The sequence below is a fragment of the Leptolyngbya sp. DQ-M1 genome (genome assembly GCF_039962505.1).
In the GTDB taxonomy this organism is placed as follows: Bacteria; Cyanobacteriota; Cyanobacteriia; order Leptolyngbyales; family Leptolyngbyaceae; genus Leptolyngbya.
In genome coordinates this window covers 57672-115342 of record NZ_JAMPLJ010000006.1, presented here as the reverse complement: position 1 = coordinate 115342, position 57671 = coordinate 57672, and the positions used below count along the sequence as shown (strand labels likewise).

Genomic DNA, 57671 nt, shown 5'->3' with positions numbered 1-57671 from the left:
CTGAAATAAACTTAGGGCGGGAACGCAAGGCAGCAAAGGAACTATCTATACTGTTCAGACATCCTCTAAGTCTTGCTGGAGCATCAATGCGATCGCGATCATTACCATAGAACCCTGCAGTGATCAGGCAGGTGTTGCAAATTCCGATGCTATACTCAAAACACTTTTGTTTGTAAAGAATTGCAACGATGACAACAGCGCTAATTGTGGGAGCGAGTCAAGGAATCGGACTAGAATTTGCGCGACAGTTTCTCAATCGAGTCGATCGCGTTTACGCCACTTACCGCAGTCCAGAGTGTGACCTCTTCAACCTTGAGCATCCCAACTTAGAGCGCTTATCGCTTGATCTCACTGATGAAACTCAGATCGAGAAAGCGATCGCCCAAATCAAATCAGAAACATCCGAACTTCACTACGTCATCAACTGCGTCGGGGTTCTACACGATGGCGCGATGCAGCCTGAGAAAAGCTTGCGTCATCTCAATGCCAATCAGTTACTGAAATACTTTCAAATCAATAGTATTGCTGCCGCATTGTTAGCAAAGCACGTCCAGCCCTTGTTAAAACATCGCGATCGCGCAATTCTTGCGACCATTTCCGCCAAAGTCGGAAGCATCGAAGACAATCAAATCGGCGGTTGGTATGGATATCGCGCCTCGAAAGCTGCCTTAAATATGTTCATGCGAACCACTGCGATCGAATTCAAGCGCACCTGTCCCAATGCGATCGTCGTCACCTTGCATCCTGGAACAACGGATACCAGACTATCGAAACCTTTTCAGCGCAATGTTCCGCCGGAAAAACTATTTTCAGTCGATCGAACTGTTCAACAACTGATAGCCGTTCTCGACAAGCTACAGGCTAGCGATAGCGGCGAATTCTTTTCCTGGGATGGCACAAAGCTACCCTTTTAGAAGCCTCCGGTCAGCTCTGCTGTGCCTAAAGGCAACGTGTTCAATGCCTGCCGCAACTCCAAAGCATTCTCCCAATACCCTTCTGCTCTACGCCCCGTCTGCACAATCAAGCGCAAACTGTAAGCATCGGGAAAACCCTCAGCCTCAAGCCAAACGCGATCGCTCTCCAATTCACAAGCAATCCGTTCTTCGTCCATCAGTTCTTGAGCAATCTGCTGTAAGGCTTCATGCAGTTGATCACTCAAACGCCGAAAATCATTCCATTCTTCTTCAGTAAGTTCGATCGCCCAATCATTTCCACCGACTAAGCCCTTAAACTCAGGAGCCGCAGCATCCCAACCCAACCGCCAACCGTTCCCAGTTTTAAGAATTCGACTCATTGCTGACGAGTAAACACATTCACCAACGCTTGAACCAGCGCGTCGCGCTGTTTGCGATTGAGCTTTTTGATAATGGCTCGATCGCTCTCAAACGGGTTTTTACGCAAATTATCCGACCCCGGATACGATTCAGCCTGCATCGGATCATTGATGCCTAAATAATCTGCGAGTGTATATTTCCAGTCGAGCCGAAAACTAACCGGACGACCCTTGATGAAGTAGTGATATCGAATCAAACGAGTGACCAGCGTATTGCTCGGATCGGCTTTGCCTGTCTCGCGATTGACGTACTGATTTTCCAGCGCCAAATCGGGAACATCCTTGTACACTTGCTGCCATGCGTCCTGAATCCGAACCCGCCCAGGAGTCGGCGTGGTTTGGGCAACAATAGTCTGAGCAACAATAGTTTGAGCACCAACCGGACTTGCCCAGACCAACAGCGCCACCACACTTGTCAGAATTAAAAATCGCTTCATCGCTTCACTCGCTAAAAAACTGGGGCTAAAGATCGCTTCTCTCGCCCCAATAAATTATTCTCCAATAATTTCGGGCTGCGTCAGTTCATCTGACATCTCAATAATCGCCCGCATCACTGGCTTCATCATCGGATCATCGCCACTGTCAAAGTCTTCAAAACGACGACGTTTTGCCCGATTGGCAACTTGAACCGTAATCCGATAGCGGTTAGAAGCAGCGCCAATCAAATCATCAGCGCGGCGCATCAGTTGAACCGTATCGAACGTAGGACGCTTGTGTAAAGAGCCAGATTTTGCCATTAGTTGTTCTCTCCCATAAAGACTGACAGAAAGCTCGATCGTGACAGATTTCCAAACCTTGTGTAAAGTTTTGAGAAAATCCGTCTACAGTGATAAAGTCCGAGTTAGCTCAGACTCTATTAATAACGCAGACCTGTCTCATTCGCACAGTTTCATGCAAATATTGGTTTCTCCTTCGGCTCATTCAACCGTTTCTCCTACAGCTTCGCTGCGAATTTTGGCGATCGGAGATAGCATCGTCTATGGATTTGGCGACCCAGTTGGAGGCGGTTGGGTCGAGCGACTCAGACGACGCTGGATGAGTCCCGGTGAGGCAAATCACGCGCTGTACAATCTGGGAGTGCGCGGCGATGGAGTGCGCCATGTGGCGCGACGGCTCGAAGATGAGTTTCGCCATCGGGGGGAGTTACGCAATCGGGTTCCAGACTTAATTATTCTGTCAGTCGGCGTGAATGATTCTCCCCGGTTAAGCAAGCCCGATGGTAAAAACGTGCTGCCGTTTGAAGTGTTCCAAACCGAGATTGCAGACTTGCTCGATCGCTCTCTGCGCCTCTGCCCGGTTCTCTTCGTTGGCATGATTCCGGTCGATGAAGCAAAAATGCCGTTCCTCGATTGTATGTACTACAATCACGCCGATCAAATGCGCTACAACGAAGCGATCCGATCGACCTGTGAAGCACGTCAAATCCCGCACCTGAATCTCTTGGAAATTTGGCGATCGCGGGGGTCAGACTGGTGCAAGCAGCAATTCACCGAAGACGGCTTACACCCTAATGTCAGCGGATATCAGGCATTATTAGAAGATATTTCCAATTGGGATGCGTTTCGGCAGTGGATTGAACCATGACAGTTTTAGTAGTAGCGACCGGGAATCCAGGTAAAGTCAAAGAAATTGAGCCTTACTTAGCAGGGCTGAATTGGGAATTGCACCTGAAGCCACCCGACTTAGAAATGGAAGAAACCGGAGCGACCTTCCGAGAAAACGCCGCTCAGAAAGCCACTCAAGTCGCGATCGCAACCGGACACTGGGCGATCGCAGATGATTCCGGTTTAGAAGTCGCTGCGCTTGATGGCAGACCTGGTATTTACTCAGCCCGATATGCCGACTCGGATCAAGCGCGAATCGGCAAGCTGTTAGGAGAATTAGAGGGAATTTCCGATCGACGAGCGCAGTTCGTCTGCGCGATCGCGCTTGCTAAACCCGATGGCACGATCGCGCTTCTAGCTGAAGGAATTTGTCCGGGTGAAATTCTTACGGCTCCACGCGGCGAAGGTGGATTTGGCTATGACCCGATCTTCTACGTTCCTGAAAAGGGCATGCCCTTTTCAGAAATGCCGCTAGAGATGAAGCAGGAAATTAGCCATCGTGGAAGAGCTTTTCAAGAGCTATTACCGCAGTTGAAGTCGTTAAGCTAACTACGGCAAGGTTTTCACGGTGAGAACTTGCGGCGGAGTTGCATCCGGCGGATAAAGGAAATCAAACTGCACTAAACGCCGTTCTTGCGGTTTCATCTGTAGCGTAATCAGCGGGTCGCCTTGCTGCCCTCGTTGTTGTACGAGGTGGACATATTGAGTTCGGGGTAAGCCGCGATCGTCGTTGTACAACAGTCGCACCGTTCCGCGAAAGTTCATTTGCGGTCCGGGAGGCTGCAAAAAGCGCAGTCCTTGGTTTGTGTCTTCGCGTTTTAGCGGGGTTTCAACCGTCACCACAACGGTTTGCGCTCGATCGGTGGTATTTTTCAAAGGCATCGTGAGGCTGTACTGAATCGCGTAGTTTCCATGCGCTTGATAAGCCGTGTCCGGGTAACGCCGAATCAGTTTTGCGCTCTGGTTTTGGTTTGTGCCCAATGTGCCGCGATTCAAAGTCGCTAAACCGTATGAAATCCCTTTGCCGGGTTCGGGTGTGCTGAGAAAATCTTGCCCTTGATCCAAAATCCGCCCGTTCCATTGAGATCCAACCCCAACGCCTGCCACTCGTCCATAGATTACATTTCCCGTGGTCTGCTCGATCGGGGTGGGTACTTTGTCGCGAGGCGTTGAAAGAGTTGCAGTATCCAGTAGCGTTTCCCATTCCGCTAAACTCGGTTCGCGTTCGGTTCCGTCCGGATTTTGCTTAGCAAACATTCCCAAGCTGGCAAGATAAACCGCTCCAGTGCTGCGGAGTCTCATCAACGTCGATCGACCGTTGAGCGGCGGTGTGAGCGGCTTAACCGGAATCGGCAGATTCAACAGCATCCGACTCTCTCCCGGCGGAATCACAACCTGAGCCGGAAAGATATCTTGCCTCAGTCCGCGTAACACTTCACCGACTGCCCGACTTCCAGGGCCTGAAAACGCCTTACCATCGTTATTTTCCACCGCAGTCGGAAGCTTGATAAACGGGGCATCTGGCTGACTGAGATGGCTTGCTGCTTGCAAAATGTCGATCGTCACAGGCTCTTTGCCCGGATTGTTCGCAATCACTCCCAGATAAAGCGTTCTCAAATCCGTTGGTGTCACAGGTTTCGCAATGTGATGCGCGAAAATGTCAAAGCGTCCCGAAAAGACTTGATCGAGGTGAGCCGCAGGAGCTTGCTTTCCAGTTGGTGGAAAAGTTGATAGCAAAATCCCTTCAGTTTGCACCACTTCAGGGCTGTTACTGTTAAACACCAGCACGGAATCGAGTTCACCCGGAAGAACGCGCATTTCTTGCGGCTGCACGATCGTTTGTGGAGACTGTGGAGAGGGTGAGGGAGTAGCTTGCGACACAATCAAACTAGAGAGAAGCGACAACATAAGCTAAAGAGTAAGCCAAAGCAAAATCGGGAGCGGTGACAATCATACCGAAAAAGCGCGATCTTCAACGCAACAGCCCGGTTTCATCCCCACCACCATAGAACTTTTGGTTTCTTCCCACGTCAAAATCTTTGAAGCGATGGTTTTGGGCTGAATAGAACCGAGGTTAACGTGAGTTCGACGTTTTTTTCGCTTCGTTCTTGTCGGCTTCTTGCCCCCTAAGTCCCCCACGAGTGTGGGACTTAGAGAAAAGCGGTTCTCCAAACTCAAGAGATTCTCTTCCCTTCAAAGTCCCCCAGAATGGGGGATTTAGGGGGCTACCCGCAGATCCAAACGTAGCTAAGAACTTGTGTCGAACTCACGTGGGGTTAAACCGGAGCGAGAAAACTCGTCTTCCGTTATTGACTCAACCAAGCGATCGCTTGTCGAATCCAGGCTTCTGCATCCCCAGATTTTGACAGGGCGGTATTTTGCCCAACCGCTTGCAGGGCTTGGGTAATTTCTTGATCGGTATAGCCCAATGCCAGCAGCGTCATCTCCACATCTTCGAGAATATTCGAGGCGGGGCCTGCACCCGGAGTCACCACAATTCCCGACTGTTGTCGCCATTCCGAGAGCTTCGTTTTGAGTTCTAAAGCAATCCGTTCTGCGGTTTTTGCACCCACACCCGGAGTCCGCGACAACAAGCGAGTATTGCCAGACACGATCGCCTGCACCAAATCTTGCAGCCCTAAGGTATCGAGCAGTGCCACCGCAAGCTGTGGGCCAATGCCGCTCACACTAACCAATTGCCGAAACAAATCACGCTCTGCTGCCGAGCCAAACCCGAACAGCGTCACTTGATCTTCGCGCATGTTTAAGTGAGTAAAAATCTGGGCTTGTTCGCCCTCAGACGGAAGCGACTGTAGTAAGCGCGGCACAACCTGCACATCATAGCCAACCTGATTCACCTCAAGCGTTAAGGTGACGCGATTGTTTGTTGTTTTTTGAATTGCCGCGATCGTGCCTTTGAGATAACCAATCATGCCTTCATTCTAGCGAAACCCGAAGTATTCTAGCCCTTCGAGGATGCCAGCGGCACAGTAGGACTTCGCCAAATAGTGATGCGGAGCGGGATGATCGCGATGCCATGACCGCAATTCGGGCTGTGCATTGCCCACCATAATTCCACGCTCTGATCCAACTGCAAACAAGGCAATATCATTCCCAGAATCGCCACAGACGATCGTTTGCTCTGGTGCAAATCCCAAGGTCTGTCGCACGAAAGTCAGGGCTGATCCCTTATTGGCGTGACGTGGAAGGATATCTAAATCTCGTCCACTACTGTAAATCAGTTGGACATCTAGCTCCTGCTGTTTGAGTTGATAATCTAGCTGCGGTAAAAGCTCGATCGCGGCTTCTTCAGTCAAAAAGAAGCTCGCTTTAAAGTCACTCTGTTCGGTTTCGGCTTGCAGGACGAGATCTGAAAAATGGGCGGTAACAGCCATCACTCGATCGCGATTCCATCCGACCGTGAGCTTTTTTTGCCACTCTAAATCAGGCGCGCCATCTAGCCGCGAGTAGATTGCTGTGCCCACCGACGCGATTAATAAATCGGGTTCGATCAGCGGGGCTTCGGCAGCAAGTTCTTGGTATCGAATCAGCGATCGACCGGTGGAATAGACAATCTTACTTCCGGTCGATCGTGTTTGTTGGAACCATTCGTTTAGTTCCTCATGCGCGAAGTCATCGCCCACCAGAGTATGGTCTAAATCAGTCACAAAAAGGATCGGGGTCACAATCTATCTCCCAAACTATCTCCCAAACGCCATGCTTGAGTTTAGAGTCAAATCAGAAGAATATCTTGATCCCCAAGATTGACCCATATTGGAAATCCAAATTTCTTATAGCAAGATCCGACCCTAATCGCTTCCGTCTTTTAGAATCATGAGACTGGCTGGGATATTTTTATGGTGATTGATTTTGGGCGGGAAATTTGTGGCATCTTGCCGACCTCAGAAGCGCGAGAATGGCTCGTTACAAATGGAATTGGAGGATTTGCTTCTGGGACGATCGCGGGACTCCTGACCCGTCGCTATCACGGACTTTTGATCGCAGCCTTAAACCCACCGCTCGATCGCACCTTGCTCACCACAAAGCTCGAAGAATCAGTTCAATACGGGACAGAGATCTATCCACTCAGCACAAATCGCTGGGTCGATCGCACCGTGAAACCCCAAGGATATAAACAGATTGAGCGATTTTTTCTTGAAGGTACAGTTCCCGTATGGCGCTATGCTTGCGGCGATGCAATTTTAGAAAAACGCATCTGGATGCAGCAGGGAGAAAATACAACCTATGTGCATTATCAGCTACACCGAGCAACACAACCGTTAACGCTAACGTTCAAAGCTTTTATCAATTATCGGGACTATCACGGCAATACTTCCGGTAAGGGTTGGCGGATGGAAACCGCAGCGATCGCACACGGTTTACAAGTTTCTGCCCATCCCGAAGCAGTACCCTTTTATCTATTCTGTCGGGGCGCAACGCTCACCCCAACCCACGATTGGTATTACGGATTTGATTTGGCGATCGAACGGACAAGAGGACTCAGTGATCTCGAAGACCACCTACACATCGCCACGTTTGAAGCCACACTATATCCGGGTCAATCGCTCACATTTGTCACGAGCACCGAAACGGCTCCGAATCTGGATGGCGAGACTGCTTTGCGATCGCAGCGCAACTACGAGCAGCGAATATTCGACTGTTGGCGGCTCGATCGCGTGAAGCAAGTCGAAACCTCTCCTGCTTGGATTCGCCAATTGGTGCTGGCGGCGGATCAGTTTATCGTCAGTCGTCCTCCAAGCGGCAAAACGATTATTGCAGGCTATCCCTGGTTCAGCGATTGGGGACGGGATACAATGATTAGCCTGTCAGGGTTAACGCTTGCGACTGGGCGAGTTGAAATTGCGCGATCGATTCTCTACACGTTCGCTCAGTATGTCGATCGAGGAATGCTTCCGAATCGCTTTCCTGATGCTGGAATCATTCCCGAATACAATACCGTTGATGCGACCTTATGGTATTTCGTTGCGATTTTCGATTACTACAACGCAACTGATGACCATGACGTGATCGAAAACTTATTTCCGATGTTGACAGAAATCATCGACTGGCATTGTCGCGGTACTCGCTACAACATTCACCTAGATTCCGCAGATGGTTTGCTCTATGCGGGAGAACCCGGAACGCAGCTCACCTGGATGGATGCCAAAATCGGCGATTGGGTCGTTACGCCTCGGATTGGTAAGCCGATCGAGATTAATGCCCTCTGGTACAACGCGCTTCGCATCATCGCAAAGTTCGCCCGTCGCATCGGTAAACCCTACCGCGAATACGATGCAATGGCAGAACGAGTGCTTGCCCGCTTTGAGCGCTTCTGGAACCCTGACACGGGCTACTGCTTCGATGTTCTCGATACCGCAAACGGGAATGATGCAGCGCTGCGTCCAAATCAGATTTTTGCCGTCTCGCTGCCAGAAAGTCCTTTAACGCAAAACCAGCAAAAAGGGGTGGTCGATGCCTGTTCTCGATCGCTGCTCACTTCTTACGGGTTGCGATCGCTCGATCCGCATCATCCAAACTATCACGGACATTATGCAGGCGACCCGCTGCATCGTGACGGCGCTTATCATCAAGGGACGGTTTGGGGGTGGCTGATTGGGGCGTATGCGATCGCGCATTATCGAGTGTATGGCGACTCAACCAAAGCGCGGGAATTTCTTGAACCGATGGCAAATCACCTCCGCGCTCAGGGATTGGGAAGCCTGAGTGAGATTTTTGATGGCGATGCCCCGATGATGCCGCATGGCTGTATTGCCCAGGCTTGGACAGTTGCAGAAGTGCTTAGGGCTTGGATGACGATCGGATAAACCTATATTTTGGGATAAACATATATTTCTAGTCCTGATCATCTAGCTTTAGGCTGACTATGATCTGAAGTATTGAGCAATGTTTTGCTTTGTTAGGAAGCAGAAAACATTGTTATTCTCTCTACACCAATCAATCCATGAGTCAGACCCACTCAGCTACCAAGCTTAATCAGGCAGCTTTATCTCGTTTATCAAAGACAATCCGTGTTCCAGAGTACGATCGCTATCTCCTGAAAAACGGCATTGTGCATATCGGTGTTGGCGGCTTTCATCGAGCGCATCAAGCTTTATATTTGGATAACTATTTTCATCAAACCTCTGATTTTCGCTGGGGAATTTGTGGCATCGGATTGTTACAGCAAGACCGACGAATGCGCGATGCACTCCAGTCTCAAGATCATCTCTATACCTTAGTCGAGCGATCGCCCAACCACGATCGCGCTCGGATTATTGGAGCAATCGATCGCTATCTGTTCGCCCCTGAAGACCCCCAATCTGTGATTGCTGCAATGGCATCGCCTGACTGTCGAATTGTGACTCTGACGATTACAGAAGGAGGATATTACTACAACGAAGCCAGCGGCGAATTAGAAATCAACCATCCCACCATTCAACATGATTTACAGCAGCCGGATCAGCCGATCGGCACTTATGGCTTTTTAGCAGCAGCATTGAATCAACGCCGCAAGCAAGGATTGGCACCGTTTACCGTGCAGTCTTGTGACAATTTACAAGGCAATGGCAACATTACTCGAAAGATGCTAACGACCTTTGCTGAACTCCATGATCCAGCTTTAGGACAATGGCTCTCTGAACACGGAGCCTTTCCGAATAGTATGGTCGATCGAATTACACCCGCCACGACGGATAGCGATCGTGCTTTGGTTGCAGATCAGTTTGGGATTGTTGATGATTTTCCAGTGATGGCGGAACCTTTTCTGCAATGGGTGATTGAAGATCAGTTCTGTGCAGGAAGACCGGAGTTAGAAACAGTCGGAGTGCAATTCACAACTGATGTGCATTCCTACGAATTGATTAAAATTCGACTGTTAAATGCAAGCCATCTGTTGATTGGTTATCTGGGAACATTGCTTGGTTATACCTATGTGCATGAAGTCATGGCAGATGTGCAATGCCGAAATGCAGTCATGGCGTTCATGGAAGAAGTGACACCGACGCTTCAGCCTGTTCCTGGATTAGGTTTAACAGATTACAAGAGAACACTGATTGAGCGATTTGAAAATCCTAAGATTCGCGATCGTGTCTCTCGTCTCTGCTCTAGTAGTTCTGTTAAAGTTCCTAAGTTTCTACTAGGTTCACTGCGCGATCTGCTGCAACAACAGGGTGAAATTAAATCTCTTAGTTTCACGATCGCGGCTTGGTTCTACTGTTTGATGGGACAAGACGACCAAGGACAAGCGATCGCCATTGAAGACCCATTATCGACTGTACTGACAGCGAGAGTTAACAAAGCCGATGTCCGTCCTTTACTCAGCTTAAGCGAGATTTTTGGCGATGATTTAGTACAATCTCTGCGATTTGTAGAAGCTACTGAAAGAGCGCTACGCCAACTCTCTAAAACTGGAGTTAGAGCAACGCTCGCCCAATCTCACTAAACTTGTAATCGTTCCAGTGGTTAGTTCAGCAGCGATCGCGGCTCAACTTCAACGAACAACCACTGGAGTTCCAACTTGTGCCCAATTGAATAACCACTGTGCGTGATCCACTGCAACATTCACGCAACCATGACTGACAGGTGTACCAAAACGATTGTGCCAGTACGCCCCATGAATTCCGTAGCCTCCTGAGTAATACATGGTGTAAGGCACATCGGGAATATCATAGTCATCCCCTTGCATTCGGGCAACGCGATACTTCGATTGAATGCGAAACACTCCTTGAGGAGTCGGGGTGCTTGCCTTTCCGGTTGAAACAATCACCGCATGAACCTGCTTTTTGCCTTCCCAAGCAATCAGTCGCTGCGTCGAGAGCCGAATCTCGATCCAACGTTGATTGGTATTTTTGTAAGTTGTCATTGCTCGTACGGTAGGTTCGCTTCCCGTAGGGTTCGATCCTGTCGATTGAGCCTGCACTATCTGAGAAGGTGCAGCCGCAAAAACAGCAGTTGCAATAATGCACATCGAGCAACGAAATAAATTAGAGCGAATAAAATCTTTCATAATGCCAGCCCGAAATTAAGTGGGATGACAAGTGCAATTAGAATCGTCGATCGCAGTAGAGAGGCAGCCTGAAAAAATAGTTCAAGTTTTTGCAGCGTGAGTTCTATTTGCAAGCTTGTGGAGATCACTACAGTACAGTGAGCGCTATTCCGGAAAATTCCAGAAGCAAAATTACTCAGAAATCTTCTGATTTATAGACCGTACCCGTAAGATTACCCAATTAATTCTGTGATTCATAAAAAAGATACAGATATTCACGGAGTATACGTAGAGAAACTGTTTGTAAACTATCGATGCAGTAGGCTTTGCCCTGATTTCACCCCACGAACAGTTCTGAAGCTGTGATCACTATGAAGGACAGACAATTTATTCGACATTTTCGTATATCAACCTTCTGGATGCGTTGTTTTGCAGTTACTTTTGTTCTGGCGGGATTCGGAGGCGTTAAAATTGCAGCCGCAAACGATTCGAGCAAAATCGCCTCAAAAGTAGCAGCGATCGCGTTAGAGGTTCCTAATGCCTCATGGCTAAAACCTGCTCAGGAAGTAAAGCCCAATCAAAAGGTAAAACCCGAACAGAGAGTAAAACCAGCAGTTGCCGCTCCAACTGTTCAAGGCGCAGCAATCGATCGGGAGCCAAAGATTATTTCAAGAGCAGAGTTTTTACAGCAGAAGCCAGAAACCAGTGCTGAAAAACTCCTCAACTCACCCTCTGTTGCTGACTCCCCTATTGCTCAGGCTGCTGAAACCGGGAGCTCTCAGGATCTCCGCAGGCAATTGCTGATTGAACCTTTAGAAGAGCTTCGGATTCCTGCATATTCTCCGGGTTCTACTGTCGGTGTTCCAAGTGCGTTTGGCGCAAATTTTGGCGATGCGTTTGTGGGACTGTTTTTCGCAAATCGCCGACCGAGAATTAATGAAGCCGATTCTGCACTCAGCTTTGGATTTGGTTTGGGTGACTCTGAACGCGAACTTGGCTTAGAAGTCAACTTCAACATCGGTAGCCTTCGTCGCTTTGGTGCCAACGGTGAAGTTGGGCTAAAGTTACACCGCTCTCTTCCCGGCAAAGCTGCGATCGCGCTCGGATTTGATTCTGGCATCCGCTGGGGTGATGAAGCCAGCAGAATTGACTCGTCCCTGTATGGCGTTGCCAGCAAAATCTTTGACTTACGCCCCGGAAACGTCGAAGATTCACTGCCTCTGACCTTAACGCTCGGTGTAGGAGGAGGACGGTTTCGATCGTATGACAACACTGTGAACGGACGCGGTGGCGTTGGAGTTTTTGCTAGTGCGGGTCTGCGTGTTGTTCCTCAAGCATCAGTGATTGGAAGTTGGACAGGACAAGACTTAAATCTGGGTGTTTCTTATGTTCCGATTAAAACAACGCCGTTGTTTCTCACGTTTGTTGTGGGTAATGTTCTGAATCGGAATGATAACAACACCGTGTTCTCTTTTAGCGTTGGCTATGGGTTTAACTATCTCGGATATCGATACTAAGATGATGAAGCAAATTGCTGTTCTACTCAAGTCTACGACGGTGTTAGGAGCAATCTTTACGCTGTCGATCGCAGCTCCGGTTGCTGCACACACCCCGACTGGAACTCCTGGCTATAATCCTGGCTCTGAAAAGGCTCCTCCATCTCTGCCGCAGCCTGGTTCACCTGGGGGAGGTCGCTTTATCGAGATTATTGGCGAGTTAAGAGCGATCGTATCTCAGCCTGCGGTGCCTCCGAATGAACCGGGAGTTGAGGTTGAGCGTCCGGGATTTGTGCGTTTAGACCTCAAGCGTGAAGGCAGTACACCTGCCAGTATCGCAGCACGGTTTTCGCGCTATGTAGATAGATTGAACACTCAATCTGGACAGTTTACGATTTTTGGCAACGATCGACTCGGAGTGACGCGCAACATTGAGGTTGTTCTGATTCCTAAGCTCGATCGCCAAGTTGAGATTCGATTTACCTCGAACTCTGATGCGCTCAAAGGCGCAGACGGAAAACCGATAATTCAGTCGTTTACTGCACAGAATGCAAAAATTGCGGCGATTCTAGCAGGCGTTTTACCTGCTTTGGATGCTGCAAAAGTTTCACTACCAACGATGCAGACCGCAGCGAAGATTGTGCTTTCATTAGGCAATCTCAGCTTGAGTTCAACTGAGATTCTGCAACTTGCTCAAGGGCTTGCAGAATCATTGATTGCGAGTGAGTCATTGTTAGCGGGCTGCGGTAGTGATATTGCTGCACCAACCTGTACGAATATCAGTAAGAATTCACTCGCGATCGCGATCCGTGCTTACAATAATGTCGTTCTGACAACGAGAGAAGAAGTTTTGGTCACGTTGTCAAATAATTCAGAGTTTCAAACGCTGGGTAAGGTGTTACGCCAATCGCGCAATGCACGAGCTAAGGGCAATTGATAGGGTGATTGAGTTTTAGTATCTGTGCCCTCACCCCAACCCTCTCCCCAGGGAGAGGGAGCAAGAGTCTGGTTCCCTTCTCCCCAGGGAGAAGGGGTTAGGGGATGAGGACGAAGATCCCGGTATTAAGATTGGGATGCGATCGCAAATTATTACGGAAAGTTAGCTTCATGCGTTTGCTTGAGTATCGCGCCCGTTTTACCCAGATTGTCAATGATTCAAACTACTGGCTGTTGGCAATTGCACTGGGTTTGGTGGTACTGCACCTACAGCTATATTGGCGGTTGTCGGGCGATTTTAGCCATCTTTCGCTAGAAATGGTCGAATGGTCTGCGCTTGGCTACTCCCTATGGCAGAAGCGCGATCGTTTGCTGTTAAAGCGGGAAAAGCCCTCTCAATGTGTCGGCTGGTTTTTGATTGCGTTATTGCTAGTGCGAGGGCTAAATTATCAGGTCGGTTATACCCTTTTATTAGAGGTAACGCCCTTATTCATTGGAGGCGCGATCGGGTTAATTGCAGTCGGGTTTAGGCAGTTCAAGTATTATCGGCGTGAACTCTGGATTATCCTTGTGATGGTCATTCCGATTCATTTCTTGATGGTTATATCCGAAAGTCTGGTCGATTCGAGTGTGGTTACTGCAAAATACGCTCACACTCTGATGTGGTATCTCGGCTTTTTGGTGGAGCGTCAAGGCACTAAGCTAATTATGCCGACTGGAGCTGTCCAAGTTTATTTGGGTTGCTCTGGGCTAGAGGCGATCGTCGTGACGTTGAAGGTAGCCGCTCTATTTCTGCTGATTTTTCCTACAACACTGAAGCAGAAGTTCATGGTGCCTACGATCGCGATTCTGTCTGCATTCATCATTAATGGGTTTCGCGTCATGTTTTTGGCGTATCTCGTTTCAAAGAAAGATACGGCAAGCTTTGATTACTGGCATGGCACAGGTGGAGCACAAGTCTTTTCGATGATCTCGATGACGATTTTCACGAGTTACTGTCAGTATTTGGTCGAACACGGAACGCTAGAGCCAGAGGCTTCTATTGAGGCAACGGAAACCCCAGAAGAGCTAGAACACTCCTCGCACTAAGTCTATGCACTAAGTTTATGATTTCATCGAAGTCGCTGTATTTTCCGCTGCTCAGGCTAACTTTATTTTGCACAGTTCTAGTGATTGGTAGAGCGGTGTTTGATCCGAATCTTGGTCAGTACACACCTTTCACGTTTCCGAGCCAGATGCTTTTAAAGCAGTCTAAGTTAGTCGAAGGCACTGCACTGGTGTTGAAACCGCTTCCAACTCAGGTCAATGCACCGAGCGCAAACGGCTATCAGTATAAGTATCAGGTCAACGATCGTGCCTTTAATGTTCAAGTCCACTATCTCACCACCACGCATGGAGATATTCCAGTTTATTTAGACATCTATGGCTTGAATCATCAGAGTGTAACGGTTAATCCAACGACAAAACAAGGACAAACCGGATTCTACCAACTGTTTGAACACGATCGCACTGCTTATCTAAGTTCCTGTATCAATTCACAAGGTTCCAGTACAATCAATCGAGAGCAATTTTTTGCGAATCGCAATGCTCATGATCTGACCGTCGATCGCATCTTACCCATTGTGCTGGGAGCTGAAGATGTGCGCGATACGCGGTGTTTGTGGGTGACGATTTCGACCCCGATCGACGATCGTTCGATGCAGGATGTTCATCAACAATTAGAAGCCGTTTGGCAAGATGTTTACGCTTGGTGGCTACCAAGATTTCCAAAGCTTTAATCGTGAGGATTTGTGATGCAGTTTGAGTCTACTTCGGCAGGTAAAGCAATCTCTGGGTTGCGCGTGATTGGTTACGGTATTTTAGTGCTGTGTTTGTTTGATTTGGTTGATATCTTATATCCACTACAATTATTTAACTCAGGATGGGAGTTTAATACGGCTGGTAATTTGATTGAGCGAGTGGGTTTTCCGCTGATTGGGTTAGGTCTGATCTTTCTGGGTGAAGAGACGAATCGGACTAAGGCGGAACGGTTTTTGTTGAAGCTGTTGTCTTGGATATTGCTCGTGTATGCGATCGCGTATTTCCTGTTGGTGCCGCTGACGGTGAGTTCTGGCTGGCGGATTTATAATCAGAACAATGCGGAGATGGTTGCACAGCTATCGCAGCAGCGTGAACGAGCAAAGTCGGCTCAGGAGCAACTCGGTAAGCTGAGCGATGAGCAGGTGAAAGAACTGGTAGCGCGATCGACGGTTGGAGGGTTGCAGAACTTCAATGCGGATGAGTTTCGTAAGCGCCAGCTAGAGGGACTTGAAACGGCGGCACAGCAGACTCAAGTTCAAGCAAAGGCAGCGTTGGAACAACAGACTAAGAATCTACTGAAGAAGGGGACGAAGTGGACATTAGGTGCGGTGATTTCGGGCGTTGTGTTTCTCTATCTTTGGTCTTTGACGGGTTGGGCACGGGTGAAGAAGGTTCGGAACCGTCCGATGGCTGCTACGCGATAATGAAAGCTTTTAGATAGAGAGTTGATTACCGTGGAGTGGGCGTTTTGCTTGCTCCATGTTTTTTTGGGCTTGCAATTGAGAGCGGATGCGTGCCCCCTAAATCCCCCACTCGTGGGGGACTTTGAGGAAAGGAAGAAATTTGATCAAGCGCGATCGTCGCAGTTGTGCATTTCTCCTCTGAGTCTTTGATAGTGGGCGTTCAGCTTTCGGAAGTCACGGCTGAGTCTTTAGAAGTCGCGCTTGAATCTTTGAGAGTCGCGGCTGAGTCTTTAAGAGTTGTGATTGAATCCTTGAGAGCCGCGGCTGAGTCTTTTTTGCTGACGATCGGGCTAGAACACTTCGGCGTTGATGAATTACACTTCACGCTCCATACTTCATCAGACCTTTTCTAGGCTCCGATCGACGCATCCACAATCGCGATAAACCTGCAAGAGCGCTGCACCAATCCGATCACTGTTAAATCGTGCGATCGCAGTTTGTCTAGCATTCTGTCCAAGCTGCTGCCGTTTTTGCGGATTCTGAATCAAGTGGATCAATGCTTGCGCTAGAGCATTCACATCTCCGGGCGGGAGTGCGATCGCATCATGCTGATCTGTCACCAGTTCCGCTGCTCCGCCCGCATTCGCAATGATTACAGCCTTGCCAAACGCCATTGCTTCAGCAATGACTAATCCAAACGGCTCTGGTTGCGTACTCGCATGAACAACGATATCAAGATGGTTATAGATCGAAGCTGTATCTGATTGAAAGCCAACAAACCTAACAACCTGATCTAAACCGAGTTGAGCAACACGGCTTTGAAGTTCTGCCAGCGAAAACTGTGAGCCCTGAGTATTGTAGATTGGCGCACCCACGATTTGAAACTGAATCGACACATCTTTGAGTTCTGACATGACTTGTGCTGCTGCTTGCAGAAAGATATCGTGTCCTTTCCAGCGCGCAAACGTCGCAACTAAACCAATTCGTAACACGTGCGATCGCACACTTTCTTCTCGGAAATAGTGGTGATTCACCGCCGGATAAATCACATCAATCGGCACCGGTGCAATCACAGTGTTGGCATCGCGTTTTACCGCATCAGACAGCGCGATCGCGCTGGTGGTCGATCGGCTTAATGTTCTCAAGACCTTTGCCATAATTGGGCGTGTACTGTAGAAGTCTTGGATATGCCAAACCACCGGACAATTAAGCCGACCGAGCAAACTCAATAAAGCATGGGCTTTTACGCCGTTTGAGTGAATCAGATCCGGTTCAATAGTCTGAATTGTTTGTCGCAATCTTCGTAAGTAGCGGAGCAGGGCATTAGCAGAGCCAGCAACTTGCGTTAAAGTCTTGAGTGTTTTCAAGGGCTTCCAGTCGCCTTTAAGATGGCTATCGCCTAACTGAGACATTGAAGCGGGCATGGGCAAATAGATCACGTTAACGCCGAGATCAGTTGCCGCATCGATTAGAGCACCCGCAGAACCTGCGATCAGGATAATTTCAATTTCTGGGCAATGCGATCGAATCGATGCCAGTACATCAAGCAAAATTCGCTCTGCACCACCAATAAACCCGACATGATTAAAAAACAGTAGCTTCATCGTGTTCCTAGTTGCCAATAAGCTTGAGTAATTGCTTGAGTATGCGCCTGCCAAGAATATTGACTGGCTTGAGTGAGGCGCAGTGCTGGCTCTGGTGCCTGTCTCGGATCATCCAGCACCCCACCAATCGTTTTCACCCAAGCTGAAATGTCTGCCACCGGGCAGTACATTGCTGCCTCTCCAGCCACTTCGCGCAGTACGGGCAAGTCACTGGCGATCGTAATCGCACCACAAGCCAGCGATTCGATCAAGGGCAGCCCAAACCCTTCTGCTTCACTAGGAATCAACACCGCTTCAGCCCGACGATACAAAGCTGCGATCGTCGCAGTTGGAAGATTGTGCAGGTGAATGATTTTAGAGCGAATGTTTAAACGATCGAGTTGCTGCTGTTGCTCACTTGTCCAATCTCCACTGGCTTTTACCAGACGTAGTTCAGGATGCAACTGGCTTAACTCAGCAAACACATTCAATAAGACATCAATCCGTTTACGCGGAATACAGCTTCCAACGTGCAGAACGAACGGAGCTTTTACAGGTACAGCAACATCTACATCAACCGAAAACTCAGATGAAATTCCATAAGGTGCATGAACTAAGCGAGCAGGATCGACCAATTGATACTGTTCGATCTGTTGTCGAACCGACTGAGTCGAATAAAAGACGATCGCAGCTTTCTGCAATCCGTCTAAAATCCGTTGCGACATCGCCCGATACCAGCGAGGGCGCGGTTCTCGTTCAGGTTCAACGACCGATCGAAACGCATCAATATCATGACAGTACACTCCTGTTCGATGTGCAGGAAGTTCATGCACTAATTGAGCATAAGTATGATCGCACACATGAAACACATCGAATTTCGTGGCCATGCGCTTGATGTAATTCGGATAGTCCCAGAAGCGATTGAGTAAGCGATCGCTATTAAACGCAACTCTACGGCTTCCAAACTTGGGAAAGCGTGTCAGACGATGCCGAAACGAGGGACAAACGCGATCGAGTTGCCAAGTACGATCGCTGCGCCAATGGTTCAACAACATTTGAGCGCAGAGATCCATACTGTGCCATTGTTCCTCCGGATAGTCGAAAATCAGAGCTGCACGCATGACTTAATTAGACGCTCCGAGCTTGGCTAAAATCTCTGCACTCGTTTCTTGGGGAACAAGTAAAACATCATGTAGCCCTGGAGTAATCGCTTTAACTTGAACAAAGCGATCGCGTCCGACTTGTTGATAAAAGCAATAATTCCACTCTGAGAACAGTGTCGCGACATCCAAGAAAGAGTAGCCAAACTCCTGACACCAATACGGGCTAAACTCTCCATAGATTATTGGTCTACAACGAGCCAGAAACTCCTGACCGCCTTGAAGAAAGTCAAGTTCCGCTCCTTCAATGTCAACCTTGATGAAAGTGCAGCTTGTAATATTATGAGTTTGAGCCAACGCATCTAGAGTTGTAATGGGCGCAAAGCAATTTGGCGCGATTTCTGTTGCAGTGTTGCCTTGGCAGATAAAAGCATTGCCCGTAGTTGCTAGATTGCCAGTCCCTTTCCCTAAGTGCAGAGGAATTGTGCCTGTATGGTTTCCGAGCGCAGATTGTAGCGGAAACACGATATCTTCTAGATGATTGAGCTGCGTATTGTAGAGCAGACGATCGTAATTTGTTGGAACAGGCTCAATTGACCAGAGCTTGCCGCCTCCAAGCTGTTGTAGTCTCCGACCGAGTGCGATCGCGTAAAACCCGACATTTGCGCCCACATCTAACACAACACTATCTGAATTCAGAATTGAGGCAAAGCGCTTCAGCAACCCACCATCATAATCCCCCGCAAAGAAGGCTCTTTGTTCCGTAAAGCTTCGCAGATCGATCCGCATCAAGCTGCCGTCCCGCAGTTTGATATCGACTAAACAATCCTGCTCATTTTGATAATCCGTCATCAAAGGCAGTAATGCTGGGGCTAAACGATACTTACCCCGAAAGTAAGGTAAAGCCCTGAAGGTTGCTGCGATCGAGTTGCGAAGGTTGGATTTCAACATTGTTGGGCTTCTCCTGAAGATTGAGCTGTATACAAATAGAAGCCGAATAGCTTGCTTGTGACGTGCACTCAAAGCAGTAATCAGCTTTTACTTCCTCGTCTTATCAGTTACCGAAAGTTGGACTAAGTGTATTGCTTCACTTGCTTTTCCCCTAAAATTGAGTCAAAAAACTCTAAATGCTGTCTTGCAACAACTGACCATTGATAAACAGAATGGGCGCGATCGAGTCCTCGTTCAGCCAGTGCCGCCCTTTGTGTCGGATTATCTAACAACATCGAAATGGCTTGAATCCATGCCTGTTCATCTTTCTCTCCGAGCACAAGTCCCGCATTCTCAATTACATAAGGAATCTCACCGCTATCACTGCCGATTACCGGAATTCCACAGGCAAACGCCTCAATTAGCATTCGCCCAAATTGTTCGCGCCATTTTCGCGTTGTCTGACTTGGCGCACAAAGGATATCCATTGCGTTGAGGTACTGTGGCACTTGATCATGAGTGACGGTTGTACAGATGCGAACGCGATCGCCATAGCGTTCTGCCCACGATCGCAATTCTGCTTCCATTGCTCCTGTGCCGACAAACAAAGCTCTCCAAGGTTGAGCAACCTGATCCAGCACCCGCATCAACATCGTCAGCCCTTTTTCTGGAACAAATCGCCCCAAAAATCCAACGATCGGAGCATTCATTTGATCCCATTCCAAGCGGTGCCGAATGCTTTGCTGCATCTCAGGAGCCGGAAAGAAATGCTCGACATCGACTCCATGCGGAATGATTCGCATGGGTCGATCGTAGCCTTGCCGATGTTTTAATGCAGCCACAACCGTTTGACCCGGTGCAATCCAGCCCGACGATCGCTGCATAGTCTGAGTTTCTATCCAGTTAAACGGCGGCGGATAGCATTTGGAGTTGTTTTGAGCCGTAAAGTAAACTAAAGGAGTCTTGGGAGGAGCCTGCCGCGCAATTTGTCCACCTGACAAGACGTAAGGCTCCTCCCAGCAATGCACTAAATCCCAACCCTGCTGCAAAATTTCCCTCAGGCGATCGCGATAAAGTTTTAACTGTGGCACTCGATCAAACAAAACCGGAACTCCTTCGACTCCTGCGCGGTCGTGCAAATCGGTTTCGAGTGTCAGAGGACGCAAATCCCCTTTGAGTGTCGAGGGTGCCACGATCGTAATGTCCCAGTCCGCTTTTGCCACACGAGACATTTCATTGGCAAGACGGCGATTCAGCGGAACAATGTACGAGTGCCCGATAGTTAAGAGCCTGCGCGGAGAAGACTTCATGGTTATTCAATGTCTGAATTAATGAACAGCACGAGCAAATTTACCCCTTAATCTGCGCGACGAGCATAAGCCTGCAAATTGAGCGCTAACGGCGTATGCACTCCTCCGGGCAGCAATCTCCAGCTACGTAAACTGAAGTTCTAAATAAACGAGATAGAATCGCACCGGACGACCACATCGGTGGTATTTCTGGGACACCAATTTGCAAAGACACTGCTTCAAACCCAGCACGAGTTAGTGCCATCTTCAGTGATTTTGGATTGAAATGATTCACGTGAACCAGATTCGTTGCGATCGCGGCATCAGGAGCTTGACCGATCGCGTGTCGAAGTTGCTCTTTTCTCAGTTGATTGATCCCGCACGGAACCTTGACGGCAATCCAGCCTCCGGGAGAAAGCAGTTCTTTTAGCTCTGAGAGAATTGTCACTGGATCAGGAATATGTTCTAAAACATCCGTTAAAGTAATGGCATCATAACGACGATTTGTTTGTGCTAATTGATAGGCATTCATCGCATGAACGGTCACACCCGTCTGTTCTGCCGCGAATCTTGCCACATCCGCATTCAGTTCAATCGCTTCTACTGCCCATCTCGCCTGCTTTGCGAAAAAGAGCATCCGCCCAACATTTGTCCCAACATCGAGTAAGGTACGTCGCTCATGCGGTAAACGGTTGCCCAAATCGCTCAAAATACTCTGAAAAATCCAGTCTTTGTAGGGCCAAGCGTAGTGTGCTGCCATCGCTTCATCCGTGGGACTCTTTGAGTAGAGACAGTCAAAGAAATTTGAAGGCTCAGGTAAGCCCTCAGGTTGAATAAAGCCGCACTGTGAACATTGATTTAACCAAAAAGTTTGACGATCGTAAGCGACAATTACCTCGTTGGTTTGATACTGCATATCAAAATGTTCTTGATTCACAGGAGTCAGATGTTCATTCCCACAAATCGCGCATTGGGACAGAGAAACGAAAGCTGGAGCAGTACAGGGCATCGTCACACCTCGACAGCGGAGAACGGTATGATTAAATGGAATGACTAAAACCGATCATTACAAGCACCGAGATTTGAGCAGCAATCAATCTTTGAAGGTAGTGAGATCGCAGTTTCAGTCAGTAGAACTATGCAATGTTTATGCAATCTCACCTAGCGTAGAATCACGGAACTTAATCGACGATCGCATAAAAATAAAGCAGAATTACGGGCTCCTCTCTTGCCCTTATCAGTCAGAATTCAAACGAAATTGTAGACAATATCTATGCTCTCTTTCACTTCTAGTGTTCTTATTCCCAGCTTTCGTCGCCCTGAGCATCTGAGACGGTGCTTGCTCAGTCTAGCGACTCAAACTCAACTTCCGGATGAAGTGATTGTGGTTTGGCAGGCAGACGACACGCCAACTCGTAATGTGGCTCAATCGCTTGTATCCTCGCTACCTTATGTGTTGCGAGTACTGCACTGTGCTGAAGCAGGAGTTGTGAGCGCAGAAAATTTAGCCTTAGAAGCTGCATCCTCAGACATCATTCTGTTGTGTGATGATGATGTAATTGCGCCTGAGACTTGGGTTGCTCGTCATTTGTCGTTCTATACGGATGCCACAGTGGGTGCGGTGGGCGGCTCGGCGAACAATCATTATCCCGACTGTTCCAGTTTTCCGAAGCGATCGGTTGAACCGATTGGTCGATTAACGTGGTATGGCAAGAGTTACGGCAATATGTATGACCAAATTGAGGCTTGGACAGTGCGTGAGGCGATCGACTGTGATCATCTAGTCGGCTATAACATGAGCCTCAGACGAACTGCATTGGATCGATTTGAACCTGCACTAAAACCCTACTGGCAACAATTCGAACTCGATGCTTGTCTTCAGGTTAAAGCGAGGGGATACCGCGTTCTGTTTGATTTTGCCAATGTAGTAGCTCACTATCCAACGAATAAAGCTTATTGCGGTGGAAGGGATGGAGATTTACAGGTAAAAGTGTTTAATGCTTGCTACAACCAATCTTTTATTCTTGCAAAACACAGCCCTGCATATTTGCAGTTTTGGCGGCTTATCTATCTGTTTTTAATCGGTTCTGTGAATGCACCTGGGCTGATTGCAAGTTTACGAGCCATTCAACTGTACCGAAACCCACATCAAGAACTCAGAATCCTACAATCCGCTTGGAAACAAAGGATTGCAGGATGGAAAGCCGGACTTCAGGCGCGAGAATTACGATCGAATCTCTAATTTAACGAATTAGAGATACAAACCGTGAATGCTTTTCACAGTGTTAGAGAGGTCACAGTGTTAGAGAGGTCACAGTGCTAGAGAGGGTTACAAATGCGGCAATGGAGATAGCTGCATAACTCTCTTACGCCATTGATACCGTTCTTCTGGTTTGAGCAGGGTAAACCAAGCCAGCATCAAGAAAATAACTGCTGTAAACACCATTGAGGCACCAAGCTCGATCCAGCTTTTGGGAGGATAAGAGTGAGCAAACCAGGCTACTTCAGGAACATACAGCGCTGCTAAAAGACAAGGGTGCACGATCGCAGCAAGTAGGGCGCGAGGTGATGAGCCAAACTGGTGTTTGAGGTGATAAAGCATTCCCCAGAGATACAGCCCGAAAAAGGAGACAAATGTTCCTAACAGCGGCCCGGTCAATTTCAAAGCAGGAGTCGCAAGTAGGCTGACTGAGATATTGAGAAGACTGGCAAACATGGACATTCTAGCAATCCTCGCTATATTTCCTGTTCCTGAGAAGCACCAACCCCAAAGGGATAACACTCCCATCGTTACAGCGTTGATTGCGGCAAGGGTACTGACTCCCATCCCTGCAAATCGCTCTGAGCCAACCCAAAGTTGCACAAACTGCGGATTGTATAGCAGAATCGGGATCATCAGCATCAAGCCGGATGTAACGACTAATTTTGTTAACTGAACAAGTCGAAGATTGAATTGACCCAGTTCACCTTTCGCATATAAGTCAGCTAGCCCTGACCAAGTTGCATTTCCAACACTCTGTACCTGTGATTGGGCGATCGCAAACAGCCGCTGAGTCATCACAAATGGAACCACGCTTGCAGGCCCTAAAAAATAGGCAATGACAAGATTGTCAGTGAATAAACCAATTTGTCCAGATAGGCTGTAAAGCAGCGTCGGAATGCTTAACTTTTGAAGTTGCTTGCGAATGGGCTGCATTGCTTCAGTAGGAGCAGAAAACACTATCCTCAGAGCGCTTGGATACTGACGTATGCTTTTCCAACTGATTAAGATTGTTGCAACGATGACACCGATTATTACTGCGAAGGCTTGCCCAGCCATTCCCATTCCTTGCGCTGCTAGATATAGAGAAGCACCCGTAATGATTAAGCTCTGTAGAACAAAAGAGAGGTTGACAATATCACTGCGCTGCGATGCTTCGGTTAACAAGCGAAAGGGAGTCAAAGGAAGTAAAAAGGAACCCAATACTCCGATCCAATAAGCCGCTTGTAGGTCAAGCGCTAAGGATGGCTGAACTGGGACGAGATGCAAAAGTGCAAAACTAAGCATAACGGCGGCTCCCAGCATCAGAAGTAAGACTTTGCAGTAGGCTCGAATTCCAACTGCAACGGTCAATTCAACCTGAGCGCGATTTCCTTGAGCAACTGCGATCGCAAGCACAGGCAACAATGATCCGCCCAGTCCTAATTCTAAAATTTTCAGATGACCGAGCCAATCACCAGCAGAGCGGAGTGCCCCAAAGCGATCGTCACCCAGCCAATTTAAGATTAAGGGAGTACTAAGAATTCCGGTTGCTAAGGTAATCGCTTGCAGCAGTAATGATGAAGCATAATTGACAGCAGAGCGCTGTGTCCGGCTCATAGTTGATCAACTCCTTTCTGGGCAGCACCTAGTGCTGCTTCATGTAATCGCTCCGCATCTGTCCACACTACTCCCTCACGGATTACTCGTGCAGGAACGCCAGCGAGAAGCGAGTGAGGGGGACAAGAGCGGGTCACAACGGCACCTGCTGCAACAACTGAACCCTCGCCGATCGTCACACCCTTAAGAATTGTGGCATTACAGCCAATCCAAACATTATCTTCGATACAAATTGGCGCTGTGTATGGAGGTAGGCCAAATCCATGACCATCATCGTCCAAAATAGTTACACCAAAGGAGATCGCGCATCTTCTCCCAATTTGAATAGAAGTACTTGCATAAATACGGCTACCATCAGCAATATACGTCCCTTCACCAATGCCTAAATTAGATTTAGCTGCCACAGATAAGATAGTCCCCCGCCCAATGCAAACTTCTCCATCTAATGCCAAAGTTGATTGAGAAGCACAAACAACGACTGTAACCGAATTTCTAGGTGTAGCATTGCCAAAATGAGTTATGCCAACATAGCAAGTGCCCTTAGGAGTTGTGATTGAAGCATCTTTCGCTAAGGACAATTGAATTCGTCCTCGACAGATAAATTTTCCTCTACTAAAAATTCGCCGATTGAGACGAAGCTCAGCAGGAAGATTAATACTTAGAATTTTATGAATAAAACTTGCTTCCACGACTGACAATTCCTCAGTTATATCTCTTACTCTCGATGCCTAGACTGATAAGTCTGCAATGTATTGCTAAAGCTTCTGAGCGATCAGAACGATGTTTGCAGCGTAATCGTGTCCAAGCAAGCGAGTGATCATCAGTCGAGAGGCTAAGCTAGAAAACTTTTCAATCAAATTTCTGCTGGGCTTTCCAAAGATCACGCGGTATCCTTCTACTTTCAGCCCGAACGAAGTTAGATAAGCCCATAGATCATGAATGCTGTAGCAATGCAGATGAGTCATGTCCCAGCTTAATGGATTAGAGATACATCGTGCATTCGGGGTCTGAATTACAAGTAGTCCACCTGTCTCTACTCGATCAATCAATTGGTGAAGAAGTGCCAACCCTGGACGTAACTCTAAATGTTCAATTGTGTCAAAACAAAGCACTGCTTCATACTTCTGATCAATTTCTTCCAAAGTTGAATAGGTGTAAGTAAACTCTTGCCCAATATCTTGAGTATGATAAACGCCTTGAAATCCTGCGCGATAAAACTTCTGCTGAATTCGTAGATCGCCAGCGCCAACATCTAGAATTGTGGATTTAGCCTTAATGCGATCAAAAATGATTTGCTCAATTTCGGAGAAGGAGGAGTCTGCCCACCAATGCTTTGTTGGAAAATGAGGTGAATTTGTCAGTAGTTCCTTACGCTTCCAATAGTTTGCGTAAGCTAAATCAGAGTTAATCGGACTGATTGTAGAGTTGCTCATCAGAAATTCCTTCATCTGGTTTATGGGTGTGATTGGCTTGATCGCAGGGATACAGGCGATGTAAATTTGCTCTTTTGAATTTGCTCTTTGATAGCATTTGGTCGCATCCTTAGCTATCAGTGGCTTAGGAAGAGTTATGCGATCGCTGCCGAAAAAGTATAGCTTCATCGCATATCTGCGAATTCTGGTAACTTGAAAGTTCTTGTACTTAAGGAAACGGAAGATCCACAGAAGATACTCTGACAGAGCTTGAGCTTTGAGCAAGACTTACAAGATACTAGCTAGAGCGACAGACATAGTATTATGAACTGCGCTTAAAGCCGCTTCTCAGCAGGATTACTGACTCAAATTCCAGTTCATTCAATCAGTAAGTCCGTGAAAAGTCGTCCGTAAGATTACGACTTCTTAGGACTTGCAGCAGGTCATTCCGCAAAACTACTGACTATTCTCTGAAAATAAGCTGAAAACTGATTTTATGAGTCGATCTTGATCATCCTACTTGTTTAGCAGTCTGGATTAGCGAGGGATGCTGTACGCTTAAATGCTTGCGATTTGGTCGATCGACCCAAAGCACGCTCATAAACCTGAAGTGTTGCTTGAGCAGTCTGCTGCCAGCTAAAATGCTGCGATCGCAACTTTGCTCGCTGTCCTAAGCTCGATCGATACTCCGGATCAGCGTTGATGTATCGCAGACAGTTCGACAATTCTTGTGTGTTCTCCAGACTAAATAAGATGCCTCCTTCTCCTAATACTTCAGGTAGACAAGTCGCTTGTGCTGCTAAGATTGGGCATCCGACTGCCATTGCTTCACACAGTTGTAATCCGAACCCTTCGTACTCACTGGCATACACAAAGCAGAGCGCACCCGCATACAGCTCAGGCAAATCTCGATCATCGACCCATCCTAGAAATCGAATGCGCTCAGCAATCCCTAAAGACTCCGCAAGCAGACGAAGCTGGTTTTGATCTTGAACTTGACCTCCTGCAAGCACTAAATCAACGCCTTGTAAGTTCGCCTCAGCAAATGCTTTGACCAAAAAGGGAATGTTTTTGCGCTGCTCCAAACCACCGACATAAAACACATACGGTGATGCTAATTGATACTGCGATCGCACTGCATCCGCAATCGATCGATAAAAATGATCATCTGCCGCCTCATAAATCACGCTCACCTTAGAGGCTGGAATCTTGAGATGCTCGACTAAATCACGTTTAGAGAACTCACTCACCGTAATGATGTGCGTCGATCGAGTTCTTGCAATCCAGTGATAAAGCTGACTTTGCCGATAAGCGAAGCTGAAACGTTGGAACAAAGACAGGTGTTTTGCATAATAAACCTGATCGATCGCATCATGCAGCGTTAACACTTGAGGGCATGAATTAAAAGCAGGTAATCCAAAGTTCATTGGACAATGCAGCACATCGATTTGATCCTTCGAGCATTGCTGAGGCAACCAGACTTGCTCCCATTGCAGATAGCGCATAGCGGGAGAAAGCCGCACCTGGTAAGCAGATTGCGGCAAGCGCTCTAGATGAGCAGGATGAATCGGACGATCGCTGTACAGAACTAACTGAACATCTAGCTGGGCTAATTCTGCTAATAGATTTGCGGTATAACGATTCCAGCCGCGCAAGGTCGGGGCTGTTAATAGCCGCGCATTAAATCCAACCTTCATGAATTTGCCTCGATGATCGCATCATAAACCTGCTCAACCTGCGTCACTGTCACGGTTGGGCTACAGACTTGTTCTAGAAGCTGTCGAGCATTGTGACGCTGAGTTTCTCGACGCATCGGATCGTTGAGAAGCGCAACCGTTCTTTCAATCAGTCCACGATCGTCGATCGCAATTCCAGCATGAATTCCATCTTTGGCAGGTAAGCCCTCGACTCCTTCGGGAGTTGTGACCACAGAGGTTCCAAACGCAAAAGATTCAAGCACTTTCACTTTCATGCCGCTTCCGGCAGTCGGAGCATAAAGCAAAACATCTATCTGCTGAAAGTAAGGCGCAATATTCGCTACATCCTGATGGATCGACAAGTCAGGCAGACTTTCAAAAGCAGCAAACCGTGTTTTAGCGGCTCGGCCAACGATTTGAAGTCGAGCGCTTGGTACTTGTGCTTTAATCTCTGTCCATAAGCGCGTCAAAAGCCGCTCTGCTGCTGAATGGGTCGGCTTCCAACCGAAGTTCCCAATTAAGCCGACGATTGGCGGGCTCTCTTGTGGCCTGTCCTCATTGAAAGGCGAGTGTGAAAGATCAAATCCTAGTGGAATGATATGCGTAATTGCATCTGGGTGAATCTGATGAATGCGATCGGCTAATCGATCTGAAAGCGTAATAAATCGCGGCAACGACTTCAATAGATATCGTTCTGCACTATAACTAATCCACCCTTGAAGCTTTGTCTTCCATGCAGACGATTCAAAAGTACCATCTTCACAAAATAGATAATGTACGCTAACAACTGTTTTTTCTGGCTGATCTAGTCCTAACCATCCGCTCCAAAGCCCCTCTAGCTGTAAAACATCATACGGCTCAGCTAAACGCTTTGTTAAAGCTTGGCGAAATGCTAAATCAAACATATAAGAGTAAGGACGACGGAAGCTTTGCCATTTTCCCAGTAGTCCTTGAGGCGGACGGAAAAGATAACATTGCAGATCATAGCCAGGAAATAGGGCTTGAGTCCGCTCAATCTCTTGCGGCGTTTCACACGCAACAAAAGCGGAAACTTGATGACCTCGATCAACCAGTTCTTTGAGTAAGACATAGTACCAATGGCTATCGGCTTTGCCGAAAGGAATCGGTGGCGATGTCATAACTAAGACAATCTTTTTGGTCATAGGTTAGGCTTTCCCAAAATTCTGGAATTGCGATCGACTGAACAGAAGTTCAAACTTAGCGAAGTTAGACAGAAACAAGTGCACAATGAGCTGAATCATTGATCACATCAATAATCTGCTGTGCCATCGCATCCCAAGTTCCACTCCGTAGTAAATAAGAAACTTGCTTCTGCACCAACTGCTGATACACCCGTTGATGACTCTGCCAATGATACAGTACATCGATCAATTGAGCCATATCATTTGCATCGGATAACAATAACGGTCTTAACTCGTTTGGATATCGCTCTGCAACTCCCGCCGTTGCCGTAACGATCGCCGGAATTCCACAACATAATGCTTCATGCACCCCTAAACCATACGCTTCATACCGAGTAGGTGCCACTAAACAATCTGAAGCTCTCAGTAGATCTGGAACATCAGCGCGAAACCCAAGAAACTTGATACGATCGACCAATCCCGCTTCCACAAGGCGCTGCTTCCAGCTCGGCAACTCAGCACCGCCGCCAATCACAAGCAATTGAGCATTCCAGGCTGAATTTTGGCATAATTGCTGCCATGCTTCAAACAATACATCAAACCCCTTGCGCCGATCTCCTAATGCACCAACAAACACTACGATTGGGCAATCCAATGGCAAGCCCAACTGCTGACGTAGCGATCGTGCTTCTCCAGCCGTTGCAGGATAGAACGTGGTGGGGTCAATGCCATAGTAGATCGATCGCACTTTCTCAGGAGTAACCAATCCATTCTGAATCACGTCGGCTTTGGTTCGCTCTGAGTCGGCGATGACAAGTTGCGCTCGCTGCAAGCGGCGTTTTTCTGAGTGACGAAAATAGGCGTGAGTTGCTGCAATCTTTGCTTTTTGCAGCACATTGACCTTTGATTCTGGACGATAAGCGGCATGAACATAATGCACCCAGTTCACATCGTCCCAGTCACAGTTTCCTCCATTGACTAGCACTCGTCCGCCTCGCTGCGTAATCCGATGCGCCCAAAATCGTCCCACGCGATCGAGCAAAAATTCGCTGAGAAAGTACGATTTTGCCACCTTTGGTACGCGATGCCATATCAAGTTTTCGTAGCATTGTAGGTTCGGCTCCACACGATGGGAGACGACGTGAACTTCCGTGCCCTGTCGAACGAGATAATCGACTAAAGCATAGTTTGCGCGATCCATTCCCCCCGTTTTCACCAAGTCGCCTGTCACTAACAGAAACAGTTTCATCTTCTTGCCAAATTTGAAACAACAATGTGTTGTCGATGGCTGTTCTGCGCTGCCACAAACAGAGTGGCATTAAGTAACCAGAATTCCATGCCACTCTGACTGATAAATATAGGATAGTTAAAGGTTAGGGCGACCGCACCGATGTTGTACGCAAGGATAATTGCCCCCCACAATTGCAGCGAGGACTGTCGGTTGCTAACGACTTGCCAAACTCCAAAGCAGGCAGCAATCAATGCTCCTGAATAAGCAATAATCAAGGGAATGCCACCATCGAGCAACCAACCTGTCCACTGAATCTCAACCCACAGCGGCTGAGTGATCGGATTAAGGTTATCGCCAAAGTAGCTATTGATCATTCCCCAGCGTCCCAAGCCTGCGCCGAGAGGAAACTGAGGCAGCAGTTCGGTAATCGTAGCTTCTAAAAAGTGACCACGACTTTGATAAACAACGGTGTCGGGAGACTCTGCAATCAGTGAGAGAAAGCGATCAGCTGTCATGTTCCCCCCGATCGTCATTGCCCAGCTTGTGGTTGCGATCGCAACCACGATCGCCGTACCAACCATCGATATCACCTGCCAAACTCGTTTGAGTTGAATCAAGACAAGAGCAATCACCAGTAAGCAAAGCAGCGACATAATCAGTGTAGAGCGTACCTGTGAAAGATAGATACAAAATAAGCCAGCTCCAACACTTGCAATGGCAAATAAGCGAAAGAGTAGATTGCGTTCTTGCAGAGCGATTCCGGTTCCAAGCAGTAGCGCATAGAAACCAGAAGAAGCTGCACCCCCTGGAACATCGCTGAGTCCAGAGGGACGGAAGATCGCCGTTCCATTTGCCAAAATAATTTTTAACTGCTCTCCTTCAAATGCGCCTTCGGTTACCACTGAAGAAACCGCAAACCGAACCGTTTCAGGATAATAAATTTGTAGTACCCCTACAATTGAACTCGCCGTGTGAAATCCCCACATCAGATAGATCAACCAGCGAAAATCACGATCGTTCAGTTCGAGGCGAGTCACCCAAAACAGTGGTGCAAGAATCGCGAGATACATCAGACATTGTGCGACTCCCGCAGTCAGACTACTGAGATAGGGGTGCCAAAATAACTGCAACGCCATGATGCAAAGAATGACGATCGCCCAAGGTTTGGCTGGATGTTTGATGCCGGTTTTCGGAACTTTCCATAATAACCCCAAGCTCAGTGCAAACGCTCCAACTCGCATCACAATTCTAAACTGTGAAATTTCAGGAAAGAGCAGCAGAGTTTGTAGCAGAAATTGAATGAATATAAAGCCATGCAGCCATGAGAACTGTGGCAATCGAACGCGCCAAGCAGGAACTCGGACAGATTGAGGAGATTGCATGAGATTGATAGAGACAGGGAATTAGAACACTGGTCTTCTTGCTATACACAACAAGTTATCGCTAAACAAACGACCTCGAAACATTGAACTCGCTGGATAGTTCCGAGACGTAAATAGAATTCGTCCGCGATCGCTGTATTCCACCCGGATGTCTGTTAAACCACACTCTTGTGCAATCCGCCTAAGATCAATTTCGAGCAGCGCCGTAATGTGAGCCGGATAAAGTCCCGGAGCTTCTTGAAAGGCGTTAAACTGATCCTTCAACACCAACGTGAGTTTGCTCAGCAAACTCAACTGATTCGGGGTCGTCACAATGATATGTCCGCCTGGCTTAGTCAGCCGTACCAGTTCACGATAGAAAGCGCGCGGATTTTCCAAATGCTCGATCGTTTCAACTGACACGACTACATCGGCAAAACCGCCCTCAAGCTGAGCCATCGGTTCATCCAGGTTCTGAGCGATAAACTCTGTGCCTGCGGGGAATCCTTCATATCGAACCGCATCGATCCCAACATAGCGATCGCAGAACTTTAAGACAAACGGCTTTAGGTTTCCAGCTCCACATCCCACATCTAACAGAACAGAGCTGTGTGGACAATCTGCCAAGGCTCGTGCAACCATTTGATAAATCGCGACATTACTAATCCCTAAACTCTGTTCTGCGCGGGTAATCGTGTTCCTCATGGTACAAACCTCTGGTGAAGAATCAAGCTGTCTCGACGGCTGCTGTGTTGTAGTTGCGTCGGACGTATTCATGATATTTATGGGCAATGTGCGTTCCTGGCTTGAGGCAGTTCGCGACGACTCCTAACACTGGATTACCAGACAGTTGCAAGCCTCGTAATGCTTCGATCAATGCCGTTCGTCCCGTATTTCCTAACCCCACAACCAGCACACTGCCATCGGTTTGACCAGCGAGAATCAAGCTGTCCGAAAACCCCAAAACGGGTGGAGCATCATAAATAATCAAGTCGTAATGTTCCTTGAGTTCCTCCATCATCTGTTTCATCCGCGCGGAAGAAAGCAGGCGACTTGCATCGCTCTGAGCAGTTCCAGCCGTCAAAACAAACAGATTTTGCTCGATCGGCGAGGGTTGAATCAATTGATGCACCGAGATATCTGAAGTTAAGCATTGGCTTAACCCCTGTTCGTTCGGAACTTTTGCATAAGTGTGAATTTTGGAGCGGTACAAATCCGCGTCGACAATCAAAACCCGCTGTCCCATCGTTGCGGCTGCCAAGCCCATATTTAACGCAACCGTAGATTTCCCATCACTTGCCAATGCTGAAGCAACGACGACCGAATGCAATGGAGCCTGCAAGTTCGACATTGATAAGCTGAGGCTTAAACTCCGAAAGGCTTCTCGGAAAATTGCAGCATCTTCGCTTAAATCGATCGAGAAGGTTTGAGCAGGGTGAGTTGAAGCTTCGATCGACGCAGGCAAGTTTCGCAGCGATGTCATCGCAGGCAAGCTGAGTTCGCCCAAGTTTTTGTAGAAGGGAATTACGCTCAACAGCGGGAATTTTGTATCCTGCTTTAGATCATCTGCTGAGTACAACACATCATCGAGCTTGTCTACCAGTAATGCCGTAAGCACCGCGAGAAATAGACTCCCCACCAGTCCTAAACCTGCACTTTGCGGAATCGATGGGAAAATCGGGGCGGGGCGTTGACTCGGGGCAGCAATAATTTGCCAAGGCTGAGTATTTTGTGCGGCTTCGATTTGCAGACTCTCACGACTGGCGAGAAAGCGATCGAGACTATCGTTGGCGACTTTCAGTTCTCGCTGTAAATCGACATTCTGACGCACGAGCGCAGGAACCGTTCTCAGGCTGGCTTGAAGCTGTTCAGCCGTTCTCACTAGAGAAACATTCCTCGCCTCTAATGCTTTAATTTCATTACTCACGGTCACCAGTTGACGATTCAGTTCGATCAGCGCTCCGCTTAAGTTTCCTTGAGCTTGAGTCATGCCAGTCGTACTGAGGGTGCGCTTCGCTTCTCGCTCCATCTGCGCTAAAATGCCCTCTCGCCGCTTCATTAAAGCTTGTACTGGTGGAGCATCGGGAGTGAGCCGTTCTACATTAATTGAGAGCTGTGTCTCTATCTGCTGAAGCTGTTCGCGCAAGCCCTGGAATGTCTTTGATTCACTGAGAGCAGAGGACGCGATCGCGATTTCAGGACTATTGCCTACTTGCTTTCTCAGGGTAGTATATAGTGCTCTTAACTCAAATAACTTCGCTTGAGTCCCTTTCTGCTCTGACTCGATCTCTCCACTGAGCTTAATTAAGTAGCCTGCGCGATCTTCAGGATTGACAAGGTTGTTTTGTTCCCGAAACGACTCAAGTCTTCCCTGGATCTGGTTCACACGATCATAGAGATTAGGCAGTTGTTTCTCAACAAACTTAACGCCTTGCTGCAAATTGCGGCTTCGCAGTTGTTCCCCATATTGAAGATAGATTTCGGACAGCTTTTGAGCTACAAATAATCCTTGAGTTGCATCGTTATCCAGATAACTCACCTCAAGAATCTCGGTGTCTTTCAGACGTGTGAGCGAGAGATTACCCAGAAGTTGATCCGGTGTCAGCGAAGGATGGTCTTTTTTCAGTGAAGTTAACGCAGGTTCAAGTATCTGTGCGCTTCTGAGCACTTGCATTAAGGTTGTATAGTTAATGCCCGAACTCTGCTCTCCTAAAGGCGTTCCGAATTGTTGTCCCGGACTTGACTTTGTCGGTTCAATTAATAATCTAAACGTACTCATGTAAATGGGCTTACGGGTGACTGCCCACGCCATCGTTGTACTGAACAATATCAGCGCCACCGTCCCAACAAATACTTTACGTCGCCGCACTACGTCCCAGACTTTTTTCAAATCGAGTTCAGGGCGATTATCAGTGCCTTTAAAGCTGAGAAAGTGCAGGGAGTTCCCCGTTTCTTGGCTCAGATCAGATTGATACAACTTCGACAAGGGATTCTTACTCATGCAACTTAAGGATTTTTACTCATGCAACCTAGAAAGGGTAATCCGTGATGCCACCCGCGCACATCTGCTGACACATCACACTATGATCAAGTTGCGCCTAGTATTGATCAAGTTGCGCCCAGTATTTCATACCGTTTTGCTTTGAGAGTCCGTAAGAGTACTGAACCTGCTCCCTTGGAATTACGGAGAATCTAGGGATATTACAGAGTGTGAGTCGGACACGATCGCTTACTGTAAGTCAGCCTCCCCTGATTCTTTCTTACTTCGTTGATGTGACTGCATTATGAATGAAGCTCTCAATCGCTTGATGTCCCGCGTTTGTCTTGCGCTCACGGCAACCGCAGTCCAACCGTTTGCAGCACTGGCACAGTCTCCGATACCGACTGCCCGATCGATGCCGCTGCCTGTGTTGCAATCGTCGCCTGTTCCTCCGGGAGTGCAGCCTGCGCCGACTGCTGCGACAGTTGCCGTACCTGTCGATAGCAGCTATAAGCTGGGTGCAGGCGATCTGATGCGGGTGGAAATGTTTGATATCCCTGAGTTGACCTTTGAGCCGCGATATACGGTTTTGCTGGATGGCGCGTTGAATTTGCCCTGGGTTGGTGGCGTTTCGGTACAGGGATTAACGATTGCTCAAGCAACCGAACAACTGAAGGAGCGCTACAAGAAATTTGTGCAAAATCCGGTGATTACGGTCAGTTTGCTGGCACCTCGTCCTTTGAAGATTGGCATCATTGGGGCTGTGAATCGTCCGGGGTCTTATATTGTGAACACGATCGGCAGCGAAATCACACAGTCCAGTTTGGCGCAGCGGAGTTCTTTTGAAGGGGGAAGCCAATGGCCCACCGTTTCTAAAGCGATTCAGACCGCAGGTGGAATTGCTCAGATGGCAAACATTCGGGAGATCGAAGTCCGTCGCCCTCAAGTCGATGGTTCACAAGAAACAATCAAGATCAATTTGTGGAAGTATTTGCAAGCGGGTGAACTGGCGCAGGATGTACCGCTAAAAGACGGCGATACGATTTTTGTTCCAACTGCAACTAAACTTGATCCAACCGAGGTGAGCAGTATAGCCATGAGCAATTTCTCACCAGAGCAGATTCAGGTGAATGTTGTTGGTGAGGTGATGCGACCCGGAGGAGTGGCAGTGCGTCCGAATTCTACACTCATGCAAGCTGTTTTAGCTGCCGGAGGAATCAATCCAGGGCGAGGAAATCGAGCAAAGGTCGAGCTAGTTCGATTGATGCCGGACGGGAAAGTCGATCGGCGAGAGTTCAAGTTTGATGTGACAAGAGGATTAGACGAGGCTTCTAATCCGGCGATTCGTCAAAATGATGTCATTGTGGTCAATCGCAGTGCGACCGCGAAGGTGTCTGATTTGTTAGGTGCGGTTGTTAGCCCGATTACGGGAGCATTTGGACTATTACGGCTTTTATTAGGGAACTAATAGCGGGTTCTACTGAGCTAAAAAACTCCGACTTAAAAGATCGGGGTTTTTTACGTGATCGTTTGTGCGATCGTTGCTTTGCAATATGCCTACCCAGTTCTCAATGCTTCTACTCAGTTCAGACGCTGAATTGATAGGGCAGTGGTTGAGCTTGATCAGCACACTGTGAGAAACAACTAGAATTTTGAGCGATTTTTCGGCAAGCAGTTGAAATAACCGCACATTTACGTAGCTTCAAAAGAAAAGACACTCAGTACAATCCAATCACTGGAGTTCAAGCATCTACCAAGCTGCATTGTCTCTACAGCCGCCGCCTTGCTGCTTCTGTGTTGCATTGCTCTATTTTTTGCAATTTGCCTGTTGCCTACATTGTGACACTGCTATTCTTGCCATGTCTTACTTGCCAACCTCAGATCACCTTGTATCGTCCCATTCTATTCGCGCTGTAGAACGTGATTCAAGTGCTCCACTTCGGATTTGTCACTTATCAAAATACTATCCACCCCAGCCTGGAGGAATCGAAACTCATGTTAGAGCATTGGCAACTTCACAAGCTGGATTAGGCGCAAAAGTGGATGTTGTCTGTGTGAATGCATGTGATCAAACAGGTCAAGAAACGAGCCGAACGACTACCATCGAAGAAGTCGATCGCAATGTTCGCGTGATTCGCTTAGGGCGATTGGGAACAGTAGCACGGTTTGATTTGTTTACTGCCTTTTCTCAGCACTTCAGCAGAAAGGATTTTTCCTATGATATTGCTCATTTACACGCACCCAATCCGGCAATGGCATTGCATTGGGCGCTAGCAAATTCTTCTGTGCCGCTTGTGGTGACGCATCACAGTGATATTGTGAAGCAGCAAGTCCTTAAGCATGTTGTAAATCCCTTATTAAACTATGTATATGAACGTGCAGCGCGAGTTCTGGTCACAAATCCGAGCTATTTAGCAGGATCAGCTTTTTTGCGTCCGTACCAAGAGCGCGTTGAAGTGTTGCCATTAGGAGTTGATTTGTCGGTCTATCGACAACCGAGTGCGGCTGCGATCGCGTATGAGAGAAAGCTTAGAGCTACCTATCCAGGCCCAATTTGGCTTTGTGTAGGACGATTGGTTTACTATAAAGCGCTGCACATTGCAATTTCAGCCTTGCAAAAAGTTTCCGGAACTTTGATCATTGTGGGCAAAGGAGAGCTTGCTGAGTCCCTGCGGCAACATGCAATCGACTGTAGCGTAAGCGATCGTGTGGTGTTTCAGCGGCATGTCAGCCAGGATGAACTGATTGGAGCTTATCGTGCTGCGACCGCTTTATGGTTTCCGTCGAATGCTCGGAGCGAAGCATTTGGCTTGGTGCAAGTGGAAGCAATGGCGAGTGCTTGTCCTGTGATCAATGCAGCAATTCCGGATAGTGGAGTCACTTGGGTGAGCCGTCATGAAGTTGAGGGATTAACCGTGCCAGTGAATGATCCCGACGCACTGGCGAATGCTGCGAATCGATTGCTGCGAGAGCCACATCTGCGTGGTAAGTTTGCGATCGCGGCTCAAACCCGATCGCAGCAGTTTGACCAAGTGTTGATGGCGGAAGAAAGTTTACGAATCTATCAGCGGGCAATTCATCAAGGAGTGGTACAGCCAATTTTGGTTTAGATGAAGAGAGAATAGGTGATGAAAATTCTGCATTTGTATGCTGGAAATTTATTTGGAGGGATTGAGACCTATTTAGTGACATTAGCCAAGACTCAAACACTAATGCCACAAATGCAGCATGAATTCGGGCTGTGCTTTTCGGGGCGATTGATGAGTGAGCTTCAGCAGGCAGGCGCGATCGTGCATGAGCTGGGGGCGGTGAAAGTTCGCAAGCCTTGGACAGTGTGGGCAGCGAGATCGCGACTAAAAGCACTCTTGCGGCAAGGGCATTTCGATGTGGTGATTGCTCATGCTTGCTGGGTACAGGCAATCTTTGGAGCAGTGGTGAAAGCACAGAAACTGCCGCTAGTATTTTCTGCTCATGATACGGTATCGGGTCGTGGATGGTTAGAGCAATGGGCTAAAAGAACAGTTCCGCATCTAGTGATTGCGAATAGTGATTTCACTAGATCGACGCTCAAGCTTCTTTATCCATCGTCTCCTAGCTGCTTACTCTATCATCCGGTTTTAAATTCGGCTGATCCGGATCAAGCTTCATTGCGGCGATCGGTGCGATCGCAGTTTCAGACCCCCGATGATCAAGTTGTGATGATTCAGGCTTGCCGTTTAGAACCTTGGAAGGGGCATCGATTGTTGCTGTCAGCATTGGGACAACTTAAAGATGTGCCAAACTGGGAGACGTGGATTGTGGGAGGAGCACAGCGTTCGCATGAAAAAGCTTATCTAGCTTCGCTTCAGGCGGAAGCAAAAGCATTAGGGATTGATGGTCGCGTGAAGTTTCTAGGTCAGCGATCGGATGTACCAAACTTGTTAGCTGCTGCTGATATTCATTGTCAACCGAATAGTGGAGGAGAGCCGTTCGGGATTGCTTTTATTGAAGCACTGTATGCTGGACTGCCTATTGTTACAACTGCGATCGGGGCTGCACCAGAAATTGTGAATGATACTTGTGGGTGTTTAGTACCTGCGGGAGATCCAAGCGCGATCGCTCAAGTTCTAAAGCGATTAATGACGGACGCAACAGAGCGCGATCGGCTGTCGCAAGGTTGTGTCGATCGAGCAGTCGCGCTTTGTGATCCAGCACAACAATTAAGTAAGCTATGTAAAATTCTCAGCCTAGAGCTTTCACTTGAAGCTCCGGTACAAACACCAAAGCTAACGACTCGCTGATTTTATGGTAAAGCTTTCTCTCAATGGGAAAACTACGATCGACATTTTGTATCGTTTTTGAGCACTTGCATGAACAAACTACTCACAGCTACTCTTACCAGTGCCTTTCTGCTCTTAGGGGCGGCAAAAGCTTCTGCTCTTACCGTTCTCTACGATGGCTCTGCGGGCAATTTTCCAACGAATCAAGGCTGGTTTTCAAATGGAACTGGCTCTCAATCTTTTAGTAGTGGCGGCACAATTCTCGATACAAATGGTAGTAGTGGAACGGACTTTAGTATCCGAACTGGCTACGCTCGGACTCCTGGTTTGGCTCCCTTGGGTGTCAGCTTAGACGCAAATAGCGGATTTAATTTGCGGTTTGATTTGGAATTGCTGAATGAGGCTCGTAATAGCGCAGCGTCAAACAATACGGCAGTCGATAACACCGACGATCGTGCAGGTTTGAGCATTACTGTGATCAGTTCTGATGCTTCAAAAGCGATCGAGCTTGGATTTTGGACAGATCGAATTTGGGCGCAGCAAGATGGGGCAGTCAAGGCTGATCCAAGTACAACAAATCTTAATCCACCCACACCCATTAGCCCAAGTGGAACGCGGTTCACTCAAGCAGAAGGAGCTGCTTTTAATACGCAATCAAGCGTGAATCGTTATGACTTGTCGTTTTTAGGCAATAGCTATTTTCTCTATGTTAATGGCGATTACAGCACACCTCTACTCACAGGACGTTTGCGGGACTACCGACCCGAAGCTGCTTTTGGAGGAGTCTCAGCTATCTATGCAGCGCCTAACTCTGTGTTTATAGGAGATAATACAACTTCTGCAAGAGGGAGCTTTAGGCTAAATCAGGTCGAGTATTCTCCAACGCCAGTTCCTTTTGCGTTTAATCCATTGTTGGGGTTTGGTGTGATTGGACTGACTAGATTGCGTAAGATAATTGTCAAAAGGGCTAAACGTTAAGAGGGTTAGAAACGGTCAGCGCCCAAAGCTCTCAGCACAGATGCCAGGAAATCAAACCAAGCATCAGATCAAGTTAGCCTCACTTGGCGCAGGCTCCATCGTGGGAAAGCTGCGTTTCAATCACGATCGTTTCATAGTTTAGTTTTTGCAAAACTTCAGTGAGCAATTGTTTAGCGCTGTTGTTGGCTGATTCGAGAATATTGCTTTCACAAGCTTCTTGGCGGATGGCTGCGATCGCTTTGAGTTGCGCTTCTTCTTCCAGTTCGGCAGAGGCTTTGGGGGCAAACCATTCACTATAGTTTGCCAGAATGGTCGAATGTCCCACGTTTAGCCCGATGTCTCGAAGGTAAGGTGCAGGCAGCACTAGATGAACTTTACCCGGACTTACAGATTTCACTTGCAACTGTTTCAGATCAATCCCTGCTTGCACTTGGGATACGCCTTCGTAAACCAGGTTGGTTTGTCCAACTTGTAAGCCAAACACGTCACTCGGTTTTTCAATACGGATGGTCGCTTTAGCTGTCATTGTCGCTGAGGTGAGTTGATCTGCGTTTTGCAGTCCTGAGAAGATAAGATTTCTCACCTCAACCGTGGTTGCGGAATGCGGTAGGAACTGTAAACCAAATAGACCGAGCATCAGAAGCACGATCGCGCTCACAATCAGCCACTTAAATTTCTCAACGATCGGATTGATCACCGTTTCCACACTTTGACTCAGCAACGCGTCCCAAAACCGCATAACCCTGCTCCTAAACTCCAGTGCTAATGGTGATTCTAGCTGAGAATAAGTTTGCCCGTTGTTAAGTACGCCGAGATCGATTCCATTTTGCAGTAGACTGAGCAAGACGCGATCGAACTTCAATAAAATGACAGGCTCTAAGATTGGTGTAGCAGTTGTTGGAACGGGATTTGGGCAGAAAGTTCACATTCCTGGACTTCAAGCACATCCACGGACTGAAGTGGTTGCAATCTATCATCGAGACGCACAAAAAGCACAAGCGATCGCACACGCTCATCAAATTCCTCACGCTTGCTCAACGATCGAGGAAGTTCTGGCACTGCCAAACCTTGATGCTGTCAGCATCTCAACGCCGCCATTTTTGCATTTCGACATGGCAAAAACGGCGATCGATGCCGGGAAACATTTGCTGCTAGAAAAACCCACCGCATTAAACGTGATTCAAGCAAAAGACTTGTATCGTCGATCGCTAAAGAATCGCGTTGTTACCAGCATGAACTTTGAGTTCCGTTTCGTTCCCGCTTGGCAGCATTTCGCGGATCTGCTTGTTCAAAATTACGTCGGACAGAAACGCTTAATCAAAATCGATTGGCTCGTCTCTAGTCGCGCTGATGCCTCTCGCCCCTGGAATTGGTACGCCTGCAAAGATCAAGGCGGCGGTGCGTTGGGCGCACTCGGCTCTCATACGTTTGATTACATCGCGTGGCTGTTTGGTGAAGTCGATCGCTTAACTGCCAGTCTTAGTACCGCCATTTCGAGCCGTTTTGATCCCGCTACAGGCGAACTCAAACCCGTCGATTCCGATGACACTTGTAATATCACGCTGGAACTGATAGATGGAACTCCCTGCCAAATCTGTATCAGTTCCGTTACCGCTCAAGGACGGGGCCATTGGATTGAGGTGTATGGCGATCGCGGCACTCTCATTCTCGGCAGCGACAATCAGAAAGACTACGTTCACGGATTCAAGCTCTGGGGCGCACCTATAGGACAAGAACTCGTAGAACTCGAAATTCCGCCGCACTTTGCGTTTAAGCAAGTGTTTGCAGATGGACGCATCGCGCCGTTTATCCGCGTCGTTGATCAATGGGTGTTGGGGATCGATCGCCAAGAGTCCCTTTCACCTTCCTTAAAAGAAGGCGTATATTCACAACTCCTGATGGATCTCGCGCACGAATCAAACGAGACTGGAACTTGGGTGAACGTACCGCAATGGTAAAGAGGTTAAATCTCCTCATCAGGTGCGACCTCTAAATACAAGCGAATGAACTCCGATGCTGCCTTCGGATTCACTGACTTTAACGCCTTATAAATTTCAACTACAACTTCAGCTAATGGATCACGCTCACCCCGGAGCCAGCGACTGAAGTTCGATCGATTCACCCCCATCATCGCCGACAGTTGATATTGCGTGATGCTGTGGGATTCAAGCACCTGCCTTAATGCGCTCCCTGCTCTTGACATAGTCTGCTCTGCATAACAGTGGATGCTTTGACTATATCGGTTTTTAACCTCTGTGCAAATAAATTGAATCGCACCTATGGTAGTCGAAGTATTTTTTAGGTGAGTCGATGTCTCAGCCACGCGCCCAATAGCGGCAAGGCAATCCGATAGCCCAACTCAGCTCCGTACACCAAACCCTTCTGCTCTAAGCTTGCTAGCGCTCCTTGCAGCCCGCCCCCCCGCGACAGATTGTGCTTCTGAATATACTCGCGGGCATGAGGGCTATCTGTTGGATCAAGCGCCAAGCTTTCTAGCACCCGGACTTGGCTATACGGCAACAGCAAAATCAGCGACTCAAACGTTACCGAAAGATCTTGAATCAGCCCGATCGCAGCGCGATCGACATGATGCGGCTGAATCACGGTGACTGGCTCAAAATTCTTGCGAACCGCTTCACGTTTGCCATACTCCAGCCAAATCCGCCGCGCCAGCGTAATCGCATCGCCAAAATGCCCCTGCACATAGTTGAGAAACAGCACTAAGCTCTCTGGTTCAAGCTCTAACCGCTCAGTCAGCATCGCTTGAGCAATCCAAGTTTGCATCGTTTTATTCGCTATGGGACTGAGCGACACGACTGGCAATTCTTTCGTCTCTGTCCAACGCTCTGCCACAGTTGCGATCAGCGCATAGCTCACCCGACTCTGCCGCCGGACTTCCTGACGTAAATACTGCTCCCATTTATTCGACCGATCGAATGACCTCAGATGCGGAAAGTTCAGAAATACAATCACCACCCGACTGTTAAACCATTCCGCTAGGGCTTGTGGTAGCCTCAAAAGCGCCTCAAACAAAGCCCATTCCTTACCCGGTGACGAATGCCAGATAATCTGGGATCTGCCGCCCGTCGATCGCAAAATGAACGGATGATCTTTACTCCAGAGATCGATAAAGGTCAGTTCTTCGGGAGATTCAAACGTCGTGACGATCGCGTCTGCAAGTAACTGCAAGAATCGGCAATAATTTGTAGCGCGGAGACAGTCGATTTCTAACACTTTTGCGCCACAATCACGAGCCGCCGCTCGAATCAGAGTACGCCGACCAATTCCGGGCACACCTGCTAAGAGCAGATCGCGATCGCTGAGCAAAATTCGACTGACTTGATCGAGTTCTTGATCTCGCCCGATTAACTGAGGGGGAAGAAACGGATGGCTCACCATTATTTAAAGTCGCAAATCTGCACTGCTCAATCTGTAACCTGCTCAATCTGTAACCTGCTCGATCTGTACCTTCAGACGCTTCACACCGGTATCCTGAAACGGTATTGTCTAGATTTTATAACGGATTTGGAAAAAATACTAATTGCTAGTGCTATGCTTTGTCTGTTGGGCACTATGTTAAAGTGCCACACGGCAGTTATCCCATAACTTCTGAGTCTCTTATGTCTGGTCATTCACTTCCGTCGCCAACCACAGCTTGGCATACCTTAGATACCACCCAATCGCTCTCAACCCTGAAAAGCGATGTCCAGTCGGGTTTAAGTGAACAAGAGGCGGCACTCCGCCTGGATCAATACGGAACTAACGAGCTAGAGGAATCTGGCGGTCGTAGCCCGTGGGAAATCTTGATCGATCAGTTCAAGAACGTCATGTTGCTGATGCTGATTGGTGTCGCTCTCGTCTCTGGAATTCTCGATCTGATCGCACTAACGCAGAACAATCTCAAGCCTGGTGAAGTGCCTTTTAAGGATACGATCGCGATTCTGGCGATCGTCGTGCTAAATGGTGCATTAGGGTATGTTCAGGAGAGCCGCGCTGAAAAAGCGTTAGCAGCACTTAAGCAACTTTCGTCGCCGAGGGTACGTATCCTGCGGGGAGGACGAGTCACCGAGGTCGATTCCAAGTATCTGGTGCCGGGTGATGTGATGCTGGTGGAAGCAGGGGTTCAGGTGGCGGCAGATGGGCGGATTCTCGAAGCGGCAAACCTGCAAATCCGAGAAGCAGCACTCACCGGAGAAGCCGAAGCCGTCAACAAAAACGCCAATATTACGGTCAGAGAGGATGCGATGCCTGCCGATCGGATCAACATGATCTATCAAGGAACCGAAGTAGTCAACGGTCGCGGCACGGTGGTAGTGACCGGAACCGGAATGCGAACGGAACTCGGGAAAATTGCTGCACAAATTCAGGGTGTGGAATCAGAGCCGACTCCGTTGCAGAAGCGGATGGATCAGTTGAGTAAAGCGCTGGTGACAGGGGCACTGGTTCTGGTGGCGATCGTCGTGATCGGTGGCTTGATCATTACTCGCGATTTCAGCAAACTGCAAAACTTGCTGCAAACCTCGCTCAGTATGGCGGTGGCAGTCGTGCCTGAAGGCTTGCCTGCGGTCATTACAGTAACGTTGGCGATCGGAACTCAGCGCATGGTGCGTCGGCAAGCGTTGATTCGGAAGCTGCCTGCGGTAGAAACGCTGGGGTCTGTGACGACGATTTGTTCTGATAAAACTGGGACTTTGACCCAGAACAAAATGGTGGTGCAATCGCTTCATACGATTAGCTCCAGTCCAAAGATTACAGGTGAAGGCTATGCACCCGACGGCGAATTTCTGATCAATGGATCGAGAATTATTCCCTCAGATCAGCCGGAATTGAGAGCCTTGCTTCTCGCTTGTACCTTGTGTAACGATTCGATTCTGCAACAAGAAGGCGGACAGTGGATTATTATCGGTGATCCAACTGAGGGAGCGTTGTTAACGGCTGCGGCGAAAGCAGGATTAGAGCGCGATCAGTGGAGCAGCAAACTTCCGCGGGTTTCAGAGTTTCCGTTTTCGTCCGATCGCAAACGCATGAGTGTGATCGTCAAAGATGCCGCAGGCTTACTGCAATCGGAAACAGACTTTCTCTCTACGCCTTTCTTGATGTTCACGAAAGGATCGCCAGAAATTGTTCTAGAGCGCTGTCATCAGATTCAGATTGGCGATCGCGTCGAGTCAATTACTCAAGCTCAGCGCGCTCAGATTCTTCAGCGCAACAATGAACTTGCTGGAAACGGTCTGCGGGTCTTGGGATTCGCTTACAAGCCTCTGAAAGAAGTGCCGCCAGAAACTGCCGACGAAGCTTCAGAGCAAGGATTAGTCTGGTTAGGCTTGGTGGATATGCTCGATGCGCCGCGTCCTGAAGTGCGCGAAGCGGTGAAGCGATGCCGCACCGCAGGCATTCGTCCGGTAATGATTACTGGAGATCACCAACTGACCGCCAGCGCGATCGCACAGGATTTGGGCATTTCCAAACCCGGAGATGAAGTGCTAATTGGGCGCGAACTTGAAGTGATGAGCGACCAAGAACTCGAACAGAACGTCGATCGCGTCAGTGTGTATGCGCGGGTTGCACCGGAACACAAGCTGCGGATTGTAAAAGCGCTCCAGCGTCGGGGACAAATTGCCGCAATGACCGGAGACGGAGTAAATGATGCCCCTGCACTGAAGCAAGCAGACATCGGGATCGCAATGGGAATCACCGGAACCGATGTGAGTAAAGAAGCTTCGGATATGGTGCTGCTGGATGATAACTTTGCGACGATCGTTGCTGCGACCGAAGAAGGGCGCGTGGTTTATACCAACATTCGCCGCTTTATCAAATACATTCTGGGATCGAACATTGGGGAAGTGATTACGATCGCCGCTTCAGTGGTGTTAATTCCAGCCGTCGCTGCCACCGGAAGTGTCCCGCTCACACCGCTACAAATTCTGTGGATGAACCTTGTGACCGATGGGTTACCTGCGTTGGCGCTGGCGGTTGAACCGGCAGAACCGAACGTGATGAACCGTCCGCCGAACAATCCGGGAGAAAGCATTTTTGCGCGCGGCTTGGGGACGTACATGATTCGCATCGGGATCGTGTTAGCGATTCTCGCGATTTCAACGATGGTCTGGGCGTACAATTACACGACGACAAACTTCGGCGGCAACTTGGATGCCGATCGCTGGAAAACGATTGTGTTTACGACTCTATGTCTCGCACAGATGGGACACGCGATCGCAATTCGCTCCAACAATCGATTAACGATCGAACTGAATCCGTTTACCAATCTCTATGTTTGGGGCGCGGTGATTTTGACTTCGATTCTGCAATTGTTGTTAGTGTATGTTGCGCCGCTACGCGCCTTCTTCGGCACACACTATCTACCGTTCAACGAATTGATGGTTTGTGTGGGTGTGAGTGCATTGATGTTTGTGTGGATTGAACTAGAGAAGTTATTCTTCCGGTTCTATTTCAGCCAGAAGCGCTAAGTTCAATTTCTCATCAGCCTTAAGCCGCTCTCAGATCGAGGGCGGCTTTTATGCTTGATTTGATACACTTGGGAAGAATTCGGGGATTATCCGAATTCCGAATGCTCAGTTCTGTCGCTTATATGTATCTGCGCTCCCTGCATCTTCGCAATTTTCGTAACTATCACGACCAGCACATTGATTTTACGGCTGCAAAAACGATTCTGCTCGGCAACAATGCTCAGGGAAAGTCGAATTTGCTGGAAGCGGTGGAGCTATTGTCTTCGCTAAAATCGCATCGAACTTCCCGCGATCGTGATTTGATTTACGACGGTGAAACGCTGTCTCAAATCACCGGAAACTTAAAGCGCGAAATTGGAGGAATTGAGCTAAGCATGACGCTGCGCGAAAGTGGGCGGCGATCGGTCGCGCAAAATGGGGTATCAATGCGGCGACAACTCGATTTTCTCGGCACGTTAAACATGGTGCAATTTTCTAGCTTAGACCTGGACTTAGTGCGGGGAGGGCCGGATCAGCGTAGACATTGGATTGATGCGCTCTTAGTTCAACTTGAGCCGATTTATGCGTATGTGCTGCAACAATATAACCAAGTGCTGCGGCAGCGAAATGCTTTACTCAGAGCGCGATTAAAAGAGGAAAGTGAAGGCAGAGCCGTTTCATCACCGGATTTAGCGCTGTGGGATGCTCAGTTAGCGATCGCCGGATCAAGAGTAATTCGACGGCGTGCGAGAGTGTTAGGTCGATTAGCGCCGTTTGCGGAACAGTGGCATCAAGCAATTAGTGGTAGTACGGAAAAGTTAGAGATTCACTATGCGCCGAATGTTACTGCTGAGACGGATACGCCGGAAGCGTTGCAGCAGGCATTTTTAGAGAAAATTCAGGCAAGAGCGATCGCAGAACAACATCAAGGAACGACGTTAGTGGGAGCGCACCGGGATGAGGTGGAGTTTTTGATTAATCAAACGCCTGCTCGTCAGTATGGTTCACAGGGTCAACAACGGACTTTAGTTTTAGCGTTGAAGTTAGCAGAGCTTAAATTGATTGAAGATGTGATCGGAGAGCCGCCGCTTTTATTGTTAGATGATGTGTTGGCGGAATTGGATTTAAACCGACAAAATCAATTGTTAGAAGCGATTCAGGATCGGTTTCAGACCTTGATTACCACAACACATCTAGGATCGTTTGATGCTCAATGGATAGATTCAGCACAGATTTTAGAGGTGAAGGCGGGACAACTTTATCAAGCGTGAGCTGGGTTCTCTCACTGCGTTTGAGTTGTCGGGAAACGAACTGATTGTATGAATCTCATACCAAATTGATCTTTAATCGCTACAGCTCTTGCAAGCCCCCTAGATCCCCCATTTGGGGGACTTCAAGCCAAAGAAGAAGATTGGATTCTCAAAGTCCCCCAAAATGGGGGATTTAGGGGGCACGACTGGACATCAACGAAGCGAAAAATCCGCCGAACTCAGGTATCTATTAACTCTCCAACATCTGCAAGTGATACAAGCTGGCGTAGAGTCCACCCAAATCTAAAAGCTCGTCGTGCGTTCCCGATTCGACAAGCTGACCGCGTTTTAATACCAAGATGCGATCGACATTCCGAATCGTCGAAAGTCGGTGAGCAATAATGATCGCAGTGCGATTCACTAGCAATCGTTCTAACGCTTCTTGGATCAGGGCTTCGGTTCCGACATCTAAGCTGGCGGTCGCTTCGTCCAAAACGAGAATTCTCGGATCGCGGATCGCTGCGCGAGCAAATGCAAGAAGCTGTTTTTGCCCGCCAGAGAGATTCGTGCCGCGCTCCCGCAGCATGGTGTCGTAGCCCTGGGGCAATTGTTCGATCAAGCGATCGACATTGGTTTGCTCAGCCGCCGATCGAACTTGCTCAAAGCTGTAAGATTCTCCTAGCGTGATGTTGCTCTTCACATCCCCTGCAAACAGAAAGCCATCTTGCAAAATAATCGCCATTCGTCGCCGCAGTTCTGCCTGAGGCAAATCGCGAATATCTACTCCATCCAGTAAAATTCTGCCTCTAGTGGGGTCGTACAACCGACTGAGTAAGCGAATGATCGAGCTTTTCCCGGCTCCGGTCGGTCCAACTAACGCAACTTGCTCACCCGGACGAATCGTGAAATCGAGGTTTTGCAGCACATATTCATCCGACTTGTAGGCGAACGAGACGTTTTCAAAGCGGATTTCACCTTCGTTTTTAGAAGGAGGAATATGTCCGTCTGCCCGATCGCGAATCTCGATCGGTTCCGTCAAAATCTCGCTGACGCGCTCAACTGCGGTAAATCCGGCTTGAATTGCGGTGAATTTTTCGGCAAACTGACGCAACGGATCAAACAGACGTTGAGCATACAGAATAAAGGTTGAAAGCACCCCAAAGTTGAGATTTCCACCTGTGACGAGCCAGCCACCAACCCCAAGAACGCCTGCGATCGCAACAAGCGAAACCCATTCCAAGGTGGCAGAAACCGCAGAATCGTGAAAGATCGTGCGATCGACTTCTTTGATATAGCGCTTATTCACAGTGCGATATAGTTCACTGTTAAATTGCTCTCGTCGGAACAGTTGCACCACTCCAATTCCAGTGATGTTCTCTTGCAACATCGAATTGAGTTCCGAAAGTTCCTCACGCGCTCGATAGTTCGCTTTGCGGTACTGCTGCTGAAAATACACAATCAATCCCGTCACCGGAATCAGCATGGAAATCAACAGTAACGCCAGTTGCCACTGAATCAGGAACATTGCGCCCGCGATAAACAGCATCGTTGCCAGATCGCCAATGACCCCGATCGCACCTGTTGAAAAGACTTCTCCCAAAGCTTCGACATCACTGGTGAGGCGCGTGATTAACTTCCCAACTGGAGTGCGATCGAAGAATCGCACCGCCAACGAAGTCACATGAGTAAACAAATCACTCCGAATATTCGCAGTAATTCGCTGACCGACATTCTGAACTAAGAAGCCCTGAGCCGCATCGAACACCAATCGAAGTAAGACGGTCGCAAGCAATAAAAGCGCTAGAGCATTTAATCCAGTTTCCAGAGAGAAGTCGCGCAAAAAACCAAAGGGAAAATCGAAGGCGGAAGGTTCACGCTTCAACAGAGAAACTGCTTTACCAATCAGAATCGGCTGTACGGTGCTGGCGATCGCTGACGGAACCAGAAACACCAGCGACAGCAGCAAAAATCGCGCATTCCGACGGGCGTAAGGCGCAAGGCTGAGAAATAAACGCCAGTCAGTTTGTTGGGGGCGGCGAGAAGAAATCATACGATCGCGGCAGTAAGTTGATTCCGAATTTGATCAATAACGTGACTCACGTTGTCCGTATCCAGCCGATAGCTTAAGGGGTGAGCAATCAGCCGCGCTGTACTGTGAAACAACACATCGATTTCGATCAGTCCGTTTTCTCGCAGAGTGTTTCCAGTGGCGACTAGATCGACGATCGCTTCTGACATTCCCGTAATTGGGCCTAACTCGACTGATCCGTAAAGCGGCACGATTTCGACCGGCAAATCTAAGTTCTCAAAATACTCACGGGCGCAGTGAACAAACTTAGATGCCACACGACCATGCAGCGGCAATTCTAACGACGATCGATAATGACTCGAAGCCTTCACCGCAACCGACATCCGGCACTGCCCAAACCCTAAATCCACCAGATGCGCTACATTCGGCGTTTTTTCTCGTAGCACGTCATAACCCACGATTCCAAGCTGTGCCTGCCCGTATTCGACATACACCGGAACATCTGCATTCCGCACCAATAAAGCTTTCGCGGTTCCAGTTGGGTCTGTAATTTGCAGTTGTCGATTGCCAGGTTCGAGAAACGCGCTAAAATCTAGCCCGATCGCGTTTAATAACCGAATACTGTCTTTTAATAATCCGCCTTTCGGCAATGCAACCGTCAACATACATCAAACTCTTTAAGAGAAATGTCAGAATCTATATCTTAGATCCGGATCGATTCTTTTTCCTTTAAGTCTTGGGGCATGAAAATTCTGCTGGTCGATGATGAAATTGAAATGGCTGAACCACTGAGCCGTTCGTTGACCCGTGAAGGGTATGAGGTGGATGTCGCGCAGGATGGCGATCGTGGCTTACAGCTTGCGTCGGCAAATCAGTATGATTTGTTGATTTTGGATTGGATGCTGCCGGGGCACTCTGGCTTAGAAATTTGTCGGCATCTTCGATCGCGCAGGGACGCGACTCCGGTGCTGTTTCTCACGGCAAAAGATACGATCGACGATCGTGTTCAGGGACTCGATGCCGGGGCAGATGATTACATCGTCAAGCCGTTTGAATTGCGAGAACTCTTGGCGCGAGTGCGAGCATTATTGCGCCGACCGACGACGATCGAGCCTGCTGTTATCCCTCGATTGCGGGTCGATGGCTTGGAGTTAGATGTCCAAAATCAAGTGGCATATCGCAATGGTCGAGCGATCGAGCTTTCCGAAAAAGAGAGTCAACTGCTTGCCTATTTGATGCGGCAACCAAATCAGCTTCTGACGCATGAGCAAATTTCACAGTATCTCTGGAGCGAGAGTGAGAAACCGACCAGTAATGCTTTGGTCGCGCAGATTCGACTACTCCGTCGCAAGATAGAAGCGAAAGGCGAAACCCCGTTGATTACGACTGTTTATGGTAAAGGTTATCGATTTGGAAGCGCTTGAACTTCATTAGGAAGATACTCATTTTTAGACTCATCTACTACAATTAAGTGCTCTCCAATCGTTGTTCGACGAGTCCCGACGTGCCGCAATCTGATTTATCTTCACAGACTTTTATCGATTGTATTAACAAGGTGAAAGCCTTATCGCTGCAAGAGTTCGATCGACAGATTCAAGCCCATCAACTGTATTATCACACCCGCGATCATATTGCTCAGGTGCAGCGTCGATCGCAGTTGATTTATGAAGCCATTCGATCTGATTTGGGCGCAGATGCGATTGATCAAATTGAACGCTTGCTTGATCTTTGTGTGATTGCTCACGACATGGTGCAAGTGTTTGAAGTGCAGTTACAGCCTCATATGGCGAGATATCGAGCGATGGGTATGAGTGAGGCTGCAACCCTTGAGCGGCTGTTTGACTATCTTGATTTGCACTGTTCGACGGTTTCGATTGAAGGTGATCGATTCATCATTCGATCTGCGATCAATGCAACAATTTGTAATTTTGATGTGAGAGAACAATCTATCTATCAGCCTGCTCTCAATCAACCCGACTTGCCGATCGTCGCTCGGATTCTCGCACTTGCGGATTTAGGTGCGTTAGGAATAGATGGCATTGCTATGTACAACCAGGAAGGCAGCCTATTGTTTTTGGAAGAAAACTTAGATGTGGTGCCATTGTTGCAATCCGGTGCGATCGTTGATCTTGAAGCGACTGATCCAGCACTTGCAGAGAACATTCGACAACGCTTGTTAAGACGCTGCAGATTTCAGGTGAATTTGGCAAAAAGCCGATTGGCAAGGTTTGAGCAGGAGATCGAAGCGTTTCCGAAGGATGCGATCGATAAGCTGCGTCGAGAGGTGTTTCAGTATCTAACAGCGGAAACGATTCAAGAAGTAGAGGCGACGACACCGACGAGCGATCGGACTTCGTTGAAAGAGTTACTAGAGTTCTTTGACTTTGAACAGTATCTCAGATGACTTAGGTTCCTGGAAGTTGTGTGCGATTGCGATCGTAGACTTCGTAGAGGCGTTTGAGAACTTCGATCGGGATGCCAGCAACAGGGATGAGAATCTTAGTGGCTTCGATGCCACCTGCAAAGATGACGCTGAAGATGTCTTGCCAGCGCTGCCAGTTTTGCGGATTGTTTTGGGGCATGGTGGCGAAGCCGTTGATTAAGATATCAAAAATTTCTGCGTCGGTTTTGGTCGGATATTTAGTTCGTAGTTTCGTAAGGAGATCAGCAAGCTGCTGATTCGCTTCAGCGTTTGACTCTGGAGCATAGTGATGCTGAATGCTAATTTGATCGCCTTGAATCGTGACATCGCCGGAGTTAATATTGCCGACTTGATTGATGTAGAAAATGGATTGGTTTTTGGGAGATTGGGTCATGGGGGTTGAAGAATCGATTTGAAGTTGGTTGAGCCAGTGATGAATCCATTCTGCTGGAAATTCTTCTAAATCGTCTGGTGAGCGACTTCCCACTGGGCAACAATATCCGAAAGAATCTCCCTGAGATGGTTTGCACTGGGAGAGCGATCGTTGTTTTGGGGAGTTTGTCGATCGGCTTCATGCTTTTGTATTAGGGTGTAATTCATCTACATCCTGTAAGATTTGCTCGTATAAACTAGAATGAACACGAAACTTAGCTTGGGTAATGAGTTGATCTAGAACAGGTTTAAGTTCAGGAATTAGCTTCTCCTTCTTTGCAGCAACGAGCACTCCCAACAGTCCGGTAATTCTTAATCCATAGCGTTGAGCAACACCTCTGCCTATTCGTTCATCAATCAGCAATCGATCAGCTTGAACCGCTATCGCCAAAGTGATTGCTTCCGCTTCTCCTGGATCTAATTCAATAGATAGGGTTGCAACTAATGCCTCGTCAGAGACAGTTTCAATCTGAATCCAATCCGCAGATCGAATTAATGTAATATCAACGCCCAGATTTTCCAGCGCACAAACCTCCTGATAAACACGCTGAGGAATCATCACTGTGCCATAAAGTTTCTGTAAGATGGACAGTTGACCAATCTGAAGCAGATTACTCACTGGAGACGTATCACTAATGATGATCATCGCCAATTATTGCTGCGAAGGCTTTCGATGTCTGCTTTATAGTCATCTATGTCGTAATGAAGACTGATGCCACGATCGAAGAGTAATCCTTGAAATTCTAACTGCTGCATTCCTGCAATATGGCTAGCGGTGCCGAGAGTGATTAATTCTTGCTGAAACAATGAGACTGCCACCTCTCGTAACCAATCTGCTTGGGAGAGAGTTTTGTTTTGAATGATTTCGTCGGGAATGTCGATCTTAACTTGCATGGTTTTAGGCTCCTATCAATGTTTCTATTTCACATCTTCGAGGACTGCGATCGCTAAAGATTTAGTTTGTCGTTTAGACTCCGTAATCAGGTGTTTCGCTGAGTTTGTCGATGTAGGTGATGATTGCTTTTGCCCAAACGCTTTCCTCTAGATAGTGTTTGGCAACTTCTCCTAGAGTCGCTTTGATGGCTTGAAAATGTCGTTCTGGATTGAGAAGTTGTTGGCGGAGGGTTGCGAGTGGATGATTTTCGGATCGTCGAATTTCGGTAAATTCTGCGTCGATAATGTCAAGGGCTTGCGTTTTGGTGGTGATGTAAGGATGTTGAGCTTGAAGTTGAGTGAGAAGTTGTACAAGTTGTTGAGTGGCTTCGGTGTTAGGCTGTGAACCATAATTGTGCTGCGTGACTTGGGGATTGCTGCCCTCAGCAGCATAGTTGATGCCAATGTTTGCATTTTGTTGATTGAAAACGGGCTGATTCATGATGACTGTTCCTGAAGTTTGTTTTGTTATAGCGTTTAGATCGTTGTTTTGGGGAGTTTGTCGATCGGCTTTCTGTGCTTCTAGATAGTTTTGAAAGACTTCATCATCATAGTATTCACATTTTTCTTGAATAGCAAAAATAGCATCACTAACATATTCACGTTGATGCACTAGCTGAAGCTGGTAAAGCTGCGGCACTAGTTTCGGATTCGCTATCTTTCCTAGTGATTCAGCAGCGCATGTTTGAACACCAACGTCTTCATCTTTTTCTAACGCATTGAGTAAGGCAGAAGAGATCTCATCACTTTTGCCAACAATTTGCCCCAATCTTCTAGCTGCACTCATTCGACTCATGTTTTCTGTATCTTTCAAAGCTTTAATGAATTGAGCAATATCTCCCACTTCGCCGCCAATTCTCCACAAAGCTTGAGTGATATGCTTTCGGACTGTACTATTTTCATCCTCTAGATAATCTGATAAGGCAGAAATAATTTGACGATCATCTTTGTCAATGAAATCCTGCCCTAAATTATCAAATACCATAGCAGCACTTTCTCTGACTATTTCAGCAGAATCGCCAAGAGCATTGAGCAGAACTGGAAGGATTTCTTTAAGTCTCAATTTTTCCAATCCAAGAATTACGTCCGCGCGAACAAGGATATTTGGGCTAGTTAAGGCTCTTTTTAGAACAGATAGTGCGTCTACACATCCTGTTTCGCCTAATCCTTCAGCAGCAGCTTGAGCTAAAAATATAGCCCTTCGATAGCTTTCATGATCCTCACTATCCGTAAAATAACTTGTTCCGTTTAATAAGTTTTCTAGAAGCGGTAGAGCTTTCTTTTTTTGTATTTTACCGATGGCTTTAATCGCACTCGCTTGAACGTTCAGATCTGTATGCTCGCATAGTGTGAGTAAACTCTGTGAAGCCTCTGTACATTCCAGGTGCCCTAGAGCTTCGATTAGACGAATTAACACATTGGCATGAACAACCCGTAAGTTCTGCAAGTGCCATAAGGAATAAGGCTCTTCAGCATTTGACAACTCATTTTGCAACGCTCTAGTTAAAGATGCACATGCAGTTTTGCAATTTATTGACATCAGCCCAAACGCAGCATTCATTCGAGCATTAGAATTTTCATCTAAGAGCGCTTCGCAGAGGATTGTTTCTACGGTCTGTCCTCCAATTCTACCTAAATCGAGACTTGCACTCCAGCTAACAGTATCATCTTTATCTTTTAATGCTTTCTGTAAGGCAATAAGCGCTAATTGAGGATCAGCTTCAACTAGAGCATTAGCAGCATTTGCGCGAACAATAGCCTTTTCTAAAGGATCAGAAATAACATTTTGCAACATGCACCTTGCAATCTGATTTCTTGTCTTCCCTAACGCAATCATGCAAGAACTGCGAATTTCAGGTGCTTCTGTCTTATTCAGCAACTTGGCTATTAGAGTAGAGATAGTAAGCTGGCTGACAGATTGATCAACAACTTCTGCTAATTTAACAGCAGCAGCTCTACGAACATCATAATTCTTGTGATCTAAGGTTTTAACTAATGCCTCTAATGCAGACTTAGTTCCTAGATTTGCTAGAATCGTGACAGCAGTTAGACAGATGTTGTTATCCTCAGACTCAAGAGCTTCAGCAATTAGAGGGAGCATTGTATCTGAATGTGCCATCCCTAAAAGGTATAGGCGAAAATGCTCAGAAATTGGTTGATTGACAATTAAATCAATAGTTTTAGATTGAAGGCTTTCGCATACCTTTCCCGCTAATCGCGCTCCTAACATCCAATCTATTTCTAACCCTAGCTTCACTATCGATAGTGCGTGCGCTTCATCTTTCAACAACCCCAGCATCAATGCGATCGGCTCCGTCCATTTCAAAAAATTCAAAAACTCCCACTTCAATCGCTCATCATCCAACTTCGGCAACTGCTCCAACAACGCTTCTGCTGCGTAATATTCTTGAATAAGTTGATGCCGAAATTCGATTTGGTCTGCGTTTTTAATTTGTAACAGATGATATTTAAGCAGGTCATCCAGAAGATCCCGGACTGGAAATAATTCATTCGGAAAGATTCGACTTAACTCTTCTTCTGCTTCGCCTCGCGGAATCACATATTTAGGATCAGCAGGCGTTTTTCCTTGAATCATCAGAAATGCCAAAGCCTTCAAAGCCTTTTTCCACAACCTTCGATCGCTAAGTGGTCTCACATCTCCTTTCAATACGGCAACTTCATGCTTACGAACACTACTGATCTCATACGCAGTTGTAAAGAACTGAAACGTTTCTGCTAGATTGGATGGCAGACGCGCATCAGGCATCTGCTTGGTCACCTCGCACAGCATCCAAAGCAGCAACGGCGTTTGCCCAAACTCGCGCAATCGATCGTTCAACTGCCGCAACATTTGCTCGGCTTGCTCTGCTGACAAGTATGCTCGAATAAACGCCTCCATTTGTTCGGGCTTGAGCGGGTGCATTTCTAATTGCGCCTCAATTCCCAGATCTCCACCCAAACTCAGATCTCGCGTCGTATAGACTATTGGAATGCGCCGATGATTGCGGCGAAAGGCGGAAAGCTGCGATCGTGCCTCTTCCGATGGCAATTCATTCACCCCATCGAACAGAAGCAGCGATCGCTTTAACGCTTCCTCAAACAATTCAGCAGGCATCTCATGTCGCATCAACGAATCGCGGATTAATTGCTCGATCGACCCCTGCCAATACCGCAACTCGACCAACACTGGAAGTTTTGAGGATGCGATCGTTGCTTCTTCCAGCATCAATCGCGCCAGTGCTGTAGACTTCCCCGAACCCGGTCGCCCGACTAACAAAACGTGCTGCTCTGCATACTTCCGAATCCCTTCGAGTACCGGAAAGCGCTCGATCTTTTCCTCCTCACGCCGCTCTTCTTTCTTCACCGTTTGAACCATCAGCCCAAAATCAAACTTCGGCGCTGCTTGTTTTGCCTGCCGTTCTTTTCCCGCAGCATCGGTTAGCGTGTAAAGCTGCCACCACTTTTCGTAAGTGGCACGGATCGACTCAAGATAGGGCTGAAACTTAGAGGACATCGATCGTTGAATTAAGGGCGAGAGGGGATTTAGAGAGTGATCGATCGCGAGATAAAACCCCAAAAGCGCGAATCGAATTTTCCCTGTGTCGAATTCGATCGGCATTGCGGGATATACATAATTCTGTCACGCGAATTCGATTTTCCCTACGTCAAATTCGATTTTCTCTGCGTCGAATTCGATTGGCGCTGCGGAATATACATAATCTCATTGTGTCAATCGAATTCGACAACGTGCGAATTTTATTTCTTTGTGGAATTCACGGAAAACTTGTAAATTGTCCCTCAGCAAGCCGGCTCTACGCCCTTCCAATTTTCAATCTCTCTCAGGGAACAATAACAATACACCTTTTAAAGATGGAGAAAATTCATGCCTACTAAACGTCTCTCCCGCGAGATTCTGCAACAAGATATCGAGTCAATGAATGGGCTGAGTACCATTGCTGGCTATCAAACAAACCGTACAGAAGCAACCCCAGAAGGCTTACAAGCTGCTTACCGAACGATGCTGACTATGCAACAACGCCAAATTGAACAGCAAGTGCTCGCCCGCGAAGCTGCCGAAGCTGCACGTCAGGCAGAACAGGCTTTTCATAATGCGGTTCTTGCGATGAAAGAAGTTGTCAAAGGGCAATTTGGTTCTGATGGCAAAGAAGCACTCGCGATCGGACTCAAGCGCAAATCCGATCGTAAACCTCCTAGCCGTAAACCCAAAGCGGGGTTAGTTGTTCGCTAATTGAGTTCAGTCAACATCAGTAGCTGCTCTATTCCGGGGTAGCTACTTTGCAATTCAGTTACTCAGCAAATTCTTGAGTTCTTGTTCGCGATGTTCGAGCCGTTCCGCTAGCAGATTCACCACAAAGCGATGAATATTCGCAGCTAACAACGGATTAGAACTTTCAATCTGCTCGAATGCCTCAGAAGAGAGGAAATACAGCACACTCGGCTTATCTGCCACAACCGAAGCCATGCGTACCGTTTGGCGATAC

At 47.8% G+C, this 57671-nt stretch carries 54 protein-coding genes (1 of these 54 only partly in view); 22 read left to right on the top strand and 32 right to left on the bottom strand.

Translation table 11 applies throughout. The features are described from left to right. Window positions 1-188 precede the first annotated feature (188 nt). The gene (locus NC981_RS18665; RefSeq protein WP_348244326.1) at window positions 189-914 is read left to right on the top strand and encodes an SDR family NAD(P)-dependent oxidoreductase; all 726 of its coding nucleotides are present in this window, start codon (window positions 189-191) and stop codon (window positions 912-914) included. Here NC981_RS18665 and NC981_RS18660 read toward each other — a convergent pair. From NC981_RS18660 to NC981_RS18650, 3 genes are read right to left on the bottom strand one after another with little or no spacing between them, the layout of a single operon-like run. Then, window positions 911-1294 carry a DUF1818 family protein gene (locus NC981_RS18660; protein ID WP_348244325.1) on the bottom strand — a complete coding sequence of 128 codons (384 nt, stop codon included), beginning with the start codon at window positions 1292-1294 and terminating at the stop codon, window positions 911-913. The genes NC981_RS18665 and NC981_RS18660 overlap by 4 nt on opposite strands. Beyond that, complete coding sequence (locus tag NC981_RS18655) at window positions 1291-1770, bottom strand: hypothetical protein (RefSeq protein ID WP_348244324.1); 480 nt, start codon at window positions 1768-1770, stop codon at window positions 1291-1293. Before NC981_RS18655 ends, NC981_RS18660 begins: the two co-directional genes overlap by 4 nt. Before the next feature lie 54 nt (window positions 1771-1824). Further along, window positions 1825-2070 (bottom strand): DNA-directed RNA polymerase subunit omega, encoded by a 246-nt coding sequence (locus tag NC981_RS18650; protein WP_190378352.1) that lies wholly within the window; start codon window positions 2068-2070, stop codon window positions 1825-1827. Window positions 2071-2224: 154 nt separating this feature from the next. Here NC981_RS18650 and NC981_RS18645 point away from each other — a divergent pair, with 154 nt between their 5' ends. Further along, a complete protein-coding gene (locus tag NC981_RS18645; protein WP_348244323.1) occupies window positions 2225-2917 on the top strand; it encodes a GDSL-type esterase/lipase family protein in 693 nt (230 codons plus the stop codon). Beyond that, window positions 2914-3486 carry an RdgB/HAM1 family non-canonical purine NTP pyrophosphatase gene (rdgB, locus tag NC981_RS18640; RefSeq protein WP_348244322.1) on the top strand — a complete coding sequence of 191 codons (573 nt, stop codon included), beginning with the start codon at window positions 2914-2916 and terminating at the stop codon, window positions 3484-3486. The genes NC981_RS18645 and rdgB overlap by 4 nt, the downstream gene beginning before the upstream one ends. Here the strand turns inward: rdgB and NC981_RS18635 are convergent, their stop codons facing one another. The 3 genes from NC981_RS18635 to NC981_RS18625 form a co-directional block, all read right to left on the bottom strand. Continuing rightward, complete coding sequence (locus NC981_RS18635; protein ID WP_348244321.1) at window positions 3487-4845, bottom strand: DUF3370 domain-containing protein; 1359 nt, start codon at window positions 4843-4845, stop codon at window positions 3487-3489. Between the two features lie 398 nt (window positions 4846-5243). Next, on the bottom strand, window positions 5244-5870 hold the full coding sequence (ruvA, locus tag NC981_RS18630) for a Holliday junction branch migration protein RuvA (RefSeq protein WP_190378356.1): 627 nt from the start codon (window positions 5868-5870) through the stop codon (window positions 5244-5246). Window positions 5871-5879: 9 nt separating this feature from the next. Then, the gene (locus NC981_RS18625) at window positions 5880-6623 is read right to left on the bottom strand and encodes a sucrose-phosphate phosphatase (protein ID WP_348244320.1); all 744 of its coding nucleotides are present in this window, start codon (window positions 6621-6623) and stop codon (window positions 5880-5882) included. A 171-nt stretch (window positions 6624-6794) separates the two neighbouring features. On the opposite strand from NC981_RS18625, the gene NC981_RS18620 reads away from it, so the two are divergent. Then, a complete protein-coding gene (locus tag NC981_RS18620) occupies window positions 6795-8762 on the top strand; it encodes an amylo-alpha-1,6-glucosidase (protein WP_348244319.1) in 1968 nt (655 codons plus the stop codon). A 137-nt stretch (window positions 8763-8899) separates the two neighbouring features. After that, the gene (locus NC981_RS18615) at window positions 8900-10378 is read left to right on the top strand and encodes a mannitol dehydrogenase family protein (protein ID WP_348244318.1); all 1479 of its coding nucleotides are present in this window, start codon (window positions 8900-8902) and stop codon (window positions 10376-10378) included. Between the two features lie 48 nt (window positions 10379-10426). Here NC981_RS18615 and NC981_RS18610 read toward each other — a convergent pair whose 3' ends face one another. Then, a complete protein-coding gene (locus NC981_RS18610; RefSeq protein WP_348244317.1) occupies window positions 10427-10942 on the bottom strand; it encodes a L,D-transpeptidase in 516 nt (171 codons plus the stop codon). A gap of 398 nt (window positions 10943-11340) precedes the next feature. Here NC981_RS18610 and NC981_RS18605 point away from each other — a divergent pair, with 398 nt between their 5' ends. The 6 genes from NC981_RS18605 to NC981_RS18580 all read left to right on the top strand — a co-directional run bounded on the left by NC981_RS18605 (window position 11341) and on the right by NC981_RS18580 (window position 16249). Continuing rightward, window positions 11341-12438, top strand: a complete 1098-nt coding sequence (locus NC981_RS18605) for a hypothetical protein (RefSeq protein ID WP_348244316.1) — start codon at window positions 11341-11343, stop codon at window positions 12436-12438. After that, the gene (locus NC981_RS18600; protein WP_348244315.1) at window positions 12407-13354 is read left to right on the top strand and encodes a hypothetical protein; all 948 of its coding nucleotides are present in this window, start codon (window positions 12407-12409) and stop codon (window positions 13352-13354) included. The genes NC981_RS18605 and NC981_RS18600 overlap by 32 nt, the downstream gene beginning before the upstream one ends. Before the next feature lie 170 nt (window positions 13355-13524). Further along, window positions 13525-14442, top strand: a complete 918-nt coding sequence (gene crtA / locus NC981_RS18595) for a cyanoexosortase A (protein WP_348244314.1) — start codon at window positions 13525-13527, stop codon at window positions 14440-14442. Window positions 14443-14459: 17 nt separating this feature from the next. Continuing rightward, window positions 14460-15131 (top strand): cyanoexosortase A system-associated protein, encoded by a 672-nt coding sequence (locus tag NC981_RS18590; protein ID WP_348244313.1) that lies wholly within the window; start codon window positions 14460-14462, stop codon window positions 15129-15131. A 15-nt stretch (window positions 15132-15146) separates the two neighbouring features. Further along, a complete protein-coding gene (locus NC981_RS18585) occupies window positions 15147-15857 on the top strand; it encodes an HpsJ family protein (protein WP_348244312.1) in 711 nt (236 codons plus the stop codon). A gap of 191 nt (window positions 15858-16048) precedes the next feature. Further along, complete coding sequence (locus NC981_RS18580) at window positions 16049-16249, top strand: hypothetical protein (RefSeq protein ID WP_348244311.1); 201 nt, start codon at window positions 16049-16051, stop codon at window positions 16247-16249. On the opposite strand, the gene NC981_RS18575 is transcribed toward NC981_RS18580, so the two are convergent. The 5 genes from NC981_RS18575 to NC981_RS18555 form a co-directional block, all read right to left on the bottom strand. Next, entirely contained in the window at window positions 16235-17440 is a 1206-nt protein-coding gene (locus tag NC981_RS18575) for a glycosyltransferase (protein WP_348244310.1), read from the bottom strand. The genes NC981_RS18580 and NC981_RS18575 overlap by 15 nt on opposite strands. Then, window positions 17437-18540: a glycosyltransferase family 1 protein gene (locus tag NC981_RS18570; RefSeq protein WP_348244309.1), complete on the bottom strand. Its 1104-nt coding sequence runs from the start codon at window positions 18538-18540 to the stop codon at window positions 17437-17439. The genes NC981_RS18575 and NC981_RS18570 overlap by 4 nt, the downstream gene beginning before the upstream one ends. Before the next feature lie 3 nt (window positions 18541-18543). After that, window positions 18544-19470, bottom strand: a complete 927-nt coding sequence (locus NC981_RS18565) for an FkbM family methyltransferase (RefSeq protein ID WP_348244308.1) — start codon at window positions 19468-19470, stop codon at window positions 18544-18546. 122 nt (window positions 19471-19592) lie between these two features. Continuing rightward, a complete protein-coding gene (locus tag NC981_RS18560) occupies window positions 19593-20759 on the bottom strand; it encodes a glycosyltransferase family 4 protein (protein WP_348244307.1) in 1167 nt (388 codons plus the stop codon). Window positions 20760-20844: 85 nt separating this feature from the next. Further along, window positions 20845-21747: a class I SAM-dependent methyltransferase gene (locus NC981_RS18555; RefSeq protein WP_348244306.1), complete on the bottom strand. Its 903-nt coding sequence runs from the start codon at window positions 21745-21747 to the stop codon at window positions 20845-20847. Window positions 21748-22011: 264 nt separating this feature from the next. Here NC981_RS18555 and NC981_RS18550 point away from each other — a divergent pair, with 264 nt between their 5' ends. After that, window positions 22012-22980: a glycosyltransferase gene (locus tag NC981_RS18550; RefSeq protein ID WP_348244305.1), complete on the top strand. Its 969-nt coding sequence runs from the start codon at window positions 22012-22014 to the stop codon at window positions 22978-22980. A gap of 87 nt (window positions 22981-23067) precedes the next feature. On the opposite strand, the gene NC981_RS18545 is transcribed toward NC981_RS18550, so the two are convergent. The 9 genes from NC981_RS18545 to NC981_RS18505 all read right to left on the bottom strand — a co-directional run bounded on the left by NC981_RS18545 (window position 23068) and on the right by NC981_RS18505 (window position 34441). After that, a complete protein-coding gene (locus NC981_RS18545) occupies window positions 23068-24597 on the bottom strand; it encodes a lipopolysaccharide biosynthesis protein (protein ID WP_348244304.1) in 1530 nt (509 codons plus the stop codon). Beyond that, complete coding sequence (locus NC981_RS18540) at window positions 24594-25175, bottom strand: acyltransferase (RefSeq protein ID WP_348244303.1); 582 nt, start codon at window positions 25173-25175, stop codon at window positions 24594-24596. The genes NC981_RS18545 and NC981_RS18540 overlap by 4 nt, the downstream gene beginning before the upstream one ends. Window positions 25176-25352: 177 nt before the next feature. Next, entirely contained in the window at window positions 25353-26030 is a 678-nt protein-coding gene (locus NC981_RS18535) for a methyltransferase domain-containing protein (RefSeq protein WP_348244302.1), read from the bottom strand. A gap of 503 nt (window positions 26031-26533) precedes the next feature. After that, the gene (locus NC981_RS18530; protein ID WP_348244301.1) at window positions 26534-27706 is read right to left on the bottom strand and encodes a glycosyltransferase family 1 protein; all 1173 of its coding nucleotides are present in this window, start codon (window positions 27704-27706) and stop codon (window positions 26534-26536) included. Continuing rightward, window positions 27703-28869 (bottom strand): glycosyltransferase family 4 protein, encoded by a 1167-nt coding sequence (locus NC981_RS18525; RefSeq protein WP_348244300.1) that lies wholly within the window; start codon window positions 28867-28869, stop codon window positions 27703-27705. Before NC981_RS18525 ends, NC981_RS18530 begins: the two co-directional genes overlap by 4 nt. A 64-nt stretch (window positions 28870-28933) precedes the next feature. Next, window positions 28934-30097 carry a glycosyltransferase family 4 protein gene (locus NC981_RS18520; RefSeq protein WP_348244299.1) on the bottom strand — a complete coding sequence of 388 codons (1164 nt, stop codon included), beginning with the start codon at window positions 30095-30097 and terminating at the stop codon, window positions 28934-28936. Beyond that, the gene (locus NC981_RS18515) at window positions 30094-31461 is read right to left on the bottom strand and encodes a hypothetical protein (protein WP_348244298.1); all 1368 of its coding nucleotides are present in this window, start codon (window positions 31459-31461) and stop codon (window positions 30094-30096) included. The genes NC981_RS18520 and NC981_RS18515 overlap by 4 nt, the downstream gene beginning before the upstream one ends. A gap of 21 nt (window positions 31462-31482) precedes the next feature. Further along, a complete protein-coding gene (locus NC981_RS18510) occupies window positions 31483-32145 on the bottom strand; it encodes a class I SAM-dependent methyltransferase (RefSeq protein ID WP_348244297.1) in 663 nt (220 codons plus the stop codon). 22 nt (window positions 32146-32167) lie between these two features. Further along, window positions 32168-34441, bottom strand: a complete 2274-nt coding sequence (locus tag NC981_RS18505; RefSeq protein WP_348244296.1) for a polysaccharide biosynthesis tyrosine autokinase — start codon at window positions 34439-34441, stop codon at window positions 32168-32170. A gap of 283 nt (window positions 34442-34724) precedes the next feature. On the opposite strand from NC981_RS18505, the gene NC981_RS18500 reads away from it, so the two are divergent. From NC981_RS18500 to NC981_RS18485, 4 genes are all read left to right on the top strand, one after another. Beyond that, entirely contained in the window at window positions 34725-35888 is a 1164-nt protein-coding gene (locus NC981_RS18500) for a polysaccharide biosynthesis/export family protein (RefSeq protein ID WP_348244295.1), read from the top strand. Window positions 35889-36279: 391 nt separating this feature from the next. Continuing rightward, window positions 36280-37530, top strand: coding sequence for a glycosyltransferase (locus tag NC981_RS18495; protein ID WP_348244294.1), 1251 nt, complete (start codon window positions 36280-36282; stop codon window positions 37528-37530). An 18-nt stretch (window positions 37531-37548) separates the two neighbouring features. Then, entirely contained in the window at window positions 37549-38700 is a 1152-nt protein-coding gene (locus NC981_RS18490) for a glycosyltransferase family 4 protein (RefSeq protein WP_348244293.1), read from the top strand. A gap of 69 nt (window positions 38701-38769) precedes the next feature. After that, entirely contained in the window at window positions 38770-39657 is an 888-nt protein-coding gene (locus NC981_RS18485) for a hypothetical protein (protein WP_348244292.1), read from the top strand. A gap of 79 nt (window positions 39658-39736) precedes the next feature. Here NC981_RS18485 and NC981_RS18480 read toward each other — a convergent pair whose 3' ends face one another. After that, a complete protein-coding gene (locus NC981_RS18480) occupies window positions 39737-40396 on the bottom strand; it encodes a DUF4230 domain-containing protein (RefSeq protein WP_348244291.1) in 660 nt (219 codons plus the stop codon). A gap of 127 nt (window positions 40397-40523) precedes the next feature. Here NC981_RS18480 and NC981_RS18475 point away from each other — a divergent pair, with 127 nt between their 5' ends. Beyond that, the gene (locus tag NC981_RS18475) at window positions 40524-41615 is read left to right on the top strand and encodes a Gfo/Idh/MocA family oxidoreductase (protein ID WP_348244290.1); all 1092 of its coding nucleotides are present in this window, start codon (window positions 40524-40526) and stop codon (window positions 41613-41615) included. Window positions 41616-41620: 5 nt separating this feature from the next. Here NC981_RS18475 and NC981_RS18470 read toward each other — a convergent pair whose 3' ends face one another. Next, window positions 41621-41860, bottom strand: a complete 240-nt coding sequence (locus NC981_RS18470; RefSeq protein WP_348244289.1) for a helix-turn-helix transcriptional regulator — start codon at window positions 41858-41860, stop codon at window positions 41621-41623. Window positions 41861-41955: 95 nt separating this feature from the next. After that, a complete protein-coding gene (locus NC981_RS18465; RefSeq protein WP_348244288.1) occupies window positions 41956-43056 on the bottom strand; it encodes an ATP-binding protein in 1101 nt (366 codons plus the stop codon). Window positions 43057-43277: 221 nt separating this feature from the next. Between NC981_RS18465 and NC981_RS18460 the strand changes: the two genes are divergently transcribed. Next, entirely contained in the window at window positions 43278-46124 is a 2847-nt protein-coding gene (locus NC981_RS18460; protein WP_348244287.1) for a cation-translocating P-type ATPase, read from the top strand. Window positions 46125-46246: 122 nt separating this feature from the next. Further along, the gene (recF, locus tag NC981_RS18455; RefSeq protein WP_348244500.1) at window positions 46247-47374 is read left to right on the top strand and encodes a DNA replication/repair protein RecF; all 1128 of its coding nucleotides are present in this window, start codon (window positions 46247-46249) and stop codon (window positions 47372-47374) included. Between the two features lie 229 nt (window positions 47375-47603). Here the strand turns inward: recF and NC981_RS18450 are convergent, their stop codons facing one another. Together NC981_RS18450 and hisG are read right to left on the bottom strand one after the other, a co-directional pair. Next, window positions 47604-49403: an ABC transporter ATP-binding protein gene (locus NC981_RS18450; protein ID WP_348244286.1), complete on the bottom strand. Its 1800-nt coding sequence runs from the start codon at window positions 49401-49403 to the stop codon at window positions 47604-47606. Further along, window positions 49400-50047, bottom strand: coding sequence for an ATP phosphoribosyltransferase (hisG, locus tag NC981_RS18445; RefSeq protein ID WP_190378387.1), 648 nt, complete (start codon window positions 50045-50047; stop codon window positions 49400-49402). The genes NC981_RS18450 and hisG overlap by 4 nt, the downstream gene beginning before the upstream one ends. 78 nt (window positions 50048-50125) lie before the next feature. Between hisG and rppA the strand changes: the two genes are divergently transcribed. Both rppA and NC981_RS18435 read left to right on the top strand, forming a co-directional pair. After that, window positions 50126-50806, top strand: coding sequence for a two-component system response regulator RppA (rppA, locus tag NC981_RS18440; RefSeq protein WP_348244285.1), 681 nt, complete (start codon window positions 50126-50128; stop codon window positions 50804-50806). Window positions 50807-50886: 80 nt separating this feature from the next. Continuing rightward, window positions 50887-51786 carry a hypothetical protein gene (locus tag NC981_RS18435; protein WP_348244284.1) on the top strand — a complete coding sequence of 300 codons (900 nt, stop codon included), beginning with the start codon at window positions 50887-50889 and terminating at the stop codon, window positions 51784-51786. A 1-nt stretch (window position 51787) separates the two neighbouring features. Here NC981_RS18435 and NC981_RS18430 read toward each other — a convergent pair whose 3' ends face one another. The 5 genes from NC981_RS18430 to NC981_RS18410 all read right to left on the bottom strand — a co-directional run bounded on the left by NC981_RS18430 (window position 51788) and on the right by NC981_RS18410 (window position 56395). After that, complete coding sequence (locus NC981_RS18430; RefSeq protein WP_348244283.1) at window positions 51788-52291, bottom strand: hypothetical protein; 504 nt, start codon at window positions 52289-52291, stop codon at window positions 51788-51790. Beyond that, complete coding sequence (locus NC981_RS18425) at window positions 52264-52404, bottom strand: hypothetical protein (RefSeq protein ID WP_348244282.1); 141 nt, start codon at window positions 52402-52404, stop codon at window positions 52264-52266. Before NC981_RS18425 ends, NC981_RS18430 begins: the two co-directional genes overlap by 28 nt. Further along, on the bottom strand, window positions 52376-52882 hold the full coding sequence (locus NC981_RS18420) for a DUF3368 domain-containing protein (protein ID WP_348244281.1): 507 nt from the start codon (window positions 52880-52882) through the stop codon (window positions 52376-52378). Before NC981_RS18420 ends, NC981_RS18425 begins: the two co-directional genes overlap by 29 nt. Next, the gene (locus NC981_RS18415) at window positions 52879-53130 is read right to left on the bottom strand and encodes a UPF0175 family protein (protein ID WP_348244280.1); all 252 of its coding nucleotides are present in this window, start codon (window positions 53128-53130) and stop codon (window positions 52879-52881) included. Before NC981_RS18415 ends, NC981_RS18420 begins: the two co-directional genes overlap by 4 nt. A 73-nt stretch (window positions 53131-53203) precedes the next feature. Beyond that, window positions 53204-56395 carry a HEAT repeat domain-containing protein gene (locus NC981_RS18410; RefSeq protein ID WP_348244499.1) on the bottom strand — a complete coding sequence of 1064 codons (3192 nt, stop codon included), beginning with the start codon at window positions 56393-56395 and terminating at the stop codon, window positions 53204-53206. A 657-nt stretch (window positions 56396-57052) separates the two neighbouring features. On the opposite strand from NC981_RS18410, the gene NC981_RS18405 reads away from it, so the two are divergent. Further along, a complete protein-coding gene (locus tag NC981_RS18405; protein WP_190378391.1) occupies window positions 57053-57418 on the top strand; it encodes a hypothetical protein in 366 nt (121 codons plus the stop codon). Between the two features lie 54 nt (window positions 57419-57472). On the opposite strand, the gene NC981_RS18400 is transcribed toward NC981_RS18405, so the two are convergent. Then, window positions 57473-57671 carry the final stretch of a solute carrier family 23 protein gene (locus NC981_RS18400; RefSeq protein ID WP_348244279.1) on the bottom strand. 2021 nt of this gene lie beyond the right edge of the window, so the window shows 199 of its 2220 coding nt (coding positions 2022-2220); its start codon lies off the right edge, out of view; its stop codon occupies window positions 57473-57475.

Excerpts from the sequence above, each read along its gene's own strand:
- ruvA (WP_190378356.1), bottom strand. The coding sequence starts at position 5,870 with ATGATTGGTTATCTCAAAGGCACGATCGCGGCAATTCAAAAAACAACA.
- NC981_RS18530 (WP_348244301.1), bottom strand. The coding sequence starts at position 27,706 with ATGAAGGTTGGATTTAATGCGCGGCTATTAACAGCCCCGACCTTGCGC.
- NC981_RS18495 (WP_348244294.1), top strand. The coding sequence starts at position 36,280 with ATGTCTTACTTGCCAACCTCAGATCACCTTGTATCGTCCCATTCTATT.
- NC981_RS18405 (WP_190378391.1), top strand. The coding sequence starts at position 57,053 with ATGCCTACTAAACGTCTCTCCCGCGAGATTCTGCAACAAGATATCGAG.
- NC981_RS18600 (WP_348244315.1), top strand. The coding sequence starts at position 12,407 with ATGGGTTTAACTATCTCGGATATCGATACTAAGATGATGAAGCAAATT.
- NC981_RS18425 (WP_348244282.1), bottom strand. The coding sequence starts at position 52,404 with ATGAATTACACCCTAATACAAAAGCATGAAGCCGATCGACAAACTCCC.
- NC981_RS18635 (WP_348244321.1), bottom strand. The coding sequence starts at position 4,845 with ATGTTGTCGCTTCTCTCTAGTTTGATTGTGTCGCAAGCTACTCCCTCA.
- NC981_RS18620 (WP_348244319.1), top strand. The coding sequence starts at position 6,795 with ATGGTGATTGATTTTGGGCGGGAAATTTGTGGCATCTTGCCGACCTCA.
- NC981_RS18560 (WP_348244307.1), bottom strand. The coding sequence starts at position 20,759 with ATGAAGTCTTCTCCGCGCAGGCTCTTAACTATCGGGCACTCGTACATT.
- NC981_RS18480 (WP_348244291.1), bottom strand. The coding sequence starts at position 40,396 with ATGCGGTTTTGGGACGCGTTGCTGAGTCAAAGTGTGGAAACGGTGATC.
- NC981_RS18645 (WP_348244323.1), top strand. The coding sequence starts at position 2,225 with ATGCAAATATTGGTTTCTCCTTCGGCTCATTCAACCGTTTCTCCTACA.
- NC981_RS18475 (WP_348244290.1), top strand. The coding sequence starts at position 40,524 with ATGACAGGCTCTAAGATTGGTGTAGCAGTTGTTGGAACGGGATTTGGG.
- NC981_RS18570 (WP_348244309.1), bottom strand. The coding sequence starts at position 18,540 with ATGCGTGCAGCTCTGATTTTCGACTATCCGGAGGAACAATGGCACAGT.
- NC981_RS18605 (WP_348244316.1), top strand. The coding sequence starts at position 11,341 with ATGCGTTGTTTTGCAGTTACTTTTGTTCTGGCGGGATTCGGAGGCGTT.
- NC981_RS18490 (WP_348244293.1), top strand. The coding sequence starts at position 37,549 with ATGAAAATTCTGCATTTGTATGCTGGAAATTTATTTGGAGGGATTGAG.
- NC981_RS18510 (WP_348244297.1), bottom strand. The coding sequence starts at position 32,145 with ATGAGGAACACGATTACCCGCGCAGAACAGAGTTTAGGGATTAGTAAT.
- rdgB (WP_348244322.1), top strand. The coding sequence starts at position 2,914 with ATGACAGTTTTAGTAGTAGCGACCGGGAATCCAGGTAAAGTCAAAGAA.
- NC981_RS18660 (WP_348244325.1), bottom strand. The coding sequence starts at position 1,294 with ATGAGTCGAATTCTTAAAACTGGGAACGGTTGGCGGTTGGGTTGGGAT.
- NC981_RS18465 (WP_348244288.1), bottom strand. The coding sequence starts at position 43,056 with ATGGTGAGCCATCCGTTTCTTCCCCCTCAGTTAATCGGGCGAGATCAA.
- NC981_RS18665 (WP_348244326.1), top strand. The coding sequence starts at position 189 with ATGACAACAGCGCTAATTGTGGGAGCGAGTCAAGGAATCGGACTAGAA.
- crtA (WP_348244314.1), top strand. The coding sequence starts at position 13,525 with ATGCGTTTGCTTGAGTATCGCGCCCGTTTTACCCAGATTGTCAATGAT.
- NC981_RS18550 (WP_348244305.1), top strand. The coding sequence starts at position 22,012 with ATGCTCTCTTTCACTTCTAGTGTTCTTATTCCCAGCTTTCGTCGCCCT.
- NC981_RS18555 (WP_348244306.1), bottom strand. The coding sequence starts at position 21,747 with ATGCCCTGTACTGCTCCAGCTTTCGTTTCTCTGTCCCAATGCGCGATT.
- NC981_RS18470 (WP_348244289.1), bottom strand. The coding sequence starts at position 41,860 with ATGTCAAGAGCAGGGAGCGCATTAAGGCAGGTGCTTGAATCCCACAGC.
- NC981_RS18650 (WP_190378352.1), bottom strand. The coding sequence starts at position 2,070 with ATGGCAAAATCTGGCTCTTTACACAAGCGTCCTACGTTCGATACGGTT.
- NC981_RS18450 (WP_348244286.1), bottom strand. The coding sequence starts at position 49,403 with ATGATTTCTTCTCGCCGCCCCCAACAAACTGACTGGCGTTTATTTCTC.
- rppA (WP_348244285.1), top strand. The coding sequence starts at position 50,126 with ATGAAAATTCTGCTGGTCGATGATGAAATTGAAATGGCTGAACCACTG.
- NC981_RS18520 (WP_348244299.1), bottom strand. The coding sequence starts at position 30,097 with ATGAAACTGTTTCTGTTAGTGACAGGCGACTTGGTGAAAACGGGGGGA.
- NC981_RS18415 (WP_348244280.1), bottom strand. The coding sequence starts at position 53,130 with ATGCAAGTTAAGATCGACATTCCCGACGAAATCATTCAAAACAAAACT.
- NC981_RS18545 (WP_348244304.1), bottom strand. The coding sequence starts at position 24,597 with ATGAGCCGGACACAGCGCTCTGCTGTCAATTATGCTTCATCATTACTG.
- NC981_RS18535 (WP_348244302.1), bottom strand. The coding sequence starts at position 26,030 with ATGAGCAACTCTACAATCAGTCCGATTAACTCTGATTTAGCTTACGCA.
- recF (WP_348244500.1), top strand. The coding sequence starts at position 46,247 with ATGTATCTGCGCTCCCTGCATCTTCGCAATTTTCGTAACTATCACGAC.
- NC981_RS18525 (WP_348244300.1), bottom strand. The coding sequence starts at position 28,869 with ATGACCAAAAAGATTGTCTTAGTTATGACATCGCCACCGATTCCTTTC.
- NC981_RS18500 (WP_348244295.1), top strand. The coding sequence starts at position 34,725 with ATGAATGAAGCTCTCAATCGCTTGATGTCCCGCGTTTGTCTTGCGCTC.
- NC981_RS18575 (WP_348244310.1), bottom strand. The coding sequence starts at position 17,440 with ATGAAGCTACTGTTTTTTAATCATGTCGGGTTTATTGGTGGTGCAGAG.
- NC981_RS18585 (WP_348244312.1), top strand. The coding sequence starts at position 15,147 with ATGCAGTTTGAGTCTACTTCGGCAGGTAAAGCAATCTCTGGGTTGCGC.
- NC981_RS18420 (WP_348244281.1), bottom strand. The coding sequence starts at position 52,882 with ATGATCATCATTAGTGATACGTCTCCAGTGAGTAATCTGCTTCAGATT.
- NC981_RS18590 (WP_348244313.1), top strand. The coding sequence starts at position 14,460 with ATGATTTCATCGAAGTCGCTGTATTTTCCGCTGCTCAGGCTAACTTTA.
- NC981_RS18460 (WP_348244287.1), top strand. The coding sequence starts at position 43,278 with ATGTCTGGTCATTCACTTCCGTCGCCAACCACAGCTTGGCATACCTTA.
- hisG (WP_190378387.1), bottom strand. The coding sequence starts at position 50,047 with ATGTTGACGGTTGCATTGCCGAAAGGCGGATTATTAAAAGACAGTATT.
- NC981_RS18410 (WP_348244499.1), bottom strand. The coding sequence starts at position 56,395 with ATGCTGGAAGAAGCAACGATCGCATCCTCAAAACTTCCAGTGTTGGTC.
- NC981_RS18565 (WP_348244308.1), bottom strand. The coding sequence starts at position 19,470 with ATGTTGAAATCCAACCTTCGCAACTCGATCGCAGCAACCTTCAGGGCT.
- NC981_RS18655 (WP_348244324.1), bottom strand. The coding sequence starts at position 1,770 with ATGAAGCGATTTTTAATTCTGACAAGTGTGGTGGCGCTGTTGGTCTGG.
- NC981_RS18515 (WP_348244298.1), bottom strand. The coding sequence starts at position 31,461 with ATGCAATCTCCTCAATCTGTCCGAGTTCCTGCTTGGCGCGTTCGATTG.
- NC981_RS18610 (WP_348244317.1), bottom strand. The coding sequence starts at position 10,942 with ATGAAAGATTTTATTCGCTCTAATTTATTTCGTTGCTCGATGTGCATT.
- NC981_RS18615 (WP_348244318.1), top strand. The coding sequence starts at position 8,900 with ATGAGTCAGACCCACTCAGCTACCAAGCTTAATCAGGCAGCTTTATCT.
- NC981_RS18505 (WP_348244296.1), bottom strand. The coding sequence starts at position 34,441 with ATGAGTAAGAATCCCTTGTCGAAGTTGTATCAATCTGATCTGAGCCAA.
- NC981_RS18485 (WP_348244292.1), top strand. The coding sequence starts at position 38,770 with ATGAACAAACTACTCACAGCTACTCTTACCAGTGCCTTTCTGCTCTTA.